Source organism: Mesorhizobium sp. WSM4313, from assembly GCF_002294725.1.
Lineage (GTDB): Bacteria > Pseudomonadota > Alphaproteobacteria > Rhizobiales > Rhizobiaceae > Mesorhizobium.
This window is the reverse complement of sequence record NZ_NSFT01000022.1, coordinates 1-55,675: the sequence shown is the minus strand read 5'-3', so window position 1 is coordinate 55,675 and position 55,675 is coordinate 1. Positions and strand designations below refer to the sequence as shown.

Genomic DNA, 55,675 nt, shown 5'->3' with positions numbered 1-55,675 from the left:
AAGACCGGAACGCCCCCTCGCCTCGACGGCCGCACCATCGACTGGGCCTCGCTGGATGCCCAAGCCGCCGACGAGGATCCGGTACCGTTCTCACTGATGACGGACAAAATCGCCAATCCGCAGATCCATTGCGGCATCACCCGCACCATGCCGGAGACGCATGAGCTGATCCGCGCCAATCTCGGTCGTTCGGCCATGTATTCCGGCTCGATCGAAGGCATCGGGCCGCGCTACTGTCCCTCGATCGAGGACAAGATCGTCAAGTTCGGCGACCGCGAGGGCCATCAGATCTTCCTCGAGCCCGAAGGCCTCGACGACGACACCGTCTATCCGAACGGCATCTCGACCTCGCTGCCGGAAGAGGTGCAGCTCGACATGCTGAAGACGATCCCCGGGCTGGAAAAGGCGACGATGCTGCAGCCCGGCTATGCCATCGAATACGACCATGTCGATCCGCGCGAGCTGAAGACGACGCTGGAGACGAAGCGCGTCGTCGGCCTTTTCCTGGCCGGGCAGATCAACGGCACGACCGGTTATGAAGAGGCCGGCGCGCAAGGCCTGCTTGCCGGCATCAACGCGGCGCGGGCGGCATCTGGCGATGAGCCGTTCGTGCTCAGCCGCACCGAGGCCTATATCGGCGTGATGGTCGATGATCTGACCAGCCGGGGTATCGCGGAGCCCTATCGCATGTTCACCTCGCGGGCGGAGTTCCGGTTGTCGCTGCGCGCCGACAACGCCGACGCGCGGCTGACGCCGCTGGCGGAAAAACTCGGCATCGCGTCATCGGAGCGGCTGCAGCGTTTTGGCGCGCTGGCGCAGAAGCTCGACGAAGCCCGCGCGCTGGCAAAGTCTGTGACGCTTACGCCGAATGAAGCGGCACGGCATGGGCTGGAGATCAACAAGGACGGCGTGCGCCGCTCGGCCTATGCGCTGTTGGCGCATCCGGGCGTCGACATGGCCTGGCTGAGAAGGGTCGAGCCGCGCTTTGCCGAACTGGACGCCAAGACGGCGGAGCGGCTCGAAACGGAGGCGAAATATTCAGTTTACCTCGATCGCCAGCAAGCCGACGCCGCACAGATCAGGCATGAGGAATCGCGGCTCATCCCCGAGGCGCTCGATTTCTCGGACGTTCCGGGACTTTCAAACGAGCTGAAGCAGAAGATGAAGGCGCGCCAGCCGCGCTCGATCGCCGATGCGCAGCGCATGGAAGGCATGACACCCGCCGCGCTTGCCATCATTGTCGCGCATGTCCGCAACGCCGAGTTCGCAGCGCGAAGGGACGTGGCGTGAGCGCGGATGCCTGGGCGAGCCTGCAAAAGGCAGCGGGTCCGGTTTCACGTGAAACATTCGAGCGGCTGCAGGCTTTCGAACAGCTGTTCCTGAAATGGAACCGCAGCATCAATCTGGCGGCGCCGTCGACACTGGACGATGTGTGGCGCCGCCATATCCTGGACAGCGCCCAGCTTGCGCGAATCGCACCCACCGCGACGCGCTGGGTCGATCTCGGCTCAGGCGGCGGTTTTCCCGGCCTCGTGCTGGCTTTCCTGCTGGTGGAGCGCCCCGGCGCATCGATCGCCCTGGTCGAAAGCAATCGCAAAAAGGCGTCGTTCCTGCAATCCGTCATAGGCCAGTTCGATCTGCCGGCGCGTGTCGTGGCCAGGCGCATCGATGACAGCTATGCGCTTGTTTCAACACCAGAAATCGTCACGGCCAGGGCGCTGGCGGCGCTTCCGGTCCTGCTCGACCTATCGGCGCCCTGGCTGACCAGCGGCGCAAGCGCGCTCTTTCACAAAGGCCGGGATTACCGCGCCGAGGTGGAAGAAAGCACTCACCGCTGGGGCTTCGATCTGGTAGAACATTCGAGCATGACCGACGCCGAAGGCGTCATCCTCGACATCACCGACTTGCGCCCAGCGAAACAGCAATGAATTACTGGCATAAATCCATGAAAACCGGACCGCGTATCATCACTGTCGCCAACCAGAAAGGCGGGGTCGGCAAGACGACGACGGCCATCAACCTGGCCACGGCGCTGGCCGCGATCGGCGAGCGCGTGCTGATCGTCGACCTCGACCCGCAGGGCAATGCCAGCACCGGCCTCGGCATAGACCGCAAGGATCGCACGGTTTCGTCCTATGACGTGCTGACTGGCGAGCTCGAGCTGGAGCAGGCCGCGGTGCCGACGGCGGTGCCCGGCCTCTCCATCATACCCTCGACTCTCGACCTTCTCGGCATCGAGATGGAAATCGCCTCGGCGCCCGACCGCGTGCTCAAGTTGCGCAATGCGCTGCGCGCCGCCTCCGAGCGTTCGGCCCCGTTCGGCTATGTGCTGATCGACTGCCCGCCCTCGCTCAACCTTTTGACTTTGAATTCAATGGCGGCGGCCGATTCCGTTCTCGTGCCGCTGCAATGCGAGTTCTTCGCGCTGGAAGGTCTCAGCCAGTTGCTGGAGACGGTCGAGCAGGTGCGCAATACCATCAATCCGGACCTCACCATCCAGGGTATCGTGCTCACCATGTATGACGGGCGCAACAACCTCGCCAACCAGGTGGTGCAGGATGTGCGCACCCATATGGGCGACAAGGTCTATGAGACGATCATCCCACGCAATGTGCGCGTCTCCGAGGCGCCGTCCTACGGCAAGCCGGCGATCCTTTACGACCTGAAATGCTCGGGCAGCCAGGCCTATCTGCAGCTCGCCTCCGAGGTGATCCGCCGCGAGCGCAAGCTGCGCGCCGCCTGAGCATCATCGCGCGGCTTGGTTAATCAGCCGATTCGATTCCGAAACGATCTGGACAAACTCATGAGCGAAGACCAATCGAGAAAAAGACTGGGCCGCGGCCTCGCGGCGCTGATCGGCGAAATCGACCGTCCAGCGGCGCCCGAAAAGCCGGGCGTGGCGGTGGCGGCCGACGGCAAGGTGCCGATCGAGTTCGTCAGCCCGAACCCGAAGAATCCGCGCCGGCATTTCGGCGATGCCGAGCTCACCGACCTAGCCCAGTCGATCCGCGAGCACGGCGTGGTGCAGCCGGTCGTGGCGCGCCCCTCGCCGTCGCAGCCCGGCCGCTACGAGATCATCGCCGGCGAGCGGCGCTGGCGGGCTGCGCAGCGCGCCGGCTTGACCGAGATCCCGCTGATCGTGCGCGACGTCAACGACCGCACCGCGCTGGAGCTGGCGATCATCGAGAACGTGCAGCGCGCCGACCTCAATCCGGTCGAGGAGGCGCAAGGCTACCAGCAGCTCATCGACGAGCATGGCTACACGCAGGCCGATCTCGGCCAGGTGATCGGCAAGAGCCGCAGCCATGTCGCCAACACGCTGAGACTGCTGAAGCTGCCTAACGTCATTCACGACATGCTGGTCGACGGCGATTTGTCGGCCGGCCACGCCCGAACGCTGGTCACCGCCGAAGACCCGGCCGGGCTCGCCAAGCGCATCATCAAGGAAGGGCTTTCGGTGCGCCAAGCCGAAGCCTTGGCGCAAATGCCCGCCGGCCCGACGCCAGCCAAGACCAAGACCTCGGCAGGCATCACCGACAAGGACCCCGACACGCTGGCGCTCGAGAAGCTGATGACCGATACGATCGGCATGATCGTGAGCATCGAGCACAAGGGCAAGGGCGGCACGCTCAAGATCAACTACCGCTCGCTGGAACAGCTCGACGAGCTCTGCCGGCGCCTGAAGGACGAGCGGTAGGCGGCTGAGGCGCCATGGTATTTGGCGGTAGCTGAGGTTTTGGCTGAACGTTGGATACGTCTGATATATCGGTGATAGACATAATGGGCTGGCGATGCGCCGGCCCTTTTTTTGTTTGCGCGGTGCGCGGCTAAGATGCCGGGAACTGCGGATCCTTCCCTGCGAGAAGATGCCCCGGCAGGACAGAGGAGCGTGCTGTCCCGTCAATCTGTCCTTCGTCATTCTAGGGCGGAGCAAGGAGCGAAGCGACGCGCGAAGACCCTAGAATCCATGCCGTGACGCCTGAGCGCCGCCACGGTGCAGAACGCTCACCAACCAATTCCGCGAAACAGCTCGAACCATTCCGGATTGGTCTTCTCGATCAGTTCAATCTTCCATCGGCGGGGCCAACGCTTCAATGACGTCTCACGCTGGATCGCGTCGGCGATGTCGAAATACTCCTCGTACCAGACCAAACGCTGCACGCCGTAGCGACTGGTGAAGTTGGAGCCTTGGCCAGACTTATGCTCAGGCATCCGACGAGCAAGGTCGTTGGTGACACCGATATAGATCGTGCCGCCTTTTTGGCTTGCTGTCATGTAAACGTAACCGGTCATGTTGCGATCTTAGCTGGCGCAGCCATTGGCGGCTATTCTGGACCGCAGTATTCTACGGCCAATGCCACGGCATGGATTCTAGGGTCTGCGCGCGTCGCTTCGCTCCTTGCTCCGCCCTAGAATGACGAAGGATATGTCGGCGAGACAGCGCCCCTCCCCAGCGCCCTCCGCTTGACAGTCCACGGCAACGGCGTACGCTCTATTAGCTTGACCTTAAATTACTGCCCCGGCGTGCCGACCAGTCGCGGTGAGGGCTATCTGCCGTTCTCCGTGAAACGGCACCGCCTCGCCAAAGCCGGACACGCTTGACGCAACGGGAGGTGCAAATGGCAGTCAGTTGGCAATTGTCCGGAAATTACTTCGAGAATTGCAGCTGCGACGTCGTATGTCCCTGCCTGCTGTCCACCCAGGCGCAGCTGACATCGAAGCCGACGAAAGGCGTTTGCGACGTCGCCTTGGTCTTTCATATCGACAAGGGCAGTTTCGGGGACGTTCGGTTGGACGGGCTCAATGTCGCGATGGTTGCTCACACGCCAGGTCCGATGGCGGAGGGCAATTGGACGGCCGCCGCCTATATCGACGACCATGCGGATGATAGGCAGACCGAAGCGCTGGGCGCCATCTTCACCGGCGCCGCGGGCGGGCCGATGGCCGCCTTCGCGCCGATGATCAGCACCAATCTCGGAGCCAAGAAGGTGCCGATCAGATACCAGGCCGACGGCAAGAAGCGGTCGGTGGAGATTGCCGGCGTGATGCAGTTGGCGGTCGAACCGTTGCCGACAATGCGCGAGGACGGCGAGATGTGGGTGGCCTCCGGCCATCCCGTCAATCCCGACTGGCTCGGTATGGCGATGGGAATGGAAGGCAATACTTTCAGCGACCATGGCATGAGTTGGGACAATTCCCGCCGGAACGCGCACTACGCTCCGATCAATTGGTCCGGCCAGCAATAGTCCCGCACGCATGGTCGGAACGGCCTCGCCCATGACGCTGACATTGCAGCGAAACATCATTCTCGCCCTGTTGGGCGCTGTCGCCGCGGCGGCGTGGGTCTTGCTCATCCGGCAGCGGATCGGCATGGACGCGGACATGCGCATGCAGATGTACTCACCCACCATGGGCATGGCGGCGCCGCTGTTTCTTGCCGTCTGGATGATCATGATGATTGCCATGATGTTTCCGACGGCGGCGCCCATGATCCTGACCTTCCACCAGGTCCAGGCCGGCAAACGGGGTCGCGGCGAGGCCTTTGTCGCTACCTGGGTATTCGTGGCAGGCTATATGCTGGTTTGGGGCACGGTGGGCGTTTTGGCCTTTGCCGGCGCCGCAGGAGCCGAGACGCTTGCCGATCATGCGGGATTGTCCACGGCGACGGCCGCGCGCATCGGCGGCGCCCTGCTGATCATTGCCGGCGCCTACCAGCTCTCGCCACTGAAGGATCTGTGCCTGGCCAAATGCCGCACGCCAATCGGTTTCATCCTGACCTCCTGGCGCGATGGTTCCTGGGGCGCGGTCCGCATGGGCCTCGAGCACGGCGCCTTTTGTCTGGGCTGTTGCTGGCTCTTGTTTCTGGCACTTTTCCCGCTCGGGATCATGAACGTCGCCGCAATGGCCGTGGTCACGCTGCTGATCTTTGCGGAAAAGACCTTCCCGGCGGGAAAGGGCATAGCAAAAGTGTCGGGTGTCGCCCTGCTCCTTTACGGCGCGGCGGTGCTGGTGTTTCCCCAGGCGCTGCCGACCTTTCAGCCGGCGGACCAGATGATGAACTGACCAGCGGCCGGGCAGGACGTATCCTTCGTCATTCTAGGGCGGAGCAAGGAGCGAAGCGACGCGCGCAGACCCTAGAATCCATGCCGTGACGGTTGAGAGCCGCCACGGTGCAGAACGTTCACCAGCCAATTCCACGAAACAGTTCGAACCATTCCGGATTGCTCTTTTCGATCAGTTCAATCTTCCATCGCCGTGGCCAGCGTTCCAGTGACGTCTCACGCTGAATGGCATCGGTGATGTCGAAATATTCTTCGTACCAGACCAGACGCTGCACGCCGTAGCGGCTGGTAAAGCCGGAGCCTTGGCCGGACTTATGCTCAGGCATCCGGCGAGCAAGGTCGTTGGTGACACCGATATAGATCGTGCCCCATTTCTGGCTAGCAGTCATGTAGACATAGCCGGTCATCTGGCGATCCTAGCTGGCGCAGCCATCGGCGCCTATTCTGGACCGCAGCATTCTACGGCCAATGCCACGGCATGGATTCTAGGGTCTGCGCGCGTCGCTTCGCTCCTTGCTCCGCCCTAGAATGACGAAAAATACGCTGGCGGGACAGCACTCCTTTGGCCTGCCGGCCATCTCCCCTGCAAGGAGGGAGATCAGCTGTCGCTCCGGCCGCCGCCAGTCGCCGGCGTTTATCTTTGCCCTAGCCTCGCGCTCTCGATCGCAATGCCAAGCAGCGCCTGGCGTGCCAGCGCTTCCGACAGGTCCGGTCGTTTGCGGGTCTGCAGCACCGCCGTCTGCAGCCGGCCGAGCGCACGTGCGAGCGCCTCGACGTTCCAGCGCTCCAGCGTCTTTTCCACCAGCTTGCGGCGCGAGAAGAAAACCGGGGGGCGGGCGCCGGCGACGACCGAAGCGGCGTTGCGGCCGCCGGTCTCCATCTGGCCGCGCATCGCCTGGATCGCCTGCAATTGCCGCATCGCCGATGACAGAACCAGGAACGGATGGCCGCCGGACTGGCAGTGACGGTTGAAGGCGATGTCGAAATCGCCGACCTTGCCGTCCAGCATGGCGTCGACAGCGGCGTCGAAGGAAGCGCCGGAGACGTCGCCCGACAGCGCGTTGACGTCGTCGATGCCGATCTCCTTGTGGCCGTGCGCGTAGAGCACCAGCTTCTCGATCTCGCCACGCGAGGCGAGGCGATCGCCGCCGAGGTTGCGGCGCAGCGCCTGGCGGGCGTCCAGCGTCATCGACATGCCGGCCTTGCGCAATTCGTCGTCGATCACCGAATCCAGGTCGCGGGCTTCGTCGGCGTAGCACGGCAAGGCGATCGCGTTGCCCGCAGCCTCGACGATGGCCCTGAGGCCCGTGCCTTTCTTCAGGTCGCCGGCTTCGATGAGGATGATGGCGTCGGGCGCGGGCTCCGCGGTCAGCGCCTTGATGTCGTCAGCCAGCGCCTTCTGGCCGCTGGCATTGCGCACCCAAAGCAGCCGCCGGTCGGAAAACATCGGCACCGTGCGGGCTTCGTCGAGCAGCCGCCCCTCATCGCGGTCGACTTCGGCGCCGTCCAGCCTGACGACAGAGAAGGGGTCGTCGAGCGGCAGGCCGGTTTTCGCGGCGAAGGTTTTCGCCCGCTCGGCGACAAGGCCGCGGTCAGGGCCGTAAAGCAGGACGATTGCCATGGCCGGATCGGGCTTCGCCAGCCACGAATCGACCTCGTATCCTTTCTTCTGTGCCATGCGGGGTGAATTAGCACGCGGCGGGGGCCGAGTGAACGGAGAAGCGGCGGGCCTCTCTTCGTCATTCTCGGGCTTGACCCGAGAATCCATGCCGTGACCTCTGTCGAGGGCGCAAGGGTGCAGAATATTCTGTAACTGCTGCAACGCCTAAACGTCACGGCATGGATTCTAGGGTCTACGCGCGTCGCTCCGCTCCTTGCTCCGCCCTAGAATGACGATCCTAAAGTAGCGCCTGTCACGCCCCCCTCTGCCCTGCCGGGCATCTCCCCCACAAGGGGGGAGATTAGCTGCTACGGCCGCCGCGCATATCCCGCTTACTTTTTCTGGCGGCAATCGCCTCGCAAACTTCCGCCAAATTGCGCGGCGGGCAAAAACATCGACAAGAAATTTCGCCGCCATATCTGCATCTTGGCGTCTGTGCCGCATCGGTTCCGCGGGGCCGACGACCGGGAGGATGTCCGCCTTCTCGCACGATGAAATGGCGGCGCGGATATGCAAATATCGCACCGGCAACATTGGAGGATGTGAGCTCATGGCCGACGCTGGATTGTTGCGCTTCCATGTGCCCGAGCCAGAGGTTCGGCCCGGCGGCACGCCGGATTTCTCGAATGTGACCATTCCCAAGGCGGGCTCGGTGCCGCGCCCGGAGATCGAGGTCGATCCGCGCAGCATCCGCGACATGGCTTTCTCCATCATCCGTGTGCTGAACCGCGCCGGCGAGGCCGTCGGGCCGTGGGCCGGGCTGCTTTCGGACGAGGAGCTGCTCGAAGGCCTGCGCCATATGATGACGCTCAGGACCTTCGATGCGCGCATGCAGATGGCGCAGCGCCAGGGCAAGACCTCCTTCTACATGCAGCATCTGGGCGAAGAGGCGGTGAGCTGCGCTTTCCGCAAGGCGCTCAAGCCGGGCGACATGAATTTCCCGACCTACCGGCAAGCCGGCCTTCTGATCGCCGACGGCTATCCGATGGTCACGATGATGAACCAGATCTATTCCAACGAGGCCGATCCGCTGAAGGGGCGGCAGCTGCCGATTATGTATTCGTCGAAGGAGCACGGCTTCTTCTCGATCTCCGGCAATCTGGCGACGCAATATATCCAGGCGGTCGGCTGGGCGATGGCCTCGGCGATCTCCAATGATTCCAAGATTGCGGCAGCGTGGATCGGCGACGGCTCGACGGCGGAGTCCGATTTCCATGCGGCGCTGGTGTTTGCTTCGACCTACAAGGCGCCTGTCGTGCTCAACGTCGTCAACAACCAGTGGGCGATCTCGACCTTCCAGGGCATCGCGCGCGGCGGCTCCGGCACGTTCGCCGCGCGCGGGCTTGGCTTCGGGATCCCGTCGCTGCGCGTCGACGGCAATGATTATCTCGCCGTCCATGCGGTGGCCAAATGGGCGGCGGAGCGGGCGCGCGCCAATCTCGGGCCGACGCTGGTCGAATATGTCACCTACCGCGCCGGCGCGCATTCGAGCTCGGACGATCCGTCAGCCTACCGGCCAAAGGCGGAGTCCGACGCCTGGCCGCTCGGCGATCCGGTGATCCGGCTGAAGAACCATCTCATCCACAAGCAAGTCTGGTCGGAGGAGCGCCATACCCAGGCGGAGGCTGAGATCCTCGAAACGGTGATCGCGGCGCAGAAGGAGGCCGAAAGCCACGGCACGCTGCACGCCGGCGGCAAGCCGTCGACGCGCGACATGTTCGAGGGCGTCTATGCCGAAATGCCGCCGCATCTCAGGCGCCAGCGCCAGCAGGCGGGGGTCTGACCATGCCGAGACGCACCATGATCGAGGCGATCCGTGACGCCATGGACGTGTCGATGGGGCGCGACGAGAGCGTCATCGTCTATGGCGAGGATGTCGGCTTCTTCGGCGGCGTCTTCCGCGCCACGCAGGGCCTGCAGGCCAAATACGGCAAGAGCCGCTGCTTCGACGCGCCGATCAGCGAATCCGGCATTGTCGGCTCGGCCATCGGCATGGCCGCCTATGGGCTGAAACCCTGCGTCGAGGTGCAGTTCGCCGACTATGTTTACCCGGCTTACGACCAGATCGTCTCGGAGGCGGCGCGGCTGCGTTATCGCTCGAACGGCGATTTCACCTGCCCGATCGTGGTGCGGATGCCGACCGGCGGTGGCATTTTCGGCGGCCAAACGCACAGCCAGAGCCCGGAAGCGCTGTTCACCCATGTCTCCGGCCTGAAGGTGATCGTGCCCTCCAATCCGCACGACGCCAAGGGATTGCTGATCGCGGCGATCGAGGATCCGGATCCGGTGATCTTCCTCGAGCCGAAGCGGCTCTATAACGGCCCGTTCGACGGCCACCACGACAAGCCGGTGACGCCATGGTCGAAGCATGATCTCGGCGAGGTCGCCGACGGCCACTATACGATCCCGCTCGGCAAGGCGGCGATACGCAGGCAAGGCTCGGCGGTCACCGTGCTCGCTTACGGCACGATGGTCTATGTCGCGCAGGCCGCGGCCGAGGAGACCGGCATCGACGCCGAGGTGATCGATCTCAGGACGCTGCTGCCGCTCGACCTGGAGGCGATCGTCGCCTCGGTGAAGAAAACCGGCCGCTGCGTCGTCGTGCACGAGGCGACGCTCACCTCCGGCTTCGGCGCCGAGCTGGTGGCGCTCGTGCAGGAGAACTGCTTCTACCATCTGGAAGCGCCGGTGGCGCGGGTCGCCGGCTGGGACACGCCCTATCCGCATGCGCAGGAATGGGACTATTTCCCCGGTCCGGCGCGGGTCGGGCGCGCGCTCGTCGAAACCATGGAAGCTTAGAGTGGGGGAGGCCTGAGATGGGCGAGCACGTCATTAAGCTTCCCGATGTCGGCGAAGGCGTCGCCGAGGCCGAGCTTGTCGAGTGGCACGTCAAGGTCGGCGACCTCGTGCGCGAGGACACGGTTCTCGCCGCCGTCATGACCGACAAGGCAACCGTCGAGATCCCCTCGCCGGTCGACGGCGAGATCCTGTGGCTCGGCGCCGAGATCGGCGACACGGTGGCGATCGGCTCGCCGATCGTGCGGCTGAAGGTGGCCGGCGAAGGCAATGTGAAGACGAACATCGGTGGCGGCGACGCGCCAAAGCCCGAGGCTCCAGCCAAGCCGGCCGAGCCGAAAGCGGAACCGCAACCGAGCAGCCCGAAGCCTGCACCAAAGCCAGCCGACCCGCCGGCCCAGGTTTCGCCGGCAGCCGCGCCAATGGCCGCGCGCCCCTCAGTGTCCGGCGCGCCGCGCGCGGAAGGCGAGAAGCCGCTGGCCTCGCCGGCCGTGCGCCTGCGAGCGAAGGAAGCCGGCATCGATCTGCGCCAGGTTGCGGGCAGCGGTCCGGCCGGGCGCATCAGCCATGAGGACATCGACGCATTCCTCGCGCGCGGCCCGCAAGTGGCCCGCGCCACCGGGCTTGCCCGCAAAGACGGCGTCGAGGACATCAAGGTCGTTGGTCTCAGGCGCAAGATCGCGGAAAAGATGTCGCTGGCGAAATCGCGCATCCCGCATATCACTTATGTCGAGGAGATCGACGTCACGGCATTGGAAGATTTGCGCGCCACCCTCAACAAGGAGAAGCGTGCCGATCGCCCCAAGCTGACGCTGCTGCCTTTCCTGATGCGGGCGATGGTCAAGGCGATCGGCGAGCAGCCGAACCTCAACGCGCTGTTCGACGACGATGCCGGCATCATCCACCAGCATGAAGGCATCCATATCGGCATCGCCGCGCAGACGGCGAACGGGCTGGTGGTGCCGGTCGTGAAACATGCCGAGGCGCGCGACCTGTGGGATAGTGCTGCGGAAGTCAACCGGCTGGCCGATGCGGCCAAGGCCGGCACGGCGAGCCGCGAGGAGCTTTCCGGCTCGACCATCACCATCACCTCGCTCGGCGCCATGGGCGGCGTGGCGACCACCCCGGTCATCAACTACCCGGAAGTGGCGATCGTCGGCGTCAACAAGATCATGGTGCGGCCGGTGTGGGACGGCACGCAGTTCATCCCGCGCAAGATGATGAACCTGTCGTCAAGCTTCGACCATCGCGTCATCGACGGCTGGGATGCCGCGGTTTTCGTGCAGCGCATCAAGGCGCTGCTGGAAACGCCGGCACTGATCTTTGTGGATTGAGGGAGATGGGGTCGGTCTCGAACGTCGCGGCGCCGAAATGCGCGCTCCCCCTTCTCCCCTTGTGGAGAAGGTGTCGCCGAAGGCGACGGATGAGGGGTGCTCCAGCGGAGTGAGACGTTGGCTTTCCCTGGAACACCCCTCATCCGTCTCGGCGCTGTCGCGCCGATCCACCACCCGGCCCGTCGCAGGCTCAGGGCGTTCGAAGCTCGAAAAGCCAAGCAATTGGCTTTTCGTCCGCTACGCGGACCGCTTCTCACCCCACAAGGGGAGAAGGAGAAGGCGCGCCGCGACCTTCGCCATCAAGAAGAGCGTGATCCCATGAAAGAAATCTCCTGCAAGCTGCTCGTCATCGGCGCCGGGCCGGGCGGCTATGTCTGCGCTATCCGTGCCGGCCAGCTTGGCGTCGACACGGTGATCGTCGAGTTCGGCAAGCCGGGCGGCACCTGCCTCAATGTCGGCTGCATCCCGTCCAAGGCGCTGATTCATGCCGCGGAAGAGTTCGGGAAGATCGCACATATGGCCCGCGGCAAGGATCCGCTGGGCATCAAGGTCGGTGCGCCGACGCTCGACCTGACCAAGACCATAGCATGGAAAGACGGCATCGTTAGCCGGCTCAACAGCGGCGTGGCCGGACTTTTGAAAAAGGCCAAGGTGAAAACCGTACAAGGCTGGGCGACGTTTCGGGACGGCAAGACCGTCGAAGTCGAGACGGAGACCGGCACGCAGGTCATCCACGCGGAGACCGTGGTGATCGCCACCGGCTCGGCGCCGGTCGAATTGCCCTTCCTGCCGTTCGGCGGCCCGGTGATCTCGTCCACCGAGGCGCTGGCGCTGAGCGAAGTGCCGGAGAAGCTCGCGGTCGTCGGCGGCGGCTATATCGGGCTCGAGCTGGGCATGGCCTTCGCCAGGATGGGTGCGAAGGTCACCGTGGTCGAGGCCTTGCCGCGGGTGCTCGCGCAATATGACGCCGAGCTGACAAGACCGGTGCTGAAACGGCTCGGCGAGCTCGGCGTCGAGGTGATGACAGGGGCGAATGCCAAAGGCCTGTCGGCCAAGGGCGACGCGCTGCTGGTCGAGACGGCCGACGGCAAGAACGCCAAGATCGCCGCCGACAGGATCCTGGTCACGGTCGGCCGCAAGCCGCTGACCGAAGGCTGGGGGCTGGAGCAGATCGACCTCGACATGGCGGGAAAATTCATCCGCATCGACGACCAGTGCCGCACTTCGATGCGCGGCATTTTTGCCATCGGCGACGTCACCGGCGAGCCGATGCTGGCGCATCGCGCGATGGCGCAGGGCGAGATGGTGGCCGAAATCGTCGCCGGCCACAAAAGAAGCTGGGACAAGCGCGCCATTCCGGCGATCTGCTTCACCGATCCGGAGCTGGTCACCGCCGGGCTGTCGCCCGAAGAAGCGAAGGCGCTCGCTGGCGAGATCAAGATCGGCCAGTTCCCCTTCGCCGCTAATGGGCGCGCGATGACGAAGCAGGGCGAGGACGGTTTTGTGCGGGTCGTGGCGCGTGCCGACAACCATCTGGTGCTGGGCATCCAGGCGGTCGGGCAGGGCGTGTCGGAACTGTCGGCGGCTTTCGGCCTGGCGCTGGAGATGGGCGCGCGGCTGGAGGACATCGCCGGCACGATCCATGCGCATCCGACGCAAGGCGAAGGTTTCCAGGAAGCGGCGCTGAAGGCGCTCGGGCACGCGCTGCATGTTTGAGCGCTTCTTCCTTCTCCCCCTGTGGGAGAAGGTGGATCGGCGCGCAGCGCCGAGACGGATGAGGGGTGTTCCAGCGAAGTGAGACGCTGGCTTTCCCTGGAGCACCCCTCATCCGTCGCCTTCGGCGACACCTTCCCCCACAAAGGGGGAAGGGGAGCCGGCGCCCCTCAGCTCGCCAGCCGGCTTACCATCTCGTGCTGGGCGTAGGCGCGGCCGAAGCGGTTGGCGAGGAAGGCGTCGAGGGCGATGTCTTCCTGCTTGACAAAGCCCTTCGCCGGCAGCGAGCCGTCGGCCAGCATGTCGAGCACGGCGCAGATACCTGAGGCGGTGGTGATCTGAATGGCGCTGCGCACGATGTTGCCGACGCGCTGCGAATAGATCTTGTTGGCGTAGGTCTCCTGCAGCAGGCGGCCGTTGCGGCGGCCCGAAACCGTGACGAAGACGATGACCACGTCCTGCAGCGTCGCCGGCAGGGCGCTCTCGAAAATGTCCTTCAGCACGTCCCGGCGGTGGCGGAGCCCAAGGTCGTTGAGCAGCGCCTTCATGATCGCGGCGTGACCGGGATAGCGGATGGTGCGGTAGTTCAGCGTGCGCACCTTGCCCTTCAGCGTCTCGGCGAGCGTGCCCAGACCGCCGGAGGTGTTGAAAGCCTCATAGGTGACGCCGTCGAGCGAGAATTCCTCGCGCTCCTCCAGCGGCGGCACCTCGATCAGCTCGCCCTCGACGATCGCCTCGCAGGGCTCGCAATATTCGTTGATGACGCCGTCGGTGCTCCAGGTGAGGTTGTAGTTCAGCGCGTTGGACGGATATTGCGGCAGCGCGCCGACGCGCATGCGCACGCTTTCCAGCGTGTCGAAGCGGCTGGCGAGATCGTTGGCGACGATCGAGATGAAGCCCGGCGCCAGGCCGCATTGCGGGATAAAGGCGCTTTTGGCGTCACGCGCGAGCTCCTTGACGCGGCGGGTCGAGACGACGTCCTCGGTCAGGTCGAGATAATGCACGCCGGTGGCGGCGGCCGCCTCGGCGATGCGCGTGGTGAGGTGGAAGGGCGCGGCGCTGAGCACGGCGAACTTGCCGGCGAGCACCTTTTCGAGCTCGCCCGAAGCGGCGATGTCGAGCTCCTGCGTCGCGACGCCGGCCGGCAGTTCGGCGGCGGCAAGCTGAGCCGCCGAGCGGTCGACCAGCGTGACGCGGTAGTCGCCCGTGGCGTTCAGCATTTCAGCTATGGTCGAGCCGATCTTGCCGGCGCCGACGACAACGATGTTCTTCATGATCATATCCCCTGCCAATGCTGATTGCGATGTGGCGGGAATCTTCGCAGCTTTCCTGTCGAAAGGAAGGGTAGAATCTGGCAATATGAAACGTAAGTTTGAACGATTTGCCGAAAGGTTTCGTCGAAATGATCAGTGAAGCCGAACAAGCCCTGCTTACCTTGTTGCGCGCCAACGCGCGCGCCTCGACCGCCGAGCTCGCGCGCCAGCTCGGCGTGTCGCGCACCACGGTGCAGAGCCGCATCGAGCGGCTGGAGCAGCGCGGCATCATCACCGGATATGGGGTCAGGCTGTCGCCCGATTATGAGCAAGGGCTGGTCAAGGCGCATGTGCTGCTCACTGTCACGCCGAAACTCGCCGACAAGGTGGTGCGCAGCCTCGCGGCGATGCCGCCGGTCCGCACAGTGCATTCGGTGAGCGGCAATTTCGACATGATCGTCATCGTCGACGCGCCGTCGATCCGCGACCTCGACGCGCTGCTTGATCGGATCGGGGCGATGGATGGGGTAGAGCGGACGTCGTCGTCGATTATTCTGTCGACACGGGTGGATCGGTAGGGGGCCTGAGATGTTGGCGCGAGGCCCCCTCTCTGTCCTGCCGGACATCTCCCCCCTCAAGGGGGGAGATTGGCAGCTTCGACGCCGGCGCCTTTTCTGCAGCATTGGTGATTGGCGAAAGCCGGCGTGACATCTGATCTCCCCCCTTGAGGGGGAGAGGCCCGGCAGGGCAGAGAGGGGGGCGAAGGAATGAGGCGCTTGTTTTTCCTCGCTCCGATCAAGCCCTGCGTCTCTCCAGCCCCTCGTCCAGCCACGCCACATCCTCCGGCGTCAGCTTGATATCCAGCGCCCTAAGACTGTCCTCCAGCTCGTCCAGCGTGCGCGGGCCGATCAGCGGGACCGAGGGGAAGGGCTGCGACAGGACATAGGCCAGCGCGACATGGATCGGGCTCTTGCCGAGTTTGCGCGCCAATTCGATGGCGCGGTCGCGGCGGCCGAAATTCTTTTCCGAATACCAGACCCGCACCAGCTCTTCGTTGTCGGTCCGGTCGCGGCCGGCGCGGTCGGTGAAGAAGCCGCGGCCCTGGCTCGACCAGGCGAAGTTCGGCATCTGCCTCGCCGTCAGCCAGCCCTTCCAGTCATCCGTGGAAGAGGTGACGCAACCGGGCCAGATCGGCTCCAGCATCTCGGCCAGCGAGAAATTGTTGGAGAGCGCGCCGGGCTTCTGCTTACCGTTCTTTTCGGCATAGGCAATCGCCTCGTCCATGCGCTCCATCGTCCAGTTGGAGCCGCCGAACAGGCCGCGGATGCGGCCGGCTTTCGCCTCGCGATCCATCGCATCGACGAATTCGCCGACCGGCACGTCCGGATTGTCGCGATGCATGAAATAGATGTCGACATGGTCGGTCTGCAGCCGGTCGAGCGACTGCGCCAGCTGCTTGCCGATCACATCGGGATAGCAGAGCGGCGAATGCGCGCCTTTGGCGATGATCACCGACTGCTCGCGCACGCCGCGATTCCTGAGCCATTGGCCAAGCAGCGTCTCGGTGTAGCCGGCGCCATAGACGAAGCCGGTGTCGAACAGATTGCCGCCGGCCTCGAAATAGGCGTCGAGCAGGATCGAGCCGGAGGAGAAGGTGCGGAAATCCTCGAAGCCGAGCGCCAGAAGCGACACTGCGCGCGGCAGGCCGGGAATGGCGCGCTTGCCAATGGCCTTGCCATCAGTCCGCAGCGGCCGGCCAGAGAGGGTGTTGACGCGCTTAGCCGGCTTTTCGATGTCATATTCCAGCCCGACCGCGGCACGCCATTTGTCGAGGACGCGCAGCGTGCCGAGGCTGTCGGCCCAGCCCATGCCCGGCCAGGCGAACTCCTGCCGTCCGGCCAGGATCGCCTCGCCGGCGGCATCGACCTCGAAGGAGTAGAGGTGGCGGGTCTCGTCGAGGCTGATCACCTCGCGAGCCGCCCCGGACCGGATCACTTCGATCCGGCCCGGTCCGACGTCGCGGTTGCCACCGGCGAACCAGAAATCGGGCACCTCGATCTGACCCTTGGTGCCGAAGATGCGCAACACGTTGTCCTGGTTGAGCGAGATGCTGCAGGAGATCTCGGCGACGATGCCGTTGGGGAACGTGAGCAGGGCCGAGGCCCACTCATCGACGCCCGATTGGCCGAGATGGGCAGCGCCCACGACCTTGTCCGGCTCGAGGAAAGGCTGCCCGGCGGCGGCGCCCGCGATCAGCCGCGCCATCGACACCGGATAGCCGCCGACATCGAGAATGCCGCCGCCGGCCATGTCGTTGGCATAGAGCCGATGTTCCGGCATGAAGCCCGGCATGGCGAAGCCGAAGCTCGACTTGATCATGCGGATCTCGCCGATGGCGCCCGACTTGATCAGCTCGACCAATTGCAGCGTCTGCGGGTGCAGCCGGTACATGAAGGCCTCGCCGAGAAAGGTGCCGGCCTTGCGCGCTGCATGCATCATGGCATCGGCCTCGAAGGCGGTCAGCGCCAGCGGCTTCTCGCACAAGACATGCTTGCCGGCCTCGGCGGCCTTGATTGCCCATTCGGCATGGCCCGGATGCGGGATCGAAATATAGACCGCATCGACGTTTTTGTCGGCGAGCAGCGCCTCATAGCCGTCGAGGATGCGCGCGCCCGGAAAGGTTTCGGCCAAGCCCGGCTTGGCGGGATTGCGGGCGCCGAGCGCGACCAGCTCGCCGTTGCGCGATCCCGCCACGCCGCCGGCAAAGGATTTGGCGATGCTGCCGGGTCCGAGAATGCCCCAGCGGATTTTTCCAGATGTCATGTTGAATTCTCCATGGGTCGCCGCCACGCCTGGCGTGCCGGCAAAGAAAATTTGCGGGTCAACGGATCCTGGCACCCGCCTTGTCGAAGAGCAGCGCCCGTTCCGCCTTGATCGAGACCGTGAAATGATCGCCGCTGCCGCGCTGGCGCGAGGCCTCGCGCTCGACGATCAGCTCCTCGGGTCCGGCATTGGCGTAGACATAGCTCACCGAGCCCAGATGCTCGGCGACGTCGGCCTTGACCGGGATGTCACAATCGCCCTCGCCGGCCTCGAAGAAATGCTCCGGCCTGACGCCGAGCACGACCTCGGCGCCGACGGCGGGAAAAGTCTCGCAAAGCGGCTTGCGCAATCTGGCGCCGCCGTGATGGGCGAGCTCGATGATCGCGGCGCTGTTCGTCGTCTCGACGACCTTGGCGCTGAGGAAATTCATCTTCGGCGAGCCGATGAAGCCGGCGACGAAACGGTTGGCCGGGTCGTCATAGAGGTCGAGCGGCGCGCCGATCTGCTCGACATTGCCGGCTTTGAGCACAACGATGCGGTCGGCCAGCGTCATCGCCTCGGTCTGGTCGTGCGTCACATAGATCATGGTGACGCCGAGCTCCTTGTGCAGGCGCGAGATCTCGACCCGCATCTGCACCCTGAGCTCGGCGTCGAGGTTCGACAGCGGCTCGTCGAACAGGAAGACTTGCGGCTCGCGCACGATGGCGCGGCCGATGGCGACACGCTGGCGCTGACCGCCGGACAATTGCTTCGGCCGTCGCTGCATCAATTCGTCGATGCGCAGGATTTCCGCCGCTCGCTTCACCCGGCGCTCGGTGTCGGCCTTCGGGTTGCCGTTCATCCTCAGCCCGAAGCTGAGGTTCTGCTCCACCGTCATATGCGGGTAGAGCGCGTAGGACTGGAACACCATGGCGATGCCGCGGTCGGCCGGCTCGACATCGTTCATAACCTTGCCGCCGATGGCGATGTCGCCGCCGCTGATGTCCTCCAGCCCGGCGATCATCCTGAGCAGCGTGGACTTGCCGCAGCCGGAGGGGCCGACGAAGACGACGAACTCGCCGTCGGCGATGTCGATGTTGGCGCCGTGGACGACTTCGAAGATGCCGAAGCGTTTGACGACATTGGTGAGGGTGACGGCCGCCATGTTAGAGCGAGATGTAGTTAGGTTGCATCATTCTGTGTCCCAGTCGGCGAGGCATCTCGCGCTTTCTATTTGACCGCGCCGGCGGCGATGCCGGCGATGAAATGGCGCTGCAAGAGCACGAAGACGATGAGCATCGGCACCGTCAGCATCACGGCGCCGGCCATGATGCCGCCCCACGAAACCTTGGTCAGGCCGATCAGCGTGCCGAGCGCCACCGGCGCGGTCATCGCGCCCGGCTGGCTGTTGATCAGCAGCGGCCAGAGATAATTGTTCCACGAGGCGAGGAAGAGGATGATCGCAAGCGCCGCCAGCATCGGGCGGGCCAGCGGCAGCGCCACGAACAGGAAGATGCGCCATTCCTTGACGCCTTCGACGCGGGCGGCGTCGAATAGCTCGGCCGGCATCATCGAAAAGGCCTGGCGCATGAAGAGCACGCCCAGCGAATTGAACAGCGGCGGCACGATCAGCGCGATCCAGGTGTTGGCCAAGGCGAAGTCGCGCGCCACCATGATGAATTGCGGGATGAGCACCACCGCATAGGGAAGCGTGATGGTGCCGAAAATGATGGCGACGACCGCGCCCTTGCCGTGGAATTCGTAGCGCGCCAGCGCCCAGCCGGCCATCGATGTGAGCAGCACCGAAAGGACCGTGTAGGTCACCGCTACCGAGACCGAGATGCCGATGGCGCCAATGAAGTTGGTGTCGCGCTGCAGGTTCGCGACGTTGTCGAGGAAATTGTCATGCGGCAGGAGCTCGATGCCGGGGCTAAAGATGCCGTTGTCCGGCATGGTGGAGAACACCACCATCATCCACAGCGGGAACAGCCAGATCAGCGCCAGCGGCGTCAGGAAAAGATGCAGCGCAATGACGCGCCCAAGCCTTGCTTGCGAGCGCGAGGTCATTTCGGCTCCCTCATCAACCAGAGCTGCACCAGGGTGATGGCGATGGCGAGCCCCGCCATGGTATAGGCGACGGCCGAGGCGTAGCCGAAATTGAGCGAGCGGAAGCCTTGGCGGTAGAGCAGCAGGCCGAGCGTCTCGGTGCCGCCGCCCGGGCCGCCGCGTTCAGTGATCAGGAACGGCTCGGTGAAGAGCTGCATGGTGCCGATGATCGACAGCACGGCGCAAAAGACGATGACCGGCTTCAGCAGCGGCAAGGTGATGTAGAAGAACTGCTTCACCCTGCTGACGCGGTCGAGCGTCGCCGCCTCGTAGACATCCTCCGGGATCGACTGCAGGCCGGCCAGGATGATGATGGCGTTGTAGCCGGCCCAGCGCCAGGTCACCGCGATCATGATCAGCGCCATGGCCGGCGTGACGTTGGAGAACCAGTCGATCTTTGAGATGCCGACGCTCTCCAGGAGCTTGTTGACGATGCCGAAGTCGAGGCTGAACATCAGCCGGAAGACGGCGGAATAGGCGACCTCGCCGACCACCACGGGCGCGAAGAAAGCGAAGCGGTAGAGGCCGCGGGCTTTAAGCAGCGGCGAGTTCAGAAGCACCGCCATGACGATCGCCAGCGCAATCATCACCGGCACCTGGATGACCAGGATCAGCAGCGTGTTCTTCAGCGCATTGTAGAAGGCGGGGTCGCCGATCAGGCGGCCCCAGTTGAAGGTCGGCGCGAAGCGCCACGGCACGGTGCGCGTCGCCTGGAAGGAGATGATGAAGGAAGAGATAATCGGCCAGATCCAGAAGATGGCGAAGATCAGAAGGTAAGGCGTGAGGAAGCGGTACGCGGTGGCGTTCTGGGTGCGCATCAGCTTCCTCCTTTCCCGGTTGCGCCTTCTTGGCGGGCGCGGTGTTGATCATGCCGGAGCAGCGCCAATTGTCATGCAGGCGCTGTCCTGTCTTTGCCTTCTCCCCCTGGGGGAGAAGGTGGCCGCGAAGCGGCCGGATGAGGGGTGTTCCAGGGAACGCCAACGTCTCACTCCGCTGGAACACCCCTCATCCGTCTTGGCGCTGCGCGCCAATCCACCTTCTCCCACAAGGGGAGAAGGGGAGGCAGCGCACTATTTAACCGGCAAACCTGTCGCGGCGGCGATCTGCTTGGCGGCGTCGTCGAGTGCGGCCTTGGCGTCGGGATAGCCGTTGGCCAGATATTTGGTCTGCACGGCGCGGACGATGATCTCGGCGTCGCTCTGGAACTGCGTGCCGCGGCTCGGCACCACCTTGGGCAGCGTGGCGAGGATATCCTTCCAGACGGGCTGGCCGCCCCAATAGGGCTGCGGCTGCGAGACGTAAGGATCGTCGAGCGCCGAGATCAGCGACGGCACCAGGCCGAAATCCTTCAGCATGGTGATCTGGCCGTCATTGGTCTCAAGCGTGTATTTCAGATAGGCGTAAGCCGCTTCCTTGTTCTTCGAGGCCGAGGTGATGGCCAGGGACGAGCCGCCGAGATTGGCGGCGCGCGGGCCGTCGGCGGTCAGGCTCGGCATCAGATAGACGCCCCATTTGCCGCTCTCCTTCGGCGATTCGGTGCGGATCGTGCCTTCATACCAGCCGCCATAGACCTGGCTGGCGACCGTGCCGGCGGTGTTGTTGGTGATCTTGGTCGACCAGTCGGCCGACGACACAATGCCGGCGTCCTTCATCTCCTTGACCTTGGTCATGGCGTCGACGCATTTCGGCTCGGCCACGGTGATCGACTGGCCATCCTCGGCGAAATAGGCGCAGCCCTGCTCGTTGGAAATCATGCGGAAGAATTCGGTGTCGCCGTTGAAATCGGCATTGGTCATCGACACGCCCGGATTGGCCTCCTGGATCTTTTTGCCGGCGGCGATGAAATCGTCCCAGGTCTTGATCGAGGCGGGATCGACGCCTGCCTTCTCGTAGAAGTCGCGGCGGTAGAAGACGGCGACCGGGCCGGAATCCCAGGGCATGGCATAGGCCTTGTCGCCGACTTCGAGCTCGGTGCGCTTGAAGTCGGGGAATTTCTTCTGGTCTTCCGCCGTGTAGCCCAGCGTGTGCAAGTCGACGAAGCAGTCCGGGAACTGGCTCCAGTAGTTTTCCGCCTCGCCATTCTCGATGGAGACGATATCGGGCAGGCCGACGCCGCCGGCAGCGCAGCCGGCGATCGACTTATCATAGGTGGGCTGGTTGCCGAGGTCCTGAACCGTGACCTTGATGTCGGGGTATTTCTTGTTGAAACCCTCGACCGTCGCCTTCAGCGACGAGGCGGCGATGTTCCAGCTCCAGATGGTGATCTCGCCGGACTGCGCCAGGGCCGGGCCGGAACCCAGGGCAAGCATAAGCGCGGCGCAGGTCAGTGTAGTGCGCATTGAAATCCTCCCATTTCATTTGCTCTCTCACTGTGAGCGTGGCTAGACTATGCGGCGCGGAAGGCTTGTCCCCGTCGAAGGGAATGAGAAGTTGGCGGAAAGTAAGATGCCGGAGCGTCCGTTCTACCAGCCTGGCGCGAGCAGCGTCGAAGGACTGCCGCTTATGCTGCAGATGTTTTACAACCACCCGTTGGTGATGCTGAAACCGCATTGGCACGCCCAGGTGGAGGTGAATTTCATCGTGCAGGGCCGCGTGCATTACCGCATGGCCGAGCATGAGATTTCGCTTTCGGCGGGCGAGATGTGCCTGTTCTGGGGCGGCCTGCCGCACCAGATGGACGATCTTTCCGACGACGCCGTCTATGCCGGCGCGCATCTGCCGCTGGTGCATTTCTTCCGTCTGCATCTGCCGGCCGACATACGCCATCGGCTGATGACCGGCGCGACGCTGGTGACCAATGCGACCGACCAGTCGGACAACGACAGTTTCAAGCGCTGGAACGAATATGCGCGCTCGGGCGATCCGGCGAGGGCCGAGCATGCCGTCAACGAGCTGCTGCTGCGGCTCGAGCGGGTACGCTTCGAGCCTTACCGGCTGGTTCCGGAAAGGGTGGCTGGCCAAGGCGCCGGCAATGCCTTCGACCAGCAGTCCTCCCGTAATGTCGGGCGCATGTGCGATTTCATCGCCGAGAATTTCCTCTACGACATCGACTGCGTGACCATCGCCGCGGCCGCCGATATCCATCCCAAATACGCAATGAGCCTGTTCAAGAAATCGACCGGCATGACGCTCAACGAATATGTCAACCTGCTGCGGTTGAGCTACGCCCAGGCGCTGCTGATGCATGAGGACGCCAATGTGCTGAGGGTCGCCATGGACTCGGGCTTCGGCTCGCTCAGCGCCTTCAACAAATCGTTCCGCAAGCTCGCCGGCATGTCGCCTTCCGATTTCCGCCGGGCGGGCGGGGCGCGGTAAAAATGGCCGACGGTCGCCCACCCGTCGTCGCCCATCGCGATCGTCATTCTAGGGCGGAGCGGGAAGCGAAGCGTACCGCGTAGTCCCTAGAATCCATGCCGTGACGTTAAGGCGTTGCAGCGGTTACAGAATCTTCTGCACCGTTGCATTTCCCGGCAGAAGTTATGGCATGGATTCTAGGGTCTGCGCGCGTCGCTCCGCTCCTTGCTCCGCCCTAGAATGACGACGTCACCGGAGTTCCCACGGCCGGAAAGCTGACTGTAACGCCGAGACCCGGATTGCGGTCCTCGAGCGTTATCGCGGCGCCATGCAGGTCGGCCACCGCCTTGACAAGGCTGAGGCCCAAGCCGCTGCCGGGCGTCGTGCGGCTGGCATCGAGCCGATAGAGCCGGCGGAACACTTTATCGCGCTCCTCGGCGGGAATGCCCGGGCCATTATCGCGGACATGAATGAGGACGTGGTTGCCTGCCCGGGTCACCGAGAGCTCGATCGCGGTGCCCGGTGGGCAATGCCTGAGCGCGTTCTCGACCAGATTGGCCAGCATCTGCATGAGCAGGTCGCGGTCGCCGTGAACGTACCATTTTGTATCCGGAACGATCACGGTGGACAGAGACTTGCCGTCGTCCTCGGCGACATCGGCATAGACTTCGCCAATGGTCTCGACGACCGGGCCGACATCGAGATCGACGAAGCGCGCCTTGCGGGCGCCGGCTTCGATCTGGGCGATGCGCAGCAAGGCGTCGAAGGTGCTGTTGATCTGCTGGCTTTCGGCGCGGGCGTCGGTCAGCTCGGTCGAGACATCCTCGCCCGACACCGTCTTGTCGGCGGCGGATTCCAGGATCATCTGCAGCCGGTTGAGCGGCGTCTTGAGATCATGGGCGATGTTGGCGCTCACCTCCCGCATGCCGTCGACCAGGGCCGACAGGCGATCGAGCGCGGAATTCACCTGGGCCGAGACGGCGTCGATGTCGTCGCCATTGCCGGTCAGCGGGATGCGGGCATCGAGACGCCCATGCGAAACGTCGACCATAGTATTGGCGATGCCGTCGAGGCGCCGCTGGACGCGCGAGGCAAGCACGGCGCCGCCGCCGATCGCCAGGACGGTGATGAACAGCGTGGCCCAGCCGAAGCTCATCAACACGATCCTCTCCAGATCCTCGGTTTCCGAAAGCGAGAAGGCGACCGTCAGCTTGTTGCCGCCGACCGTGCCCGAATAGGCACGATATTGGGTATCGGGCGGCACGCCCGGCAAGTCGGCGGCGAAGATGGAAAAGCCATCCGGCAGGCTGGAGGCGGTGAAATCCCCGGCGAGACGGTTGCCGTTCCGATCGGTGAGGGAAAAGATTTCGTCCTTGTCCTGGCTGAACTGGGCATGGTCCCTGACGGTTGAAACGAGATCCTCCTCGTCGCCCTCGGCATGGGTCGCGGCGATCAGCGAATAGGTCTCCTTGATCGATTGATCGAGCTGCCTGGCGAGCGAGGCGCTCATCAGCTGATAGACAATCGCGCCCGACAGGATGAAGGCCAGCAGGAACAGGAAGGCGAAGGTCAGCGCCAGCCGGAACGGCGTGCTGCGCAGCAGGCTGGAGCGCGTCCCGCTCATGCGATCGCGGAAGCGGTTGGCCGCCCCGCGATTGCGGAGGCAAGATCAGGCCGGGACATGCAGGCTGTAGCCGGTGTTGCGCACGGTGTGGATCAACGGCACGTCGAAGGGCCTGTCGACCTTGGCCCTGAGCCGGCTGATATGCGTCTCGACGACACTGGTCTTGGGGTCGAAATGAAAATCCCAGACGCGCTCGAGCAACATGGTGCGGGTGATGACGCGGCCCTCGCCGCGCATCAGCACTTCGAGCAGGCTGAACTCGCGCGGCTGCAGGTCGATCGGCTGGCCCTGCCTGGTGACGCGGCGCTGGATAAGGTCCATTTCGAGGTCGGCGACACGCAAAGCCGTCTTCTGCTCCTGCGCCGCCGGCCGGCGGCCGAGCGCATGGATGCGGGCAAGCAGCTCGGAAAAGGCGAAGGGCTTGACGAGATAGTCGTCGCCGCCGGCCTCGAGGCCCTCGACCCGGTCGTCGACGCCGCCGATCGAGGTCAGGAAAATAGCGGGCGTGCGGATGCCGGCGGCACGCACCGCCTTGATCATCGACAGGCCGTCGAGGCCGGGCACCATGCGGTCGGCGACGATCACGTCATAGGCGTTGCGGGTCGCGGCGAAGAGCCCGTCATGACCGTCGCGCAAGAGATCGCAGACATGGCCGGCCTCGGTCAGTCCCCTGATGATATAATCCGCGGTTCTCGGATCGTCTTCAACAAGCAGAAGTCGCATTGTCCGGTGCCGTCCTTGCCACCTCAACCATTTGTTTTTACGAGCTTTCAGACCGAGCGCCGCTACACATTTTTGCGAGGGACAGCCGATATCCGTCGCGACCGCCGACGGCAGCGGCGAAGAACCGGGCGGCCGGTGGCGTGAGCGACCTCATGGTCGTCCCGCGCTCGCGCCCAGCGTGAGAAGAAGCTCGTCCAGTTGCCCGAACGTCTCGCCCATCGCATCGGCCGCCCCGGTGCCGGCAGCGTCGAGAGCTTCTTTCGAGGGATAGAGCTCGTGCATCACCAGCAGCGTCTTGCCACCCTTTTCCTCGAAGGTCACCGTGGTGACGGGTCCACCGTCGCCGCCTTCGTCATTGGTCCAGGCGAGGCGCGAGTACGGCACCACTTCGATATACCGGCCGAAGAACTCGGCGGGGTTCGAGGGGTCATGGCCGAACGCCAAACGGTACCCGCCCCCGACGCGAACATCCATCTCGCAGGAACGCAGGATCATGCCCATCGACTTCGGCGCCCACCACCGCTTGAACAGTTCGGGCTTGGTCCACGCCTCGAACACGATGCGTGCGGGGGCGTCGAAGGTTCGCGTAACGACCAGCTCACGGTCGGACCTCCGTTCTACTGTCGTGCGAGCAGGCTCACTCCGTTCCATCGACTTCCTCCTTCCGTTTCAGTTCCTCGACAACTTTGTCCAGCTCTTCGAAGCGTGCGTCCCAAAGCCGGCGGTAGCTCTCGATCCAAGCCGCCTCTTCCTCCAGTCCGCGCAGGCCGAGCGTGCAGGTCCGCACCCGCCCGGCTTTCCGGGTGGTGACGAGCCCCGCCTGTTCCAAGACGCCGATATGCTTCTTCATGCCTGTGAGGGTCATGTGGAATTTCTCGGCAAGGTCCGTGATCGAGGCCTCCGCGCGTCCAAGCTGCTCCAGAATGCCGCGCCGTGTGGCGTCCGAGAGCGCGGCGAACGAGACATCGAGGCGGGACTTCGAATACTGAACCATTTGGTTCAGTATCTAACGCATCGTTGAGCGGCGCGCAAGGGGATAGCGGGCGGGCTGCGCTGCCGGCCCTCCCGGACCGAGCCAGTCTCGCTGCTGCAGCTTACGGTCAATCGCGACATGCTCTAGTCGAGGAGCGCCAGCTCGTCTTCGTCGATCAGTTTTCTCAGCGTCATATGGAGAACGATGGCCACGATGCAGCCGAGGAAAATCAGGCTGGTGAAGGTGGCGCCGAAGCCCAGCCCGCCATAGTCGACCGGATGCGAGAGCAGGTCGCCGAAGGAGGCGCCGAACGGCCGGGTCAGGATATAGGCAAGCCAGAAGGCGAGGACGCTGTTCAGGCCGAGGAAGAACCAGGCAAAAGCGATCGCCGCGATCACGCCGCCGAAGATGATGCCGGTAGCGAGATAGCCGAGATCGAAGCGCTCGGCCACCAGATCGCCGGCAGCCGTGCCGAGCGAGAAGGTGAAGAGGATCGCCAGCCAGTAGAAGATCTCGCGCCTGGCGGTGAAGATGGTGTGGATCGAGAGGGTCCTTTCGCTGGCATACCAGACCGCGAAAGTCAGTGCGAGGGCGACCGAGAAGACGATGGTCGTCGTCTCCAGCCGCACGCCGAAATTGTCGATGAGGTTGTCGGCGACCAGGGTGCCGACGACGCTGATCAGCACGACGGCGAGCCAATAGGCCCAAGGTACATAGCGTTTCTGCGCGAATTGCAGGACGAGCGCGACGATGAGGATGCCGCCCAGGATCAAGGACGTGACAGTAAGGCCGAGGCCGAGCTTCACGGCGAGGTAGTCGGCCGCCGTCTCGCCCATGGTCACCGCCATGATCTTAACCAGCCAGAAATCGATGGTGACGTCCGGGACGCGGTTGGGGGCGAGGTTGTCGGCTTGAGAGATCATGGCGCGATCCGTTGTTCGTTCGAGCCGCCTCGAATTCCGTATGGCGGCGACGCCCAAATTAGGCAGGCGAATTCACCGCGGCCTGTCCGCGTTCTTACAAATTCGTAAGGTTGGCCAAAAACATCCGCCGAGCCTCGTCATGCCGCCAGCGAAGAGATAGACAAGCCTTGGCGCCCCCTGGCTGCGCCGGAGCGGTGAGAAGAATGGCATCCCCCAAATCGACGCCGGATGCGTTCGACCAGCATAAGCGCCTGATCGTCGTGCAGCTGGCCGCCGTTCTTGCCGTCATCCTGCTCCTGTTCAGCAAGCCGGCGTTGGCCGAGGGATCGGACGGTCACGAAGTCGTGGAGACGATCGGCTTCGCGATGGTGCTGATCTGCTTCCTCGGCCGGCTGTGGAGCATCCTGTTCGTCGGCGGCAGGAAGAATGACGAGCTGATCGTGTCCGGCCCGTTCTCGATGACCCGCAACCCGCTCTATTTCTTCTCGACGGTCGGCACGGCTGGCATCGGGCTGATGTTCGGTTCGCTGCTCGCGGCCGCGTTGCTCGGCCTGGCGAGCTTCCTCGTCTTCCGCTTCACCGCGCGCAAGGAGGCCGAGTATCTCGCCGGCAAATTCGGTGCGGCTTACGCGGCCTATGCCGAACGCACGCCGTCCTTCTGGCCGAATCCGCTGCTTTACCGCGATGAGGCGCAGTGGCTGTTCTCGACGGGCGCTGCGGAACACGTTCCGCGACGGGCTCTATTTCCTGGCTTTGTTTCCGGTGATCGAGGCGGTCGAGTATTTGCGCCTCAGCGGCGACCTGCCGACGCTCTTTACCGTTTACTAGTTCCATCGCGATCGTCATTCTAGGGCGGAGCAAGGAGCGGAGCGACGCGCGCAGACCCTAGAATCCATTCCGTGACTTCCAAGCGCTGCCGCGGTGCAGAATTCTGCTCCGCTGCGTTCCTTGGCCAAGGTCACGGAATGGATTCCAGGGTCTCCGCGACGCCGCTTTGCGGCTGCTCCGCCCTGGAATGACGAGGCTGGGGCGGCTCCGCCAATCTCCAGCGGTTGCGCAGCTTCACCGGAATAAACCCCGGTCAGCGCGCCCTGCCGCGTGCGGCGCGGCGTGTGCTCTGCAGGAGAATTGCCAGGCAGCCGACGAGGAGCAGGAAGCCGCCGACGAGCGGCGGCAACCCCAAGAACTTCACCGCGGCGGCGATCAGCGCGATCAGGATCAGCGCGAGCAAGGCGAGATTACCGTCGTCGGCGAACATGCCGACGAGCTCCTTGACGACCAGACGGATCATCGGGCAACTCCTTCGGCGGGTGCCGGGTAGGCGCCGCGCAGCCAACGCACGATGGCGAAGGAGGCGACTGCGGTGACGGCGAAGATGGCGAGCAGAGCGAGGTCGGCGCCCGGCCACTCGGCGCCGAGGCCCTCGCCGGTCCAGAACACGCCGAAGCTGGTCAGCATCAGGCCGACGACGAATTTCAGCGCATTCTCGGGCACGCGGGCTAAAGGACGATGCACGGCAAGACCGATCAGCATCACCAGCACGAAGGCCGCCAGCGCGCCGAGGCCGGCATTGAGCGTCTGCCCGTGCGCGGCGCCGACGGCAATGACGATGAACACCACTTCGACGCCTTCGAGCAGCACCGCCTTGAACGACGCGACGGCCGCCAGATAGTCGGCGCGGCGGTCGGCGGCCTGCCGCTGCAAGGCCGCCGTCTCCCTGGAAAAGGCCTGCTCCTCGTCATGCAGCGCGATCACGCCGACGCTGCGCAGGATCGCCTTTCTCAGCCAGCGCATGCCGAACAGGATCAAAAGCACGCCGACCACAAATTGCAGGACGGTGATGGGGACGAGCGCCAGCAGCGGTCCGAATGCCAGCACCAGCGCCGCAAGCAAGATGAGCGCCAGGGCAGCGCCGGTCAGCGCCGGGCGCCAGCCGCGAGTCACGGCGACGGCGAGCACGATGGTGAAGGCTTCGACCACTTCGACGAAGGAGGCCAGGAACGAGGCGGTCACGGTGGAAAATATGGGTGTCAGGCCATGCATCAAGGCTTCGTCCAATGCTCGGGAATCATCCGGTCGGCGAGAACGATACAGCGCTCCGGCGCCGGCGAGAATGCCAGGATGAGGCGATCGGCGCCTCCGGCCCCATCACGTCCCGACGCGAGGGCGGACATTTCGCAGAACGCATTGACGGTCTGTATCCGTTCGGTGTCCGTTGTATCGCGGCACTGCCCTGGCTATCTGCTGGAGCAACAAGAAGTTTTAAGCGGTCGATGGGCCGCTCCAGCAGGAATGGAGCCATGAAGAAGATCGGATTTCTGTCGTTCGGGCATTGGTCGCCCTCGCCGCAATCGGGCACGCGCTCGGGCGCCGACGCGCTGCTGCAGTCGATCGACCTCGCGGTCGCGGCCGAGGAGCTCGGCGCCGACGGCGCCTATTACCGCGTCCACCATTTCGCCCGCCAGCTCGCCTCGCCATTTCCGCTGCTTGCCGCGGCCGGCGCCAGGACCAAGCGTATCGAGCTCGGCACCGCCGTCATCGATATGCGCTACGAAAACCCGCTCTACATGGCCGAGGATGCGGGCGCTGCCGACCTGATTGCCGGCGGGCGTCTGCAGTTGGGCATCAGCCGCGGCTCGCCCGAGCAGGTGATCGATGGCTGGCGCTATTTCGGCTACGTGCCGGAAGAGGGCAAGAGCGACGCCGACATGGCGCGCCGGCATTCGGAGATCTTCCTCGACCTGCTGCGCGGCGAAGGCTTTGCCCAGCCCAATCCGCGGCCGATGTTCCCCAACCCACCCGGCCTGCTCAGGCTCGAGCCTTTCTCGGCTGGCCTGCGCGAGCGCATCTGGTGGGGCGCGGCCACCGACGCCACGGCCGTATGGGCGGCCAAGCTCGGCATGAATCTGCAGAGCTCGACCCTGAAATTCGATGAAACCGGCGAGCCGCTGCATGTCCAGCAAGCCAAGCAGATAAGGGCCTACCGCGCCGCCTGGAAGGAAGCAGGCCATGCCAGGGAGCCGCGCGTCTCGGTCAGCCGCAGCATCTTCGCTCTCGTCAATGACATGGACCGCGCCTATTTCGGCGGCAGCGAGGGCGAGGACCATTTTGGCTATATCGAGCCGGAAAAGCGCGCCGTGTTCGGCCGCACCTATGCCGCCGAACCGGACAAGCTGGTGGAGCAGCTTAAGGCGGACGAGGCGATCGCCGAGGCCGACACGCTGCTGCTCACCGTGCCCAATCAGCTTGGCGTCGACTACAACGCCCATGTCATCGAGTCGATCCTGAAGCACGTCGCGCCGGCTCTGGGCTGGCGGTGATGTGGCGAAAACCGCAAAACGCGTAATCTGCCCCGCAAGGGGGCAGATCAGACTTCACGCTGGCTTTCGCCAATCACCAACGTCAGCCTTGGCACCGCCTTCCCTCTCGTCCTTCCCTCGACGTTGACATCTGAATAAAATAGCAATCTACTTTGGCGCGTAATCGGTTACGTAACCGATTACGGCTCAATCAAGTGGAGGAGACTAATGAGCAAGTTCTCAAACACGCATGGGCTTGGCCCGTTCTCGCGCCGCCAGTTCCTGAAGACCAGCGCCTTGGCTGCCGGCGCGCTGGCGCTGCCGCTCGGACCGGTTCTCGCCGCCGACAAGCCGAAGGTCGGCTTGGTCATGAAGTCCCTGGCCAACGAGTTCTTCAAGCAGATGCAGGCGGGTGCGGAGGAGTATGCGGCCAAGAACAAGGACAAGTTCGATTTCGCCGCTGTCGGCATGAAGGACGAGCGCGACTTCGCCGCCCAGGTCGACGCCATCGAGAACTTCATCACCCAGAACTACAACATCATCGTCGTCGCTCCGGCCGATTCGAAAGCCATGGTTACGCCGATCGCCAAGGCGCTGAAGGCCGGCATCAAGGTCATCAACATCGACGTTGCGCTCGACACCGAGGCCAAGAAGAAGGCCGGCATCGACCTCGCCTTCTTCGGCCCGGACAACCGCGCCGGCGCGAAGCTGGCCGGCGACGCGCTGGGCAAGGCGCTGGGCAAGGGCGGCAAGGTCGTCATCCTCGAGGGCAATCCCGAGGCCGACAATGCCAAGCAGCGCAAGCTCGGCTTCGACGATTCGGTGAAGGAGTACAAGCTGAAGCTGCTCGACTCCAAGACCGCGCATTGGGAGACCGAGGAAGCCAACACGCTGATGACGAACTTCCTCACCCAGCATCCCGACATCCAGGGCGTGATGGCGGCGAACGACTCCATGGCGCTCGGCGTCGTCAAGGCGATCGACGCTGCCGGCAAGTCCGGCCAGATCAAGGTCGTCGGCTTCGACAACATCCCGGCCGTCGGTCCGCTGCTGAAGGAAGGCAAGATGCTCGCCACCGTCGAGCAGTATGGCGCGAAGATGGCGGCGATGGGCATTGACTACGGCCTGCGCGAGCTAGCCGGCGAGAAATTCTCCGGCTGGGTCAAGACCGACGTCAAGCTGATCACCGCCTGAGGCGAGCCGAGGCGCCGGCAACTCCCTCCGGCGCCACGCTTCGCCTCTCTCGTCACCGCCGCCGGCAATTCCGGCGGCGGTGACGGAGCGCCCGCGCCGCTATCGCCGACGGGCACGGTTTAGGATTCTGCCGCCCATGGATACGATTCTCTCCCTTGAAGGGGTCGGAAAGATCTTTCCCGGCGCTGTCGCGCTGAGCGAGGTGTCGCTGTCGATCGCGCGCGGCGAGACCCACATCATCCTAGGCGAGAACGGCGCCGGCAAGTCGACGCTGATCAAGCTCTTGGCCGGCATCTACCAGCCGGATTCGGGCAGGATTGCCTTCAACGGCCAGCCCTACCAGCCGAAGACGCCGCATGATGCGCAGCAGAGCGGCATCCGCATCGTGCATCAGGAGCTCAATCTTCTGCCCTATCTCAGCATCGCCGAGAATCTGATGCTGGAAAGCCTGCCGCGCCGCGCCTTCGGCATCGTCGACCGCAAGGCGCTCAACAGCCGCGCCGGGGCGCTGCTCAAGGAAGTCGGCCTCGACATCGATCCGCGCACCAGGGTCGAGGCGCTGGGCGTGGCGCAGATGCAGCTGGTCGAGATCGCCAAGGCGCTGAGCTACGACTCGAAGCTGCTGGTGCTGGACGAGCCGACGGCGACGCTGACGCCGCCTGAGATCGAGCGGCTGTTTTCCATCATCAAGCGGCTGAAGGCCAAGGGCGTCACCATCATCTACATCTCGCACCGGCTGCATGAGGTGTTCGAGATCGGCGACCGGGTGACGGTGCTGCGCAACGGCGGGCTGGTCGCGACGCGCGACCTTCACGGTCTTTCCGTGCCGGATATCGTGCGCATGATGATCGGCCGCGACATCGCCGACGAATTCGGTTTCGATGCCAGGGTCGTGCCCGGCAAAGTCGCGCTCAGCGTCGCCAATCTGAAGCGCGATGCTTCCACCCCGGAGATCTCGTTCGCCGTGCGCCATGGCGAGATCCTCGGCGTCGCCGGCCTTGTCGGCAGCGGCCGCACGGAAGCCATGCGCGCGCTCTTTGGCGCCGACCCGAAGCTCGACGGAGTCGTCGAGATCGACGGCAAGCCGGTGGCGATCACAGCGCCCAAGGACGCCGTGCGGCATGGCCTGAGCCTGCTCACCGAGGACCGCAAAGGTCAGGGCCTGCTGCTCGACATGGCCGTCGACAAGAACATCACCATTACCGATCTCAGCAAGGTTTCGCGCAACGGGCTGCTCAACCGAAGGACGGAGGCTGCGGCCGCCAACGATCTCGTCGGCCAGCTGCGCGTCAAGGCGAGCTCGATCGAGCAGGCGGTGCGCAACCTCTCCGGCGGCAACCAGCAGAAGGTGGTGCTGGCGAAATGGCTGTTCCGCGGCACCTCGACGCTGATCCTCGACGAGCCGACGCGCGGCGTCGACATCGGCGCGCGGCGCGAGATCTATCAGCTGCTGTGGCTGCTGGCGGCGCAGCAGAAGGGCATCATCATGGTGTCGTCCGACCTGCCTGAATTGATGGGCATGTGCCACCGCATCATCGTCTTTTCGAAAAACAAGATCGTCGGCGAAGTGCCGCGATCCGAATTCGACCAGGAGCGCATCCTGTCGCTCGCCTATCAGGAGTATGTGCGACCATGAGCGAGACGACCGAAGCAGCCGTTGCGGCGCCTGTTTCTCCGGGCCGGGCAAAATTCCTGCGCTTCCTGGTGCGCGATGCCGGCGTGCTCTTGGCGCTGGTGCTGATCACGCTGTTCTTCTCGGCCACCGCGCCCTATTTCGCCACCTCCGGCAACGCGCTGAAGATCTTCGTGCAGATCGCCATCAACACGGTGCTGGCGGCCGGCATGACCTTCGTCATCCTCACCGGCGGCATCGACCTTTCGGTCGGCTCGGTGCTGGCGCTGTGTACGGTCGTCGGCGCCACCGTGATGATCAACGAGAGCCTGTCGCCGGCCGTCGCGATCACGCTGGCGCTGCTCGCCTGCATGGCTACGGGTGCGGTGTGCGGCTTCCTCAACGGCTGGATCTCGACGCGCTGGAAGATCCCGTCCTTCATCGTCACGCTGGGCATGCTCAACATGGCGGCGGGCGCCGCGCGCGTGGTCAGCGACAATTCGACCATCACCGGCCTGCCGCAGAGTTTTGTCGATTTCGGCAATCTGATCATCGGCGGCTTCCTGCCGTCGATCTTCCTCGTCGCCGTGCTGGTGATCGCCGCCGGGTGGTTCGTGCTGCGCTTCACCGTCTTCGGCCGCATGATCTTCGCCGTCGGCACCAATGACGAGGCGGTGCGGCTGTCGGGCCACAATCCGGATTTCTACAAGGTCGCCGCCTTCACCATCAGCGGGCTCACCGCCGGCATCGCGGCGATGGTCTATCTGTTGCGCCTCAACATCGGCAGCCCGATCGCCGGCGTCGGCTACGAGCTTAACGCGATTGCCGCCGTCATCATTGGCGGCACCAGCCTCAGCGGCGGCAAGGGCTCGATCATCGGCACGCTGGTCGGCGCCTGCATCCTGCAGGTGCTTTCCACTGGATTGCAGCTGCTCGGCGTCGGCGACAATTTCAAACCGATCGTGATTGGCCTTGTCATCGTGCTCGCGGTCATCCTAGACGCGTACCGGGAGAGGCTGTTGCGGAAAATCCGCTGAGGGGAACGGGCCATGACGACGATTGCCGATGTCGCGCGCCGTGCGGGGGTGTCCGTCGCCACCGTCTCGCATGTGATGAACCATACGCGTCATGTCGAGCCGGAAACGGCCGAGCGCGTGCGCGCCGCGATCGCGGCGCTGCGCTACAGCCCGAACTCGGTGGCGAGGAGTCTCAGGCGCGGCGAAACCAAGACCATCGGCCTTTTGCTCCCCGACAATTCCAATCCCTTCTTCGCCAGCGTGGCGCGGCAGATCGAGGATGCGGGCTTCGTTTCCGGCTACACGGTGATCCTGTGCAACTCCGACGGCAACGCCGAGAAGGAGGAGCGCTATCTCTCGGTGCTGATGGCCAAGCAGATCGACGGGTTGATCTTTGCCGGCTCGTCCGACCACGCGCGGGTGTTCGCCCGCCTCTTGCCCAGCGTGCCGGCGGTGCTGCTCGACCGCGAGATCCAGTCGGTCAATGTCGATTCGGTGCTGGTCGACCACGACCATGGCGGCTATCTCGCCGGCAAATACCTGGCCGGGCTCGGCCACAGGAAGATCGGCGTCATCGGCGGTCCGCGCGATTCGAGCTCCAGCCCGGCCCGCCTGCGCGGCTTTGCCCGCGCGCTTGGCGAAGCAGGCGTTGAGCTGCCGGCGTCGTCAATCGTCGATTCCGACTATCATTTCGCCGGCGGCCGCCTAGCGATGGAGCAGCTTATGGTACAGGCGGCGGGCATCACCGCGGTGTTCGCCTGCAACGACCTGATGGCCATGGGCGCGGTCACGGCGCTGCGCTCGCGGGGCATGCACGTTCCCGACGATATGTCGATGATCGGCTTCGACGACATTCCCTATGCCGTCACCACCTGGCCGCCGCTGACGACGATCGCGCAGCCGGTGGAAAAGATCGGCACGCTGGCGGTGAGCCTGCTGCTCGAGAGGCTGGGCGAGCCGGAAGCGCCGTCAAGGCGCGAGGTGCTGGCGCCGGTTCTGGTGGAGAGGGAAAGCTGCGCGGCGCGGGGGTAGTCTGGCAATCGTCGATGTAGGCACTGCCCCCGCTCCGTCTCGGCGCTGCGCGCCGATCCACCTCTGCGCCATTTCATCTACGGCATGCACACCTTTCGAAGCGGCTGGCTTTTCTCGATAGCGTGCATGGCAGCGCGCTGGTCGACCCCCACTCCGTCTCGGCTTCGCCGAGCCACCTCTCCCCCGATCGACGGGGGAGAGGAAAGGCACCAAGCTTTTGCCGTCAACGCCCGTCCAGCAACGCTCCCTTCCTTTCCCTCCGGAGGGGGGAAAGGTGGCGCTGCGAAGCAGCGACGGATTGGGGGAACCACCTGGCAACCAAGCCTCGGCCTGATCAGTCGCGCCAGTCTCAGAAGATGTGCATAGCGTAGCCCATTTCATGAGGCGAGGAACGCTAATCGCCGAGGGCGCGGCCTTTCCAAGCTTGGGTTCCTCGCACCCGCCAGAGGCGGGGAGAGGTGGCTCGGCGAAGCCGAGACGGAGGGAGGGAGCGCCCTATGCGATTATCCCGCCGTATGAAATCGCCTCAGCGAACCGCCTCAAGCCGCCGGCTGCATGGCGGCTCTCAGCAGCATGCCGAATAGGTCGCGCGGCTCGTCGGGGTCGGCGAGCAGGTCGAGCTCCTCATAGAGGCCGGTGGCCTGGAGCTGGTCGCGGACGTAGCGCAGCGCGGAAAAATCTTCCGTGGCGAAGCCGACGGAATCGAACAGCGTGATCTGCTCGGCCGACTTGCGGCCTTTAGCCTTCCCGGTCATCACCTGCCACAGCTCGGTCACCGGATGATCGGCGTCGAGCTGCTGGATCTCGCCCTCGATGCGGGTCTGCGGCGGGAACTCGACGAAGATGTCGGAGCGCAAGAGGATGTCGCGGTGCAGCTCGGTCTTGCCGGGGCAGTCGCCGCCGACCGCGTTGATGTGGACGCCGGCGCCGACCATGTTGTCGGTGAGGATCGTGGCGTACTGCTTGTCGGCGGTCACCGTGGTGATGATGTCGACGCCTTCCACGGCATCCTGCCCGGTCGAGCAGATGGTGATATCGAATCCCTTGCCGGCGAGGTTGCGGGCACATTTTTCCGAGGCCGATCGGTCGATGTCGTAAAGCCGCAGCCGGTCGATGCCGGTGAGCGCCTTGAAGGCGATGGCCTGGAATTCGGACTGGGCGCCGTTGCCGATGATGGCCATGGCTTGGCTGTTCTTGGGCGCCAGGTATTTTGCCGCCACCGCCGAGGTGGCGGCGGTGCGCAGCGCCGTCAGGATGGTCATCTCGGTCAACAGCATCGGGTAGCCGGAGCCGACATCGGCGAGCACGCCGAAAGCGGTGACGGTCTGGCGGCCTTCGCGCATGTTCTTCGGATGGCCGTTGACATATTTGAAGCCGTACATCTTGCCGTCGCTGGTCGGCATCAGCTCGATGACGCCGTCATGGCTGTGCGAGGCGATGCGCGGCGTCTTGTCGAACAGCTCCCAGCGGCGGAAATCCTCCTCGATATAGGCGGCGAGCTCGGTGAGGAAGCGCTCGACGCCGATGGCGAGCACCAGCTTCATCATGCGATCGACGCTGACAAAGGGAACGATGGCAAGGCGCGAAGGCTGGGTCATGATCAGAGGTTTCCGGAATGGCTGCGGGTCGGGCGATCCATGATGCGGCGGCCCATCAGGCTGGCGGTGAGGTCGACCATCAGGGTGGCGGTACGGCCGCGCTCGTCGAGGAAGGGGTTCAGTTCGACCAGGTCGAGGCTTGAGACGAGGCCTGAGTCGGACAGCATCTCCATCACCAGATGCGCCTCGCGGAAGGTGGCGCCGCCGGGCACGGTGGTGCCGACGGCCGGCGCGATCGAAGGGTCGAGGAAATCGACGTCGAGACTGACATGCAAGAGCCCGTTCTCCTCCTCGACGCGGGCCAGGAAGGCGCGCAGCAGCGGCGCGATGCCGTGCTCGTCGATGGCGCGCATGTCATGCACGGTGACGCCCGCTTTAGTAAGCGCGCGGCGCTCGGCCGGATCGACGCTGCGCAGGCCGATGGCGCAGATACGGGCCGGGTCGACCGCTTGCGGCAGATCCGGGAAATAGCCTTTGAAGCCGGCCTGGCCGCTGGCATAGGCGAGCGGCACGCCGTGCAGATTGCCGCTGGTGGTGGTGTCGAGCGTATGGAAATCGGGATGCGCGTCGAGCCACAGCACGAAGAGCGGCCGTCCGCGCTCGGCCGCGCGGCGCGCCACGCCCGACACAGTGCCGGCGGAGATCGAATGGTCGCCGCCGAGGAAGATCGGCATGGCGTCCCGCGAAGCTGCGTAGGCGGTCTCGGCGATCGCCGCCGTCCAGGCGGAGATCTCCGGCAGCGCCTTCAGCGCGAGATTGCCGTGCGCCACGGGCCGCGCCGCGGCTTTCTCGACCGCGCCCCAGTCCTCGACCTGGTGGCCGAGCTCGGCCAGCACCGAGACCAGCCCTGCTGTGCGCAGCGCGCTCGGCCCCATCTCGCATCCCATCCTGCCCGCGCCGTCCTGCACCGGCGCGCCGACGATCCTGCAGCGCATCTTTTCTCACCTTGCGATTGATCGAAGGAGTGAACCATCAGCTGCTGGCGGCTTGAACAGTGAAAATTGGCATTTCGAGAAGACTAACCTATCATAATGGTCAGACGATTTGATCGAAATGGAAGCCATGGATGCTCTCGACGAGAAACTGGTGACGCTGCTGAGGCACGATGCGCGGCGCAGCGTCTCCGACCTCGCCATCGATCTCGGCGTGTCGCGCGCCACGGTCAGGTCGCGCATGGAACGGCTGGAAAAGTCCGGCGAGATCATCGGCTACACGGTGGTGCTGCGCGCTGACGCGGTCGATCAGAAGATACGCGGCGTGATGACGATCGAGATCGAAGGCCATGCCGCCGACCGCGTCGTCAAGGCGCTCGGCGGCCTCGCCGAGGTCTCGACCATCCACACCACCAACGGCCGTTGGGACCTGGTGGTCGAGCTCGGCACCGCCACGCTGACGGATTTCGACGCGGTGCTGCGCCGCATCCGGCTGATCCCCGGCATTACGGGGAGCGAGACAAGTCTGCTGCTGGCGACGCCGAGGACGACACGGGCGCGGCTGGCGTAGCGGCAGGATCGGTGACGGCAGCGCCAAGGCGTGAAGCGGTTCGGCGATCTTGCGAAACGCCGGGCCGCTTCAGGTTCTTATTTCGTGCGACGCGGGCCGAAGGCGACGGGCCGGGCCGCGATCCGGCTTTCCCGGAATTGCTCCATGACTGCCGCATCGCACCGCTCATGCCGGCGGTCAGCCGTTCGGATAATAGCCGCCGTCCGAGCCGTCGCCCATATAGATTCCCTGGCCGGTAGCGTTTCGGAGCCGCTGGTCCAGCTCATTGATCCGCCCGATCGCAGAGCGGCCGCCGGCGGGCTGGATGCTATCGGCCTGCCGCATCAGGTCGCGGGCCTGTTCCTGCGTGATCTTGCCGGCCTGCCTGGCCGCTCGGATACCTTGCTTCACGCCAAGCAGCTGCTGCGTCGCGGCTCTCACTTCGGGCTCCGCCGGCACTGACGCCGTGGTCATTGTGTCGACCTGCGCCCTATGGTGGCGGTGCACGGCATAGGCGCTCGAAAGCGGTATGGCCGCGAAGATCGAGGCGGCCGCGATGAGTTTTGGGGTGGAAGAACGCATGATGACATCTCCTCGTGATGGAGGAAGCGGCAAGACCGCTTTTTCCGAGAACGGGCCGTCCGGTCGCGTCGTGTCGCGGTGCTGGCCATTCGCCGCCGGCGGATCTCGGCCCAGGGAGGAGATATAGAAACCGCCGCGGCGTTGAAATGGAGCAGCACGCAAACGTTATCCGATGTGATCTGGGGTTGAATCCCAAGGCCGGCCGTCTTCAGGCGACGCTGGCTAGCGGGATCGGCCAATCGATGGCTTGCTCGATTGGCCCGGCATTGGCCTGGTCGGCAAGTTGCTCGGCTTCGCGTTGCGTCAACCCGATCAGCAGCCTGCCTGCTATTTCCGCCGGGAGATCGGAAACCAGATCGCAGACAAGCCAGTCGTCGCAGGGATCCTGTATTGCCGCGAACCTCATAGGCGCTCCTTGTTTTAGCGCAAGCTAAAGTTCCGATGATGCCCAATCGTTCCATTGCGGGGCGATCAAATATCGAGAAAGAGGCACGGCCGAGCGCGGCACCGAGAGGAATTCATCTGCCTGGCCCGCGAGCTGCTCCGCCTCCTCGCGAGTCGGGCCAAGCAGCAACATGTCCGGCATTCGCGCCGGGAGACCGGACCGCAAATCGAACATCATCCATTGGCCGCACGGATCCTGTAAGGCTGTGAACCTCATGGCCGACGTCTGTTCTATCTTTGCTTCGATGCAATTCCGAACGGAAGACTACGGCGAAGTCGCCGGGCACAACCGCTCACACTTTCCTGGAAGTACTCCAGCTATGCCCCAACGTAACGACTTGCGGGAATGCTTCCCGCGAAACTGCCCGGCCGGATTAATTCCAGCACTTTCACACAACATAACAGTTGTCGGGCGCCCGGCAAAAGAGGCTCTACAGTCCCTTCGAAATGCGACTCAAGTCTGATGGGCAGCGGATACTTTCCGGATGGCGAGCGTGGCTGTCCGAAGGAAAATATCGCGTGAACTATCTGCTGGATCTTTTGCGGGAGATCGTGGGGATGCGGCAATGCGCGTTGCCGACGGTCCAGACGTAACTCCGGCGCTGTGCCGCGGGTGGGTTTCCCGCTAGCCACAAACGCGAAAAAGCCGCGGAGACCGCGGCTTTTCGTTTGCTTGATCCCTTGAAGGAAACTGGAGCGGGTGAGGCGATTCGAACGCCCGACCCCAACCTTGGCAAGGTTGTGCTCTACCCCTGAGCTACACCCGCTCGCGCGGCCTTGGGCCGCAAGCCGCGCCTATATGGCCGAAGAGCGCGGCGATTGCAACAGGGAAATGACGGTCTTTTTTGGCGCGAATTCTTCCCCCGCCGACGTTCGCTTCGAAAGCATCGAAGCGGCGCCAAACCGGACCGGTCGCAAATCCGCACGCGCCGCCGCCTGCTTTGCCCGCAATGGCGCCGGCGGCCTTGCCCCGACGCCACCGTTGGCCGTAAACGGCATGAGCCCTTTTTTGACCGCGCGAGGACCGATGCCGAAGACCGAAGCCGAGCTCAACGAATTTCTTGCCGATCTCGGCATTTCCGTCTCGACGGTCAGGCACCCGCCGCTGTTCACGGTCGCCGATTCGCAAGGCCTGCGCGGCGAAATTCCCGGCGGCCACACCAAGAACCTGTTCCTCAAGGACAAGAAGGACAATTATTTCCTTGTCACCGTCGGCGAGGACGCCATGGTCGACCTGAAGCAGATCCACCACCTGATCGGCGCCGCTAGCCGGGTGTCGTTCGGCAAGCCGGAAATGCTGATGGAACTGCTCGGCGTCATCCCCGGCGCGGTCACCGTTTTCGGCCTGATCAACGACACGGAAGGTAAGGTCAAGGTCGTGCTCGACGAGGCGTTGATGAGCCACGACGTCATCAACGGCCATCCGCTGACCAATGAGGCGACGACCTCGATCGCCGCCGCCGACCTGATCAGATTCGTCGAGGCAACCGGCCATGATCCTGTTATCCTGAAAGTCTCATGACCTTGAAAGTGCCCTTGCCTTGAAGGCCTTATTGCCTTGAAACTCGGGGGCTGATCGCCACATGGAAGGCGGTTGCGAAATCCGACAATGACGCGCCGGGCGCCGACGCCTGAGAGCGTGACCGAAAGGGCGACAAGATGAGTGACAACAATCCGTATAGCGGCGCGTTTGGCGGCAATGGCGGCCAGTATGCCCAGACGGTGCAATATGGCGGCGGCGACCGCGCCAAGGTTTCGCTCGGCGACGGACCGGCGGCGGCCGACCTGATCAAGGACACCACAACCGCGACTTTCGCCGCCGACGTCATCCAGGAATCGCGCCGCCAGCCGGTGCTGGTCGACTTCTGGGCGCCATGGTGCGGGCCTTGCAAGCAGCTGACGCCGCAGCTCGAAAAGGCGGTGAAGAACGCCGGCGGCAAGGTCAAGCTGGTCAAGATGAACATCGACGATCATCCCTCGATCGCCGGCCAGCTCGGCATCCAGTCCATTCCCGCGGTCATCGCCTTCAAGGACGGCCAGCCCGTCGACGGTTTCATGGGCGCGGTTCCGGAAAGCCAGGTCGCCCAATTCATCGAGAAGGTCGGCGGCAAGGGCGGCGGCGCGCCGCAGATCGCCGACGCGCTTGCGGCGGCGGCCGAGGCGCGCACGGCCGGCGACGTCCAGACCGCGGCCGGTATCTACGACGCGGTCCTCGAGCAGGCGCCGGAGACGATCGAGGCGGTCGCAGGCCTGGGCGAGATCCTGTACGATGCCGGGGACGTGGAAGGCGCCGAGGCCGTGCTGGCGCGAGCGCCCGAGGACAAGAAGGACGTACCCGCGCTGGCCGCGCTGCGCGCCAAGATGACGCTTGCCGCGGAAGCGGCCGCGCTCGGCAATCCGGACGAGCTCGAGCGCCGGCTCGCCGCCAACCCCGCCGACCATCAGGCGCGCTTCGATCTGGCGATGATCCAGAACGCGCGCGGCGAGCGCGACGCGGCCGCCGACAATCTGCTGGCGATCGTCAAGGCCGACCGGACCTGGAACGACGACGGCGCCAGGGCGCAGCTGTTGAAGCTATTCGAAGCCTGGGGAATGACCGACGAGGCGACGCTCGCGGCACGCCGCAAGCTCTCGTCGCTGCTGTTCTCGTAGGACGGTTTCGGCGATTCACAGAGCCGCCGAACCGCTTTAAGTTCGGTTTGCGCAATTCCAGACGGAAAGCTGCGGCGAATTTGCCGACCCCAACTGATACTTTCCCGGAATTGCCGTGAATTTTTTGCCGGCTGTCGCGGCCGGCAGGCTTGCGCAGCGGGACATCAGCGCCAGATAAGGGCGGGCCGGATGCCGATCGTGACGAATTCGCCGGTGCGAGAGGAGATTGCAGCTTGATACGCTTGCCGGCGTTGCTTTGGGAGGGTTGCGGTGCGCGTCGGTAACGCACTTTACAGGCTTGCCAAGGATCTGCCGGCGGCAATCCCGGTTTTCCCGCTCGCCGGCGCGCTGCTTCTGCCGGGCGGCCGCATGCCGCTCAACGTTTTCGAGCCGCGCTATCTGCAGATGATCGATCTGGCGATGGCCGGCTCGCGGCTGATCGGCATGATCCAGCCCAGCCTCGACGGCGCATTGCGCGACGACGGCGAGCCTGAACTGTGCAGCGTCGGCTGCGCCGGGCGCATCATCTCGCTCGCCGAGACGGGCGACGGGCGCTATTTGATCTCGCTGCAGGGCGTGTGCCGGTTCCGCATTGTGCAGGAGCTTACGGCAAAGGCGCCGTTCCGGCAGTGCAAGATCGCGCCGTTTCTCGCCGACCTCGAGGAAGACCCGGCCGGCGCCGACGTCGACCGGCCGGCGCTGCTCAAGGCTTTTCGTTCCTATCTGCAGGCCAACGACCTCGAGGCCGACTGGGAAAGCGTCAGCCGCGCCGAAAACGGCATGCTGGTCAACGCGCTGTCGATGATGGCGCCCTACGGGCCGGCCGAGAAGCAGGCGCTGCTGGAAGCGCCGGACCTGAAGACGCGCGCCGAAACACTGATCGCCATCACCGAAATGACGCTGGCGCGCGAGGATGATGAGTTTGGCTCGAGTCTACAATAGCTTGCCGGCACGGGGATGAGTTCATGGCGGACGGACGCGACGGACGAAAAGCCACGGTCGACCCGAAGCTGCTGGAGCTGCTCGCCTGCCCGCTGACCAAGGGACCGTTAACCTGGGACCCCGAGCGCAACGAGCTGGTCTCGCGCGTGGCGAAGCTCGCCTATCCGGTGCGCGACGGCATCCCGATCATGCTGCCCTCCGAGGCGCGCACGATCTCGGCCGAGGACATGCTGACCCCACCGCCGCGGCTCGGCGGGGCTTCGTGAAGACCTTTTGCTGACAACCGGAACGCTGGCGGGACAGCACCCCCCTCTGCCCTGCCGGGCATCTCCCCCGCAAGGGGGGAGATTGGCAGCTTGGGCGTCGCGCCCTTCTTTCGATGTCGCCAATTGGCGAAAGCCGCGCAACATCTGATCTCCCCCCCCTTGCGGGGAGATGGCCGGCAGGCCAGAGGGGGGTGTGAAGGAACGCGGCTTCACAATTCTTCCTCATCTTGGCGTCTTCGCTCCGATTGAGGTCGAAGAGCCTCTGCCTCACTGAAAATTCCGCCCTTTCGGCATGACTTGTTGCGCGGCACCCGACAGGGTCTCGATCTCCTGGCGGACCGGCTGGCCGCGGCTTGCGGCGGCTCCAACCGGCCGTTCGGCGGGATTATGCTCGATGACCGGCCGATTGGCGGTCTCCAGCAGCACGCTCAGCCAGGACGTCAAATCCTCGATCCGGTCGGCGACGATGTGGATGACGTCCGATTCATGCTGCAGCTTGCCGGTGACGCGGATGAAGCGCGCGCCCATGACCACCGGGCGGAAGCGGTCGAAGACGCGTGGCCAGATAATGACGTTGGCGATCGACTTTTCGTCTTCCAGCGTGAGGAAAATGGCATTGCCCTTGCCCGGACGCTGGCGCACCAGCACCAGCCCGGCGACGGAGACGCGGCGGCCGTCGCGCACAGACGGCAGGCGGGCGTTGGGGGTGACGCCGGCGCGATCCAGCCGTTCGCGCAGGAAGGCGACGGGATGCTCCTTCAGCGACAGGCCGAGCGAGCGGTAGTCGTGCACGACATGCTCGCCGAGCGGCATTTTCGGCAGTTTCGTTTCCGGCTCCAGCTCGCGCAGGCGAAGCGAGGGCTGGTCGAACAACGGCAGTTTCTCGGCGGCGCTCTTGCCGTCAAGGGCGCGGACTTCCCAGAGCGCGGCACGGCGGTCGAGGCCGATCGAGCGGAAGGCGTCCGCTTGCGCCAATCTTTCGATCTCGCCGACATCGAGGCCCGAACGCAGCCAGACGTCCCTGACTGAACGATAGCCGTCGCCGCGGCGGGCAACGACTATATCCATGCGCTCTTCCGACAGGCCCTTGATCTGGCGGAAGCCGAGGCGGACGGCGTGAGCCGTCTCGATGACGCCGCGCATCGAGGCGTGGCGCTCGAGAATGCGGGACGGATCGAAGGCGGTTTCCTCCAGCGTGCAGTCCCAGACGGAATGGTTGATGTCGACCTCGCGCACCTCGACACCATGGTCGCGCGCATCGCGCACGAGCTGGGCCGGCTGGTAAAAACCCATCGGCTGGGAATTCAGGATCGCGGCGCAGAACACGTCCGGATAAAAGGTCTTGAACCAGCAGGAGGCGTAGACAAGCAGCGCGAAGGAGGCGGCGTGGCTTTCGGGAAAGCCATATTCGCCAAAGCCTTCGATCTGCTTGAAGCAGCGCTCGGCGAACTCTCTAGGATAGCCCTTCTTGACCATTCCCTCGACCATTCGCGTTTCATAGTTTCCTATCGTGCCGGTGCGTTTGAAGGTTGCCATGGCGCGGCGCAACTCGTCTGCCTCACCCGGCTTGAAGCCGCCGGCGACAATGGCGATCTTCATCGCCTGCTCCTGGAACAAAGGCACTCCAAGGGTCTTGCCGAGAATCTCTTCCAACTCAGGCTTGGGGTATTCGGCCATTTCCTTGCCCTGCCGCCGGCGCAGATAGGGATGCACCATGTCGCCCTGGATCGGGCCGGGGCGCACGATCGCCACCTCGATGACGAGGTCGTAGAAGTTCTTTGGCTTGAGGCGCGGCAGCATCGACATCTGCGCACGCGACTCTATCTGGAAAACGCCGAGCGTATCGGCTCTTTGGATCATGGCGTAAACGCGCCTGTCCTCTTCGGGAAGGGTCGCGAGCACATAAGGCTGCCCAAATGGATCCCGCGCCCGCGGATAATGATCGGTGAGCAAGGTGAAGGCGCGCTTCAGGCAGGTCAGCATGCCGAGCGCCAGCACATCCACCTTGAGGATCTTCACCGCGTCGAGATCGTCCTTGTCCCACTCGACCATCTTGCGCTCCTCCATCGCCGTCTTGACGATGGGCACGACCTCGTCGAGCCGGTCGCGGGTAATGACGAAGCCGCCGACATGCTGGGAAAGATGGCGGGGAAAGCCCATGATCTCGTTGGCGCGTTCCAGCACCTGCCGTGACAGTGGATCGGTGCGGTCGAGGCCGCCGGCATTGGCTTCCCTTTCGCCGAGCTCGGAGGTCGACCAGCCCCAGATGGTGCTGGACAGCGCGCTGCGGACATCCTCCGACAAGCCCATGGCCTTGGCCACCTCGCGCAGGGCGGAGCGGCCGCGATAGCTGATGACGGCGGCGGCCAAGGCGGTGCGCTTGGCGCTGTATTTCGTATAGATGTACTGAATGACCTCTTCGCGCCGCTCATGCTCGAAGTCGACGTCGATGTCGGGCGGCTCGTTGCGCTCCTCCGAGATGAAACGCTCGAACAAGGTGTCGATGCGATCGGGGCCGACCTCGGTGATGCCGATGCAGAAACAGATGATCGAATTGGCGGCCGAACCGCGGCCTTGGCAAAGGATGCCTTGGCTGCGGGCGAATTTGACGATGTCATGGACGGTGAGGAAATAGCGGGCATAGTTCAGGCGCTCGATCAAGACGAGCTCGCTGTCGATGCGTTTCAGCACATCCTCGGGAACGCCGGCCGGATAGCGAACGGCCGCGCCTTCCCGCGCCAACCGTTCGAGCTCGGCCTGCGGTCCAAGCCCGGATTCGGTCGGCTCGTCCGGATAATTGTATTCGAGGTCGCTGAGCGAGAAGGCGAGCTCGTCGGCGAAGCGCAGCGTCTCGGCCAACGCCTGCGGGTGACGGCGGAAAAGCCGCGCCATCTCCAGCGGCGGCTTCAGGTGGCGCTCGGCATTGGCCATCAACTCCAGCCCGACCTCGGAAACCGGCGTGTTGAGGCGGATCGCGGTCAGCACGTCCTGCAGCGGACGGCGATCGGCGGCATGGTAGAGCACGTCGTTGGTCGCCATCAGCGGGACGCGGGCATGCTCGGCCATCGCGGAAGCCTGCTCGATGCGGAAACGGTCGTTGCCGGCATAATCCGGCGCCACGGCCAGCCGTAGCGCCGCGCCGAAGCGATCCTTAAACCGGCTAATGAATGCCAGGTTGTCTTGTGCGCCTGCTGACAGATCGGGCAGGATCGCCAGCGACATCCGATCGCCCCATTCGAGCAGGTCGCTCAACTGGAGCAGCGTCGCGCCCTTCTCGTTCTCGTCGCGCAGATTGGCTTGGGTGAGCATGCGGCAGAGATGCCCCCAGCCCTGGCGGTCGCGGGGATAGGCGAGGATGTCCGGCGTGCCGTCGCCAAACACCAGGCGGCAGCCGGGATGGTAGGCGAGCTTTTCCACCCTGGCCTGTTGCCAGGCGCGCACGACGCCGGCGACCGTGTTGCGGTCGGCAAGGCCGATCGAGGCAAAACCGTAGAACTTCGCCGTCACCACCAGCTCCTCAGGTTTCGAAGCGCCGCGCAGGAAGGAGAAATTCGAGCTTATGCCGAACTCGGCATAGGGGATGACGGTCAGCGCATTCATGCGAACACCCCATGCATGAACCAGCGCGGCGGCGCGGCCTGCGCGGCGCTGCTGTAAAGGCCCTGGCGGTAGAGCCAGTAGCGGCGCCCCTCGCTGTCCTCGATGCGGTAATAGTCGCGGGTCGGCGCCTCTTCCTCGCCGGGCAGTTGGCGCCACCATTCGGCGGCGATGCGCTCCGGTCCTTCGGCGCGGGCGACACGGTAGAGCGCGCGCCGCCAGCGGAAATTCATCGGCGGTCCCTCCGGGATCTCGGTCGCCGGCACCTCGATCGGCTCGGGCGAGCGGAACAGGCGCACCGGCCGCTCCGGCGGGTAAACGGTCATCGGTGGCGCTGTTCGGGGCGGCGCCGGCCGTCCGGCCGCCGGCGCGCGTCCTTGCGGCGCTTCGGCGAAAGGCACGGTTTTGACGGCGCGTTCCGGCAGATGGCTTTCGACGACCACCGGCTTCAGCACGGCGGCTTCGCCGAGACGAGCGCGGACGCGGTCGGCAAAGAGCGCGATGTCGGCGTCATCGTCGTCCGTCTCGCCGGTGAGGTCGCCCTGAACCAAGTCGAAGGCTGCGACCGACAGCACGGACAGCCGCACGAGATCGAAGCCGAAGCCGGCGTCGATGCTCTGCTCCAGCGCGGTGAGCCGCTCATGGAACAGTCTTTGGATCAGCCGCGGCTCGCGCATCGGGCGGGAGGTGCCGACGGCGATGCGGTTGACGGCGCCATCGACGCGGAAGAGAAGCAGCGCCAGCGTCCTTGCGCCCTCGCCGCGGCGTTCGAGGTCGGTCTTCAAGGCGATCGCCAGCCGGCTCACCAGCCGCTCGATGTCGTCGGTGAGCACGACCGGCTCGGCAAGATGGCGCTCGACCGAGAGCGGCGCCACGGGAAGGCGCGGCGACACGGCCTCGTCGAGGCGGCCGAGCGCCTGGTCGAGGCGCAGAAGCAAGGTGGCGCCGAAACGGCGGGCGAGCGGCGCGCGGGGTGCTGCCATCACCGCGCCGGCGGTGCGCAAGCCCACACTTTCCAGGCTGGCGCGGGTCTCCGGCGCGATGCGCAGCGCCGACAAGGGCAGTGGCGAAAGCAGCGCCTCTTCCTCGCCGCCGGCCACGATGCGATCGCCATGGAAGCGCGCCGCCGCCCAGGCGGCGCCCGGCGTCGAGGCCAGCCCGGCGCGGACATCGAAGCCCTGCTGGAAGAAGCGGGCGAGGATCTCGTCCTGCATGGCGCGCTCGCCGCCGAACAGATGCGTGCAGCCGGTGACGTCGAGGAACAGCCCGTCCTCGGCGTCGATCGCCACCAGCGGCGTGTAGCGATCGCACCAGTCGGCAAGGCCTTCGAGCAGGCGGCGGTCGGCTTCCGGATCTGCCTCGACCACATCGATCGAGGGATGCATGGCGCGCGCATCGGCGATGCCCATGCCGCGCTTCAATCTGAGCGCCTCAGCCCGCTCGTCGAGGGCTGCGATGCGCTGGGTGTTGTTGTCGCGATGGCTGATCACCAGCGGCGGCTGAGGCGACGGCAGGCGATGCGAGGGCCGGGAACGCCAGGATCGCCCCAAACGCTGGCGCAGGATCCGCTCCGCGGCCAGATGCGGGAACCACAGCGACAGAATTCTCTGTTCTTTCTGCAAAAGCGTGCTCATCGGGGTTCCACTCCAGTGTGAACTGTCCAGGCAGGGCCGTGCGGCTCTTGCCGATATCGACTTTGAAGGCGGGGCGGCCGATCGAGCCGGCGAGCGGCCCGGCGAGGGTCTCGCGGCTTGCCGCGGGCGCCGCCGAAACGATGAGGCGCACCGGAGCGGCGGTGGGATCGGCCTCGCCGGCCTGGCGCAGCAACAGCAGCGGCCGGCCGGCGCTCCGGGCCCGCGCATGCAGCCGGCGCGTGGCGGTGAGGTCGAGAAGCCGCGGACTGCCGCGGATCTCGAGGATGACCGCGGCAAAGGCCGTCATGCGGGCCGCCTCCTCGGCGATCCACAGCGCGTCGAGCAGCTTCGGCGCCTCGGAAAACAGCAATTGCCCAGGCACGATGCCGAACAGGGCATGAAGACCCCTGGCATAGGGCATGCCGGCCTCGTGGAAGATTTCCGCCGTGCCGACCCAGAGGATCGGCAGACCCTGCTTCTCCCTGAGGACCAAGCTTACAAGCGAGAGCGCGAAGCCGGCAACGGCGCCGGCATCGCGGGTCTCCAGGCCATGGATTTCGCTGAGCGCCGCCTTGGGCAGGCCGCCGCCAAGCGCTGCATCGAGCCTATCGATGCCGGTGTGCAGGAAGGCATCCGCCGAAGCCACGGCAAGGCCGCGCCGGACAATCGTCATATCCGGCCCGGCGGCATCGCTGGGTGTTTGGTTTTGCGCCATTCCGGACGGAAAACTGCTTCGCACTTTTCCTGGAATTGCTTCGGGCGCGCACCCCGAGGGCGCCTGCAGGCGCTCGGGCAGCGTTCCCTCGATCTTCGCGATCTGGCGGCGCAGGGCAAAAATAGTGTCCCGCGCCACGGCGCTCATCGCCATGACGTTCACTTCCAGCAGCAATTGTTCCTGTTATGTTCCTATAGATTCCAGAGGCGCCCGGAAGAGTCAAGCAGAGTCGCAAGGAATTTATTCCTTCGTCTTTTACCCTGAAAGCGAACACCCCAGCCGGTCCATTTGCCTCAATCGGCGTGAAAGCCTATATGCCGGGATTAAAGGACATTTCATGGCCCGCATCTACAAGACCCGCACCTGGCACGACCAGCTCTCGCCGTCGATGGACGAGATGGAGCTTCTGGCGCTAGAGGCCTATGCCCATCTGCCGGACGAGTTCCGCAAGCTCACCGGCGAGATCATCATCCAGATCGCCGAGTTCCCGACCGACGAGATCATGGACGATCTGTCGCTGGAGACGCCCTTCGACCTGCTCGGCCTGTTCGAGGGGCGCGGCATCGCCGAGCGCTGGAACCCGCAGACCGGCGAAGGTCCAAACCGCATCACGCTCTACCGCCGCGCCATCCTCGACTACTGGGCCGAGAATGAAGAGACGATGGGCGACATCGTCACCCATGTGCTGATCCATGAGATCGGCCACCATTTCGGCCTGTCGGACGACGACATGGAGCGGATCGAGGAGGCGGCGGAGCAGGCGGCGGCTGGGTGAGCACGCACTTCGTCATCCTAGGGCGAAGCAAGGAGCGAAGCGACGCGCGTAGACCCTAGGATCCATGCCATTCCATCAACACCAAGCCCGCGGTGCAGAACGGAACGCTTGCCGCCCGACACCCGCAAACGTCCCCTATATTCTGACTCGCTGCGCCTTTCGGCTCAGGTAACGGCATGGATTCTAGGGTCTTCGCGACGGAGCTTCGCTCCTGCTCCGGCCTAGAATGACGAAGTAGGGGTTGCCTCCCTTCCTACCAGTCGCTGAGCTTGGTGTCCGGGCCGTAGTCCTGGCCTTCGACGTCCTTCACCACGGCCTGGCCGCAGCGCATCGACTTCGTCTGCTGGTCAAAGGCATAGGTCGGCGAGCCGAACAGGTGCCAGCCCTTGTTCAGGGCTGCCGTCACCTTGTGGCAGAAAGTTGAATCGTCCGGACCGGACAGAAAGCGGTAGAGTTTCATTTATCGAGCCTATCTTGAAGACCGGCGCATCATGCGCCGATGATCGCGGCCTTCGCCAGAAGTTTCTCGGCTTCCGCCAGATGCAGCCGTTCGACCATGCGGCCGTCCATCGCAATCACGCCCTTGCCGGCATTCTCGGGCCGCGCGAACGCATCCTTGATCGCCCGGGCCGCAGCCAGCCTCTCGGGCGACGGCGAAAAGGCGCGGTTCGCCGGCTCGATCTGGGCGGGATGGATCAGCGACTTGCCGTCGAAACCCATGGCGGCCCCGTCGGCGCATTCGCGGGCAAAAGCGTCGAGATCGCGAAAATCATTGGCGACGCCGTCGATGACGTCGAGACCGCCGGCCCGCGCCGCAAGCACCAGCTGCATCAGCCATGGCATCAGATAGCGCCGGTCGGGCGTCGCCAGGATGCCGGTCGCCTTTACCAGGTCATTCGTTCCGGTCACGAAACAAGCCAGCCTCGAAGCCGGATCGCGGCCGAGTTCGGCGATGGCGCCGATGTTTAGCAGCGCCTTGGGCGTCTCGACCATCGCCCATAGTTTCACGCTGTCCGGCGCGAAATTGTCGTCGAGCAGGTCGCCGGCCTCGAGGATGTCGCGCGGCGTGGCGATCTTGGGCAGAAGAATGCCGTCGGGCTCGGCCTTGGCCACTGCCAATAGGTCATCAGTGCCCCATTCGCTGGCCAAAGGATTGATGCGCACCACCATCTCGCAGCGCCGGTCGCGCCCGGCGAGAATGCCGGCGACCTTGTCGCGCGCGGCTTTTTTGCCGGCGGGCAGGACGGCATCCTCGAGATCGACGATGACGGCGTCGCAGGCCAGGGAGCCGAGCTTGGCAAACGCCTTGTCGTTGGAGGCGGGAATGTAAAGCACAGAGCGGCGCGGGCGGTAGGGTTCTTGAGCCATGGCCGATCTATGCCGGGTGATGGCGGATGAGGCAAGGCGGAGGGGACAGGACAATCGCATATGGCGGCGCCAGCCCCCGCTCCGTCTCGACGCTGCGCGCCGAGCCACCTCTCCCCCACTTTATGGGGGCGAGGAAACGCTAATCGCCGAGGGCGCGCGACCTTCGCAGGCCTGGGTTCCTCGCCCCCGCTAGAGGCGGGGGAGAGGTGGCTCGGCGAAGCCGAGACGGAGAGGGGGAGCGCCCTACGCGATTATCCCGCCGAAAAGGCGACCTGCCTGCACCAAATCTGCAAACCCTTGCTGAAAAGCTCCGGGATTCCGCCGCGCACTTACCGCACCGGCCGGCGAAACCGGCATCATGCGAACACCTCATACATCCCGCTGGTCGCTGCCGCGCCGGCTCCGCACTGAAGGCTGGTGGCTCGTCGAGCCGCAAAGACCATGCCATGGGGCGGGTATCCTGCTTTTCGCCCCGAGGCCGCTCCACTCCCGACCGAAAACAATTTCGCACTTTTCCCTGGAATTGCTCTAATCCTGCCGTCATCCAAGCTTACGCGCCGGGCCGCTGATTTCATGCCGCACAACATCCTCGTCGCCGACGACGACCCGCATATCCGCGAGATCATCTGCTTTGCGCTGGAAAAGGCCGGCATGAAGACGGCCGCCGTCGCCGACGGCGCCGCCGCGCTCCAGGCGGTCGAGCGCCGCGCGCCCGATCTCATCGTGCTCGATATCGGCATGCCGGAGATGGACGGGCTGGAGGTCTGCCGCCGGCTTCGGCAGAAGTCCGACGTGCCGGTGCTGTTTTTGTCCGCGCGCGACGAGGAGATCGACCGGGTGCTCGGGCTGGAGATGGGCGGCGATGATTATGTGACGAAACCGTTCAGCCCGCGCGAGCTGGTCGCCCGCGTCAACGTCATCCTGCGGCGCGCGCGTCCGGCGCCGGTCGAAGAAGAAGCCGACGACCGTCAATTCGCGCATGGCAAGCTCATGCTCGTCCCGGCAAGCCATGAAGCGAGCTTCGACGGCAAGCCGCTTATCCTGACCGCAATCGAATTCGCTATTTTGAAGGGCTTCCTCACCCGCCCGCAGCATGTGCTTGGCCGTGAGGCGGTGATGGCCAATGCCTATGCCTCCAACATCCATGTCTCGGAGCGCACGGTCGACAGCCATATCCGCAATGTACGGGCCAAGCTGGCGGCGGTCGGCTGTCTCGACGCGATCGCGACGGTGCATGGCGTCGGCTTCCGGCTCGGCCGATGCGGTGGTTGAGCAAGGAAAGATGGCGGCCGCGGCTTGCCACCGTCGTCGTCGTCATCCTCATCCTGGTGATGGCGCTGCCGCTGGTCGGGCTGTTCTTCTTCCGGCTCTACGAGAACCAGCTCATCCGCCAGACCGAAGGCGAGCTCATCGCGCAAGGCGCGGTCGTCGCCGCCGTCTATGCCCAGGAGGTGCGCGCCGCAGGCATTCCCCAGGAAAAACTCGGGTCGCCGATCTCGGCCGATCCGGCAAGGGACAACAACTATCCCTATGATCCGATCGAGCCGCGCCTCGACCTTGCCTCGGACGATGTCATGCCGACGCGCCCGGCGGCGCTTCCCGCCACCGCCGATCCGGCCTTCGCGGCAATAGGCGCGCGGCTCGACGGCATTCTCGACGAGACGCAGAAAACGACGCTTGCCGGCTTCCGCCTGCTCGACCCGCGCGGCGTGGTGATCGCCGGCGGCGACGAGGTCGGCCAGTCGCTTGGCGATGTCGAGGAGGTGCGGACCGCGCTTTCAGGCGCTTATGCCAGCGCGCTCAGGCTGCGCATTCCCGACCAGCCGCCGCCGCCGCTCTACTCGGTGAGCCGCGGCACCAGGGTGCGCGTCTTCGTCGCCCTGCCGGTCGAACTCGACGGCCGGGTCGCGGGCGTGGTCTATCTGTCGCGAACGCCGAACAACATCGTCAAGCACCTCTATGGCGAGCGCGGCAAGGTGACGTTGGCGGCGATCGCCATCCTCGGCGGCACGCTGCTGATCGCGCTGGTGTTCATCCGCACCGTCAGCCGGCCGATCTACGCGCTGATCGAGCGGACGAAACGCATCGCCGCCGGCGACCGCGAGGCGATCAGGCCGCTCGCCCATCACGGCACGCGCGAGATGGCGGCGCTGTCGGCGGCGTTCCTCGACATGGCGCAAAAACTGCAGGCGCGCTCCGACAGCATCCAGACCTTCGCCACCCATGTCTCGCATGAGCTGAAATCGCCGCTGACGGCGATCCAGGGCGCGGCGGAGCTGCTGAGGGATTCCGGCGGCGCGATGGACGAGGCCGAGCGCAAACGTTTCTCCAACAACATCGTCACCGACGCCGGGCGGCTCAATCTCCTGGTCCGCCGCCTGCTCGACCTGGCGCGCGCGGAAAATCTGGAGCCGAGCGGCGAAAGCACCACGCTTCATGCGGCGTTGGCGTCCTTGCCGATCGACACAAGGCTGGAAGCGCGGCTTGAAGGCGGCGGCGATATCAGGCTCGGCATCTCGGCCGAGAATCTCGGCATCGTGCTCGCCAATCTCATCGACAATTCGGCACGACATGGCGCCCGACAGGTGGCGATCCATGCTTCAGCCGATGGCGAGCGCGCGTCGGTCCAGATCGGCGACGACGGCGACGGCATCTCGGCCGCCAACCGCGCCAGGATCTTCGAGCCGTTCTTCACCACGCGGCGCGAGACCGGCGGCACCGGTATGGGGCTCGGCATCGTGCTGGCCCTCCTGAAAGCGCATGATGGCACGATCAGGCTGGTTGACTCCGAGCGCGGCACGCGCTTCGAGATCGATCTTCCTGCATTGATTTGAGCGTGCGAACCCGAGCGTCGGGACCATGCTCTGGAGTCGGAGAACCAAAGCGTGCGCTACGACATCGTTATCATCGGCGGGGCCATCGTCGGGTCCTCGGTCGCCTATTACCTGCGCGAGGAGGGTTTTACCGGCTCGATCGCGCTGATCGAACGCGATCCACAGTTCTCCCATGCGGCGACGACCTTGTCCTGCGCCTCGATCCGCCAGCAATTCTCGATCCCCGAAAACATCCGCCTGTCGCAGTTCACGCTGAAACTGTTCCGGCGGCTGAAGGAAACCTTCGGCGCCGATGCCGATATCGGTTTTCGCGAGGGCGGCTATCTCATCCTCGCCGGCGAGGCCGGGCTGCCGATCCTCAAGGCCAATCACGAGACGCAGGTCGCCGAAGGCGCCGACATCGTGCTGGAGGATGCCGGCCAGCTGACGCAGCGTTTCTCCTGGCTGTCGGCCGAAGGCATTTCCGCCGGCGCCTATGGCCGAACCGGCGAGGGCTGGTTCGACGCGCATGCCATGCTGATGCTGTTCCGCAAGGCGCTGCGCGACAAGAAGGTCGATCTCGTCACCGCTTCCGCCATCGGCATCGCGCGCGACGGCAATCGCGTCACCGGTGTTTCCCTCGACAACGGCGAGACGCTCGAAGCCGGCATTGTCGTCAACGCGGCCGGGCCGAATGCCGGCAAGGTCGCCGCCTTGGCCGGGCTGGCGCTGCCGGTCGAGCCGCGCAAGCGCAATGTCTTCGTCTTCGAAGCGCGCGAGAAATTCGCCGACATGCCGCTGCTGGTGGATCCGTCCGGCATCTATGTGCGGCCCGAGGGCTCGGTCTACATCGCCGGCGGCGCCGAGCTGGAGGAAGGCGATCATGCGCCCGATCCAACGGATTTCGAGGTTAACTGGCCGCTGTTCGAAGAGGTGATCTGGCCGGTCCTAGCCACCCGCATCCCGGCCTTCGAGGCGATCAAGCCGACGCGCGCCTGGGTCGGGCATTATGACTACAACACGCTCGATCAGAACGCGGTTGTCGGCCCGCATCCGGAGGTGGAGAATTTCCTGTTCGCCAACGGCTTCTCCGGCCACGGCCTGCAGCAGGCGCCGGCGGTGGGGAAGTCGATCGCCGAGCTCATCGTGCATGGCGGGTATCGGACGGTGGATTGTACGGCATTTGGATATGAGCGTGTGGCAGAAGGACGGGCGTTTCGGGAGCTGAACGTGATCTAGCGCTTGCGCCTCCTTCTCCCCTTGTGGGCCTGTTGCGCAGTTAGCGAGAACAGGCTCGCAGAGGGGTTTTGACCGCGAAGTGTGTTGTGCTTGGTGGGCGATTTGGCCTTGGGGTTGAGTTTGATGGTGGCGGTGCGGCCCCTAGGCCGGTA

Annotated in this window: 52 protein-coding genes and 1 tRNA gene (1 of these 53 cut by a window edge); 27 read left to right on the top strand and 26 right to left on the bottom strand. The window is 64.7% G+C overall.

The genetic code is table 11. The annotated features are described in order from the left end of the window. The 4 genes in view from mnmG to CK219_RS28390 are tightly spaced (at most 60 nt apart) and all read left to right on the top strand, a layout consistent with a single transcriptional unit that may run on beyond the window. Positions 1-1,290 carry the 3' portion of a tRNA uridine-5-carboxymethylaminomethyl(34) synthesis enzyme MnmG gene (gene mnmG / locus CK219_RS28405; RefSeq protein WP_095769868.1) on the top strand. 585 nt of this gene lie to the left of the window's left edge, so the window shows 1,290 of its 1,875 coding nt (coding positions 586-1,875); its start codon lies beyond the left edge, outside the window; it ends in the stop codon at positions 1,288-1,290. Continuing rightward, a complete protein-coding gene (gene rsmG / locus CK219_RS28400; protein ID WP_095769867.1) occupies positions 1,287-1,928 on the top strand; it encodes a 16S rRNA (guanine(527)-N(7))-methyltransferase RsmG in 642 nt (213 codons plus the stop codon). Before mnmG ends, rsmG begins: the two co-directional genes overlap by 4 nt. 17 nt (positions 1,929-1,945) lie before the next feature. Next, a complete protein-coding gene (locus CK219_RS28395) occupies positions 1,946-2,743 on the top strand; it encodes a ParA family protein (protein ID WP_095769880.1) in 798 nt (265 codons plus the stop codon). A gap of 60 nt (positions 2,744-2,803) precedes the next feature. After that, on the top strand, positions 2,804-3,697 hold the full coding sequence (locus CK219_RS28390) for a ParB/RepB/Spo0J family partition protein (protein WP_095769866.1): 894 nt from the start codon (positions 2,804-2,806) through the stop codon (positions 3,695-3,697). A gap of 308 nt (positions 3,698-4,005) precedes the next feature. Here the strand turns inward: CK219_RS28390 and CK219_RS28385 are convergent, their stop codons facing one another. Then, entirely contained in the window at positions 4,006-4,293 is a 288-nt protein-coding gene (locus tag CK219_RS28385) for a GIY-YIG nuclease family protein (protein WP_095769865.1), read from the bottom strand. Positions 4,294-4,619: 326 nt separating this feature from the next. Here CK219_RS28385 and CK219_RS28380 point away from each other — a divergent pair, with 326 nt between their 5' ends. Continuing rightward, positions 4,620-5,246, top strand: a complete 627-nt coding sequence (locus tag CK219_RS28380; RefSeq protein ID WP_095769864.1) for a DUF1326 domain-containing protein — start codon at positions 4,620-4,622, stop codon at positions 5,244-5,246. A gap of 31 nt (positions 5,247-5,277) precedes the next feature. Continuing rightward, a complete protein-coding gene (locus CK219_RS28375; protein ID WP_095769879.1) occupies positions 5,278-6,063 on the top strand; it encodes a DUF2182 domain-containing protein in 786 nt (261 codons plus the stop codon). Between the two features lie 118 nt (positions 6,064-6,181). Here the strand turns inward: CK219_RS28375 and CK219_RS28370 are convergent, their stop codons facing one another. Further along, positions 6,182-6,469 carry a GIY-YIG nuclease family protein gene (locus tag CK219_RS28370; protein WP_095769863.1) on the bottom strand — a complete coding sequence of 96 codons (288 nt, stop codon included), beginning with the start codon at positions 6,467-6,469 and terminating at the stop codon, positions 6,182-6,184. Positions 6,470-6,696: 227 nt separating this feature from the next. Next, positions 6,697-7,740 (bottom strand): DNA polymerase III subunit delta, encoded by a 1,044-nt coding sequence (gene holA / locus CK219_RS28365; RefSeq protein WP_095769862.1) that lies wholly within the window; start codon positions 7,738-7,740, stop codon positions 6,697-6,699. A gap of 532 nt (positions 7,741-8,272) precedes the next feature. Here holA and CK219_RS28360 point away from each other — a divergent pair. From CK219_RS28360 to lpdA, 4 genes are all read left to right on the top strand, one after another. Continuing rightward, complete coding sequence (locus CK219_RS28360) at positions 8,273-9,505, top strand: 3-methyl-2-oxobutanoate dehydrogenase (2-methylpropanoyl-transferring) subunit alpha (protein WP_095769878.1); 1,233 nt, start codon at positions 8,273-8,275, stop codon at positions 9,503-9,505. Between the two features lie 2 nt (positions 9,506-9,507). Further along, the gene (locus tag CK219_RS28355) at positions 9,508-10,521 is read left to right on the top strand and encodes an alpha-ketoacid dehydrogenase subunit beta (protein ID WP_095769861.1); all 1,014 of its coding nucleotides are present in this window, start codon (positions 9,508-9,510) and stop codon (positions 10,519-10,521) included. A gap of 17 nt (positions 10,522-10,538) precedes the next feature. Beyond that, entirely contained in the window at positions 10,539-11,852 is a 1,314-nt protein-coding gene (locus CK219_RS28350; protein ID WP_095769860.1) for a dihydrolipoamide acetyltransferase family protein, read from the top strand. 318 nt (positions 11,853-12,170) lie between these two features. After that, positions 12,171-13,568: a dihydrolipoyl dehydrogenase gene (gene lpdA / locus CK219_RS28345; protein WP_095769859.1), complete on the top strand. Its 1,398-nt coding sequence runs from the start codon at positions 12,171-12,173 to the stop codon at positions 13,566-13,568. Positions 13,569-13,735: 167 nt separating this feature from the next. Here lpdA and CK219_RS28340 read toward each other — a convergent pair whose 3' ends face one another. Then, complete coding sequence (locus tag CK219_RS28340; protein WP_095769877.1) at positions 13,736-14,839, bottom strand: saccharopine dehydrogenase family protein; 1,104 nt, start codon at positions 14,837-14,839, stop codon at positions 13,736-13,738. Between the two features lie 128 nt (positions 14,840-14,967). On the opposite strand from CK219_RS28340, the gene CK219_RS28335 reads away from it, so the two are divergent. After that, complete coding sequence (locus tag CK219_RS28335) at positions 14,968-15,396, top strand: Lrp/AsnC family transcriptional regulator (protein WP_095769876.1); 429 nt, start codon at positions 14,968-14,970, stop codon at positions 15,394-15,396. A gap of 217 nt (positions 15,397-15,613) precedes the next feature. Here CK219_RS28335 and CK219_RS28330 read toward each other — a convergent pair whose 3' ends face one another. The 5 genes from CK219_RS28330 to CK219_RS28310 form a co-directional block, all read right to left on the bottom strand. Beyond that, positions 15,614-17,641 (bottom strand): aldo/keto reductase, encoded by a 2,028-nt coding sequence (locus CK219_RS28330; RefSeq protein ID WP_095769875.1) that lies wholly within the window; start codon positions 17,639-17,641, stop codon positions 15,614-15,616. Between the two features lie 58 nt (positions 17,642-17,699). Next, positions 17,700-18,785 (bottom strand): sn-glycerol-3-phosphate ABC transporter ATP-binding protein UgpC, encoded by a 1,086-nt coding sequence (gene ugpC / locus CK219_RS28325; RefSeq protein ID WP_095769858.1) that lies wholly within the window; start codon positions 18,783-18,785, stop codon positions 17,700-17,702. Positions 18,786-18,850: 65 nt separating this feature from the next. After that, positions 18,851-19,687, bottom strand: a complete 837-nt coding sequence (locus tag CK219_RS28320; protein WP_095769857.1) for a carbohydrate ABC transporter permease — start codon at positions 19,685-19,687, stop codon at positions 18,851-18,853. Then, positions 19,684-20,544, bottom strand: coding sequence for a sugar ABC transporter permease (locus CK219_RS28315; protein WP_095769856.1), 861 nt, complete (start codon positions 20,542-20,544; stop codon positions 19,684-19,686). Before CK219_RS28315 ends, CK219_RS28320 begins: the two co-directional genes overlap by 4 nt. Positions 20,545-20,796: 252 nt before the next feature. Further along, positions 20,797-22,065, bottom strand: a complete 1,269-nt coding sequence (locus tag CK219_RS28310; RefSeq protein ID WP_095769855.1) for an ABC transporter substrate-binding protein — start codon at positions 22,063-22,065, stop codon at positions 20,797-20,799. Positions 22,066-22,171: 106 nt separating this feature from the next. On the opposite strand from CK219_RS28310, the gene CK219_RS28305 reads away from it, so the two are divergent. After that, a complete protein-coding gene (locus CK219_RS28305; protein ID WP_095769874.1) occupies positions 22,172-23,041 on the top strand; it encodes a helix-turn-helix domain-containing protein in 870 nt (289 codons plus the stop codon). 214 nt (positions 23,042-23,255) lie between these two features. On the opposite strand, the gene CK219_RS28300 is transcribed toward CK219_RS28305, so the two are convergent. The 5 genes from CK219_RS28300 to CK219_RS28280 form a co-directional block, all read right to left on the bottom strand. Further along, positions 23,256-24,644, bottom strand: coding sequence for a HAMP domain-containing sensor histidine kinase (locus tag CK219_RS28300; protein ID WP_095769854.1), 1,389 nt, complete (start codon positions 24,642-24,644; stop codon positions 23,256-23,258). Between the two features lie 45 nt (positions 24,645-24,689). After that, positions 24,690-25,367, bottom strand: a complete 678-nt coding sequence (locus tag CK219_RS28295) for a winged helix-turn-helix domain-containing protein (protein WP_095769853.1) — start codon at positions 25,365-25,367, stop codon at positions 24,690-24,692. Positions 25,368-25,517: 150 nt separating this feature from the next. Next, positions 25,518-26,018, bottom strand: coding sequence for an SRPBCC domain-containing protein (locus CK219_RS28290; protein ID WP_095769852.1), 501 nt, complete (start codon positions 26,016-26,018; stop codon positions 25,518-25,520). Continuing rightward, on the bottom strand, positions 26,005-26,361 hold the full coding sequence (locus CK219_RS28285; protein WP_095769851.1) for a metalloregulator ArsR/SmtB family transcription factor: 357 nt from the start codon (positions 26,359-26,361) through the stop codon (positions 26,005-26,007). The genes CK219_RS28290 and CK219_RS28285 overlap by 14 nt, the downstream gene beginning before the upstream one ends. A 122-nt stretch (positions 26,362-26,483) precedes the next feature. Beyond that, positions 26,484-27,263: a hypothetical protein gene (locus CK219_RS28280; protein WP_095769850.1), complete on the bottom strand. Its 780-nt coding sequence runs from the start codon at positions 27,261-27,263 to the stop codon at positions 26,484-26,486. A gap of 203 nt (positions 27,264-27,466) precedes the next feature. Here CK219_RS28280 and CK219_RS28275 point away from each other — a divergent pair, with 203 nt between their 5' ends. Beyond that, entirely contained in the window at positions 27,467-28,114 is a 648-nt protein-coding gene (locus CK219_RS28275; protein WP_348628354.1) for an isoprenylcysteine carboxylmethyltransferase family protein, read from the top strand. 230 nt (positions 28,115-28,344) lie between these two features. Here CK219_RS28275 and CK219_RS28270 read toward each other — a convergent pair whose 3' ends face one another. Both CK219_RS28270 and CK219_RS28265 read right to left on the bottom strand, forming a co-directional pair. After that, a complete protein-coding gene (locus CK219_RS28270; protein WP_095769849.1) occupies positions 28,345-28,554 on the bottom strand; it encodes a hypothetical protein in 210 nt (69 codons plus the stop codon). Continuing rightward, entirely contained in the window at positions 28,551-29,306 is a 756-nt protein-coding gene (locus tag CK219_RS28265) for a COG4280 domain-containing protein (protein ID WP_095769873.1), read from the bottom strand. Before CK219_RS28265 ends, CK219_RS28270 begins: the two co-directional genes overlap by 4 nt. Positions 29,307-29,563: 257 nt before the next feature. Between CK219_RS28265 and CK219_RS28260 the strand changes: the two genes are divergently transcribed. From CK219_RS28260 to CK219_RS28240, 5 genes are all read left to right on the top strand, one after another. Next, a complete protein-coding gene (locus CK219_RS28260) occupies positions 29,564-30,583 on the top strand; it encodes an LLM class flavin-dependent oxidoreductase (RefSeq protein WP_095769848.1) in 1,020 nt (339 codons plus the stop codon). Positions 30,584-30,790: 207 nt separating this feature from the next. Then, positions 30,791-31,756: a sugar ABC transporter substrate-binding protein gene (locus CK219_RS28255; protein ID WP_095769847.1), complete on the top strand. Its 966-nt coding sequence runs from the start codon at positions 30,791-30,793 to the stop codon at positions 31,754-31,756. Between the two features lie 136 nt (positions 31,757-31,892). After that, on the top strand, positions 31,893-33,392 hold the full coding sequence (locus CK219_RS28250; RefSeq protein ID WP_176477177.1) for a sugar ABC transporter ATP-binding protein: 1,500 nt from the start codon (positions 31,893-31,895) through the stop codon (positions 33,390-33,392). Further along, positions 33,389-34,405, top strand: a complete 1,017-nt coding sequence (locus CK219_RS28245; RefSeq protein ID WP_095769846.1) for an ABC transporter permease — start codon at positions 33,389-33,391, stop codon at positions 34,403-34,405. Before CK219_RS28250 ends, CK219_RS28245 begins: the two co-directional genes overlap by 4 nt. 12 nt (positions 34,406-34,417) lie before the next feature. Further along, the gene (locus CK219_RS28240) at positions 34,418-35,416 is read left to right on the top strand and encodes a substrate-binding domain-containing protein (RefSeq protein ID WP_095769845.1); all 999 of its coding nucleotides are present in this window, start codon (positions 34,418-34,420) and stop codon (positions 35,414-35,416) included. Positions 35,417-35,955: 539 nt separating this feature from the next. Here the strand turns inward: CK219_RS28240 and CK219_RS28235 are convergent. Then, complete coding sequence (locus tag CK219_RS28235) at positions 35,956-37,014, bottom strand: ornithine cyclodeaminase (RefSeq protein WP_095769844.1); 1,059 nt, start codon at positions 37,012-37,014, stop codon at positions 35,956-35,958. 2 nt (positions 37,015-37,016) lie between these two features. Further along, positions 37,017-37,949: an arginase gene (gene rocF, locus CK219_RS28230; RefSeq protein WP_095769843.1), complete on the bottom strand. Its 933-nt coding sequence runs from the start codon at positions 37,947-37,949 to the stop codon at positions 37,017-37,019. 127 nt (positions 37,950-38,076) lie between these two features. On the opposite strand from rocF, the gene CK219_RS28225 reads away from it, so the two are divergent. Then, on the top strand, positions 38,077-38,517 hold the full coding sequence (locus tag CK219_RS28225; protein WP_095769871.1) for an Lrp/AsnC family transcriptional regulator: 441 nt from the start codon (positions 38,077-38,079) through the stop codon (positions 38,515-38,517). A gap of 177 nt (positions 38,518-38,694) precedes the next feature. On the opposite strand, the gene CK219_RS28220 is transcribed toward CK219_RS28225, so the two are convergent. From CK219_RS28220 to CK219_RS28200, 3 genes are all read right to left on the bottom strand, one after another. Further along, positions 38,695-39,078 carry a hypothetical protein gene (locus tag CK219_RS28220; RefSeq protein ID WP_095769842.1) on the bottom strand — a complete coding sequence of 128 codons (384 nt, stop codon included), beginning with the start codon at positions 39,076-39,078 and terminating at the stop codon, positions 38,695-38,697. A 208-nt stretch (positions 39,079-39,286) separates the two neighbouring features. After that, on the bottom strand, positions 39,287-39,484 hold the full coding sequence (locus CK219_RS28215) for a hypothetical protein (RefSeq protein WP_095769841.1): 198 nt from the start codon (positions 39,482-39,484) through the stop codon (positions 39,287-39,289). Between the two features lie 730 nt (positions 39,485-40,214). Further along, positions 40,215-40,289 (bottom strand) — tRNA-Gly (locus tag CK219_RS28200). Between the two features lie 260 nt (positions 40,290-40,549). Between CK219_RS28200 and CK219_RS28195 the strand changes: the two genes are divergently transcribed. From CK219_RS28195 to CK219_RS28180, 4 genes are all read left to right on the top strand, one after another. Next, on the top strand, positions 40,550-41,044 hold the full coding sequence (locus tag CK219_RS28195) for a prolyl-tRNA synthetase associated domain-containing protein (protein WP_095769870.1): 495 nt from the start codon (positions 40,550-40,552) through the stop codon (positions 41,042-41,044). 137 nt (positions 41,045-41,181) lie between these two features. Continuing rightward, positions 41,182-42,174 (top strand): thioredoxin, encoded by a 993-nt coding sequence (trxA, locus tag CK219_RS28190; RefSeq protein WP_095769838.1) that lies wholly within the window; start codon positions 41,182-41,184, stop codon positions 42,172-42,174. Between the two features lie 270 nt (positions 42,175-42,444). Beyond that, the gene (locus CK219_RS28185; RefSeq protein ID WP_095769837.1) at positions 42,445-43,116 is read left to right on the top strand and encodes an LON peptidase substrate-binding domain-containing protein; all 672 of its coding nucleotides are present in this window, start codon (positions 42,445-42,447) and stop codon (positions 43,114-43,116) included. 23 nt (positions 43,117-43,139) lie between these two features. Continuing rightward, positions 43,140-43,382, top strand: coding sequence for a Trm112 family protein (locus CK219_RS28180; protein WP_095769836.1), 243 nt, complete (start codon positions 43,140-43,142; stop codon positions 43,380-43,382). 267 nt (positions 43,383-43,649) lie between these two features. On the opposite strand, the gene CK219_RS28175 is transcribed toward CK219_RS28180, so the two are convergent. The 3 genes from CK219_RS28175 to CK219_RS32425 are packed head-to-tail and all read right to left on the bottom strand — an operon-like array spanning position 43,650 to position 49,481. Then, positions 43,650-46,982, bottom strand: coding sequence for an error-prone DNA polymerase (locus CK219_RS28175; protein WP_095769835.1), 3,333 nt, complete (start codon positions 46,980-46,982; stop codon positions 43,650-43,652). Further along, on the bottom strand, positions 46,979-48,469 hold the full coding sequence (locus tag CK219_RS28170; protein ID WP_095769834.1) for a DUF6504 family protein: 1,491 nt from the start codon (positions 48,467-48,469) through the stop codon (positions 46,979-46,981). The genes CK219_RS28175 and CK219_RS28170 overlap by 4 nt, the downstream gene beginning before the upstream one ends. After that, a complete protein-coding gene (locus CK219_RS32425; protein ID WP_095769833.1) occupies positions 48,411-49,481 on the bottom strand; it encodes a hypothetical protein in 1,071 nt (356 codons plus the stop codon). Before CK219_RS32425 ends, CK219_RS28170 begins: the two co-directional genes overlap by 59 nt. A gap of 184 nt (positions 49,482-49,665) precedes the next feature. On the opposite strand from CK219_RS32425, the gene CK219_RS28160 reads away from it, so the two are divergent. After that, complete coding sequence (locus CK219_RS28160; RefSeq protein WP_095769832.1) at positions 49,666-50,103, top strand: metallopeptidase family protein; 438 nt, start codon at positions 49,666-49,668, stop codon at positions 50,101-50,103. 253 nt (positions 50,104-50,356) lie between these two features. Here CK219_RS28160 and CK219_RS28155 read toward each other — a convergent pair whose 3' ends face one another. Together CK219_RS28155 and CK219_RS28150 are read right to left on the bottom strand one after the other, a co-directional pair. After that, positions 50,357-50,563 (bottom strand): DUF1737 domain-containing protein, encoded by a 207-nt coding sequence (locus CK219_RS28155; RefSeq protein WP_095769831.1) that lies wholly within the window; start codon positions 50,561-50,563, stop codon positions 50,357-50,359. Between the two features lie 29 nt (positions 50,564-50,592). Beyond that, a complete protein-coding gene (locus CK219_RS28150; protein ID WP_176477175.1) occupies positions 50,593-51,471 on the bottom strand; it encodes a CoA ester lyase in 879 nt (292 codons plus the stop codon). Positions 51,472-52,044: 573 nt separating this feature from the next. Between CK219_RS28150 and CK219_RS28145 the strand changes: the two genes are divergently transcribed. Genes CK219_RS28145 through CK219_RS28135 form a run of 3 tightly spaced genes read left to right on the top strand, consistent with a single transcriptional unit; the run spans position 52,045 to position 55,523 of the window. Next, positions 52,045-52,743, top strand: coding sequence for a response regulator transcription factor (locus tag CK219_RS28145; RefSeq protein ID WP_095769829.1), 699 nt, complete (start codon positions 52,045-52,047; stop codon positions 52,741-52,743). Next, a complete protein-coding gene (locus CK219_RS28140) occupies positions 52,731-54,305 on the top strand; it encodes a HAMP domain-containing sensor histidine kinase (RefSeq protein ID WP_095769828.1) in 1,575 nt (524 codons plus the stop codon). The genes CK219_RS28145 and CK219_RS28140 overlap by 13 nt, the downstream gene beginning before the upstream one ends. A 51-nt stretch (positions 54,306-54,356) precedes the next feature. Beyond that, positions 54,357-55,523 carry an FAD-binding oxidoreductase gene (locus CK219_RS28135; protein WP_095769827.1) on the top strand — a complete coding sequence of 389 codons (1,167 nt, stop codon included), beginning with the start codon at positions 54,357-54,359 and terminating at the stop codon, positions 55,521-55,523. Positions 55,524-55,675: the final 152 nt, after the last annotated feature.

What these genes read in the sequence shown, in the direction of transcription:
- lpdA (WP_095769859.1), top strand. Translation starts at nt 12,171, where the DNA reads ATGAAAGAAATCTCCTGCAAGCTGCTCGTCATCGGCGCCGGGCCGGGC.
- CK219_RS28310 (WP_095769855.1), bottom strand. Translation starts at nt 22,065, where the DNA reads ATGCGCACTACACTGACCTGCGCCGCGCTTATGCTTGCCCTGGGTTCC.
- CK219_RS28155 (WP_095769831.1), bottom strand. Translation starts at nt 50,563, where the DNA reads ATGAAACTCTACCGCTTTCTGTCCGGTCCGGACGATTCAACTTTCTGC.
- CK219_RS28395 (WP_095769880.1), top strand. Translation starts at nt 1,946, where the DNA reads ATGAAAACCGGACCGCGTATCATCACTGTCGCCAACCAGAAAGGCGGG.
- CK219_RS28250 (WP_176477177.1), top strand. Translation starts at nt 31,893, where the DNA reads ATGGATACGATTCTCTCCCTTGAAGGGGTCGGAAAGATCTTTCCCGGC.
- CK219_RS28290 (WP_095769852.1), bottom strand. Translation starts at nt 26,018, where the DNA reads ATGGAACGGAGTGAGCCTGCTCGCACGACAGTAGAACGGAGGTCCGAC.
- CK219_RS28140 (WP_095769828.1), top strand. Translation starts at nt 52,731, where the DNA reads ATGCGGTGGTTGAGCAAGGAAAGATGGCGGCCGCGGCTTGCCACCGTC.
- CK219_RS28215 (WP_095769841.1), bottom strand. Translation starts at nt 39,484, where the DNA reads ATGAGGTTCGCGGCAATACAGGATCCCTGCGACGACTGGCTTGTCTGC.
- CK219_RS28235 (WP_095769844.1), bottom strand. Translation starts at nt 37,014, where the DNA reads ATGACCCAGCCTTCGCGCCTTGCCATCGTTCCCTTTGTCAGCGTCGAT.
- CK219_RS28320 (WP_095769857.1), bottom strand. Translation starts at nt 19,687, where the DNA reads ATGACCTCGCGCTCGCAAGCAAGGCTTGGGCGCGTCATTGCGCTGCAT.
- CK219_RS28370 (WP_095769863.1), bottom strand. Translation starts at nt 6,469, where the DNA reads ATGACCGGCTATGTCTACATGACTGCTAGCCAGAAATGGGGCACGATC.
- CK219_RS28195 (WP_095769870.1), top strand. Translation starts at nt 40,550, where the DNA reads ATGCCGAAGACCGAAGCCGAGCTCAACGAATTTCTTGCCGATCTCGGC.
- CK219_RS28225 (WP_095769871.1), top strand. Translation starts at nt 38,077, where the DNA reads ATGGATGCTCTCGACGAGAAACTGGTGACGCTGCTGAGGCACGATGCG.
- CK219_RS28275 (WP_348628354.1), top strand. Translation starts at nt 27,467, where the DNA reads ATGGCATCCCCCAAATCGACGCCGGATGCGTTCGACCAGCATAAGCGC.
- CK219_RS28285 (WP_095769851.1), bottom strand. Translation starts at nt 26,361, where the DNA reads ATGGTTCAGTATTCGAAGTCCCGCCTCGATGTCTCGTTCGCCGCGCTC.
- ugpC (WP_095769858.1), bottom strand. Translation starts at nt 18,785, where the DNA reads ATGGCGGCCGTCACCCTCACCAATGTCGTCAAACGCTTCGGCATCTTC.
- CK219_RS28175 (WP_095769835.1), bottom strand. Translation starts at nt 46,982, where the DNA reads ATGAATGCGCTGACCGTCATCCCCTATGCCGAGTTCGGCATAAGCTCG.
- CK219_RS28265 (WP_095769873.1), bottom strand. Translation starts at nt 29,306, where the DNA reads ATGCATGGCCTGACACCCATATTTTCCACCGTGACCGCCTCGTTCCTG.
- CK219_RS28160 (WP_095769832.1), top strand. Translation starts at nt 49,666, where the DNA reads ATGGCCCGCATCTACAAGACCCGCACCTGGCACGACCAGCTCTCGCCG.
- CK219_RS28360 (WP_095769878.1), top strand. Translation starts at nt 8,273, where the DNA reads ATGGCCGACGCTGGATTGTTGCGCTTCCATGTGCCCGAGCCAGAGGTT.
- CK219_RS28355 (WP_095769861.1), top strand. Translation starts at nt 9,508, where the DNA reads ATGCCGAGACGCACCATGATCGAGGCGATCCGTGACGCCATGGACGTG.
- CK219_RS28260 (WP_095769848.1), top strand. Translation starts at nt 29,564, where the DNA reads ATGAAGAAGATCGGATTTCTGTCGTTCGGGCATTGGTCGCCCTCGCCG.
- CK219_RS28375 (WP_095769879.1), top strand. Translation starts at nt 5,278, where the DNA reads ATGACGCTGACATTGCAGCGAAACATCATTCTCGCCCTGTTGGGCGCT.
- CK219_RS28240 (WP_095769845.1), top strand. Translation starts at nt 34,418, where the DNA reads ATGACGACGATTGCCGATGTCGCGCGCCGTGCGGGGGTGTCCGTCGCC.
- trxA (WP_095769838.1), top strand. Translation starts at nt 41,182, where the DNA reads ATGAGTGACAACAATCCGTATAGCGGCGCGTTTGGCGGCAATGGCGGC.
- CK219_RS32425 (WP_095769833.1), bottom strand. Translation starts at nt 49,481, where the DNA reads ATGGCGATGAGCGCCGTGGCGCGGGACACTATTTTTGCCCTGCGCCGC.
- CK219_RS28145 (WP_095769829.1), top strand. Translation starts at nt 52,045, where the DNA reads ATGCCGCACAACATCCTCGTCGCCGACGACGACCCGCATATCCGCGAG.
- CK219_RS28385 (WP_095769865.1), bottom strand. Translation starts at nt 4,293, where the DNA reads ATGACCGGTTACGTTTACATGACAGCAAGCCAAAAAGGCGGCACGATC.
- CK219_RS28270 (WP_095769849.1), bottom strand. Translation starts at nt 28,554, where the DNA reads ATGATCCGTCTGGTCGTCAAGGAGCTCGTCGGCATGTTCGCCGACGAC.
- CK219_RS28305 (WP_095769874.1), top strand. Translation starts at nt 22,172, where the DNA reads ATGCCGGAGCGTCCGTTCTACCAGCCTGGCGCGAGCAGCGTCGAAGGA.
- CK219_RS28390 (WP_095769866.1), top strand. Translation starts at nt 2,804, where the DNA reads ATGAGCGAAGACCAATCGAGAAAAAGACTGGGCCGCGGCCTCGCGGCG.
- holA (WP_095769862.1), bottom strand. Translation starts at nt 7,740, where the DNA reads ATGGCACAGAAGAAAGGATACGAGGTCGATTCGTGGCTGGCGAAGCCC.
- CK219_RS28220 (WP_095769842.1), bottom strand. Translation starts at nt 39,078, where the DNA reads ATGCGTTCTTCCACCCCAAAACTCATCGCGGCCGCCTCGATCTTCGCG.
- CK219_RS28340 (WP_095769877.1), bottom strand. Translation starts at nt 14,839, where the DNA reads ATGAAGAACATCGTTGTCGTCGGCGCCGGCAAGATCGGCTCGACCATA.
- CK219_RS28280 (WP_095769850.1), bottom strand. Translation starts at nt 27,263, where the DNA reads ATGATCTCTCAAGCCGACAACCTCGCCCCCAACCGCGTCCCGGACGTC.
- rocF (WP_095769843.1), bottom strand. Translation starts at nt 37,949, where the DNA reads ATGCGCTGCAGGATCGTCGGCGCGCCGGTGCAGGACGGCGCGGGCAGG.
- CK219_RS28300 (WP_095769854.1), bottom strand. Translation starts at nt 24,644, where the DNA reads ATGAGCGGGACGCGCTCCAGCCTGCTGCGCAGCACGCCGTTCCGGCTG.
- CK219_RS28150 (WP_176477175.1), bottom strand. Translation starts at nt 51,471, where the DNA reads ATGGCTCAAGAACCCTACCGCCCGCGCCGCTCTGTGCTTTACATTCCC.
- CK219_RS28255 (WP_095769847.1), top strand. Translation starts at nt 30,791, where the DNA reads ATGAGCAAGTTCTCAAACACGCATGGGCTTGGCCCGTTCTCGCGCCGC.
- CK219_RS28245 (WP_095769846.1), top strand. Translation starts at nt 33,389, where the DNA reads ATGAGCGAGACGACCGAAGCAGCCGTTGCGGCGCCTGTTTCTCCGGGC.
- CK219_RS28330 (WP_095769875.1), bottom strand. Translation starts at nt 17,641, where the DNA reads ATGACATCTGGAAAAATCCGCTGGGGCATTCTCGGACCCGGCAGCATC.
- CK219_RS28350 (WP_095769860.1), top strand. Translation starts at nt 10,539, where the DNA reads ATGGGCGAGCACGTCATTAAGCTTCCCGATGTCGGCGAAGGCGTCGCC.
- CK219_RS28380 (WP_095769864.1), top strand. Translation starts at nt 4,620, where the DNA reads ATGGCAGTCAGTTGGCAATTGTCCGGAAATTACTTCGAGAATTGCAGC.
- CK219_RS28180 (WP_095769836.1), top strand. Translation starts at nt 43,140, where the DNA reads ATGGCGGACGGACGCGACGGACGAAAAGCCACGGTCGACCCGAAGCTG.
- CK219_RS28335 (WP_095769876.1), top strand. Translation starts at nt 14,968, where the DNA reads ATGATCAGTGAAGCCGAACAAGCCCTGCTTACCTTGTTGCGCGCCAAC.
- CK219_RS28315 (WP_095769856.1), bottom strand. Translation starts at nt 20,544, where the DNA reads ATGCGCACCCAGAACGCCACCGCGTACCGCTTCCTCACGCCTTACCTT.
- CK219_RS28295 (WP_095769853.1), bottom strand. Translation starts at nt 25,367, where the DNA reads ATGCGACTTCTGCTTGTTGAAGACGATCCGAGAACCGCGGATTATATC.